The 57,671-nt window shown below is 34.9% G+C and carries 57 protein-coding genes and 1 tRNA gene (2 of these 58 cut by a window edge); 32 read left to right on the top strand and 26 right to left on the bottom strand.

All coding sequences use genetic code 11. From position 1 onward, the window contains the following. From LKL37_RS09135 to LKL37_RS09095, 9 genes are all read right to left on the bottom strand, one after another. Window positions 1–420, bottom strand: the start of a protein-coding gene (locus tag LKL37_RS09135) for an alpha/beta hydrolase family protein (RefSeq protein ID WP_431610243.1). The gene continues 690 nt to the left of window position 1, outside the view; the window shows 420 of its 1,110 coding nt (coding positions 1–420); it begins with the start codon at window positions 418–420; its stop codon lies beyond the left edge, outside the window. Window positions 421–457: 37 nt separating this feature from the next. Continuing rightward, a complete protein-coding gene (locus LKL37_RS09130; protein WP_431610242.1) occupies window positions 458–1,069 on the bottom strand; it encodes a porin family protein in 612 nt (203 codons plus the stop codon). Window positions 1,070–1,205: 136 nt separating this feature from the next. After that, window positions 1,206–2,216, bottom strand: a complete 1,011-nt coding sequence (locus LKL37_RS09125; RefSeq protein WP_431610241.1) for a sensor histidine kinase — start codon at window positions 2,214–2,216, stop codon at window positions 1,206–1,208. Next, window positions 2,207–2,962 (bottom strand): LytR/AlgR family response regulator transcription factor, encoded by a 756-nt coding sequence (locus LKL37_RS09120; protein ID WP_431610240.1) that lies wholly within the window; start codon window positions 2,960–2,962, stop codon window positions 2,207–2,209. The genes LKL37_RS09125 and LKL37_RS09120 overlap by 10 nt, the downstream gene beginning before the upstream one ends. A gap of 150 nt (window positions 2,963–3,112) precedes the next feature. Then, window positions 3,113–3,376: a heme oxygenase gene (locus LKL37_RS09115; RefSeq protein WP_431610239.1), complete on the bottom strand. Its 264-nt coding sequence runs from the start codon at window positions 3,374–3,376 to the stop codon at window positions 3,113–3,115. 38 nt (window positions 3,377–3,414) lie between these two features. Continuing rightward, window positions 3,415–4,221, bottom strand: coding sequence for a hypothetical protein (locus LKL37_RS09110; protein ID WP_431610238.1), 807 nt, complete (start codon window positions 4,219–4,221; stop codon window positions 3,415–3,417). Between the two features lie 7 nt (window positions 4,222–4,228). Then, window positions 4,229–4,456, bottom strand: a complete 228-nt coding sequence (locus tag LKL37_RS09105) for a hypothetical protein (protein WP_431610237.1) — start codon at window positions 4,454–4,456, stop codon at window positions 4,229–4,231. Next, complete coding sequence (locus LKL37_RS09100; protein ID WP_431610236.1) at window positions 4,449–4,787, bottom strand: cupin domain-containing protein; 339 nt, start codon at window positions 4,785–4,787, stop codon at window positions 4,449–4,451. Before LKL37_RS09100 ends, LKL37_RS09105 begins: the two co-directional genes overlap by 8 nt. Window positions 4,788–4,910: 123 nt before the next feature. Continuing rightward, window positions 4,911–5,129 (bottom strand): hypothetical protein, encoded by a 219-nt coding sequence (locus LKL37_RS09095; protein ID WP_431610235.1) that lies wholly within the window; start codon window positions 5,127–5,129, stop codon window positions 4,911–4,913. Window positions 5,130–5,518: 389 nt separating this feature from the next. Between LKL37_RS09095 and LKL37_RS09090 the strand changes: the two genes are divergently transcribed. Beyond that, window positions 5,519–6,616: a calcium:proton antiporter gene (locus LKL37_RS09090; RefSeq protein ID WP_431610234.1), complete on the top strand. Its 1,098-nt coding sequence runs from the start codon at window positions 5,519–5,521 to the stop codon at window positions 6,614–6,616. A 51-nt stretch (window positions 6,617–6,667) separates the two neighbouring features. Here the strand turns inward: LKL37_RS09090 and LKL37_RS09085 are convergent, their stop codons facing one another. Genes LKL37_RS09085 through LKL37_RS09075 form a run of 3 tightly spaced genes read right to left on the bottom strand, consistent with a single transcriptional unit; the run spans window position 6,668 to window position 10,140 of the window. After that, entirely contained in the window at window positions 6,668–8,935 is a 2,268-nt protein-coding gene (locus LKL37_RS09085; protein WP_431610233.1) for a glycosyltransferase, read from the bottom strand. 44 nt (window positions 8,936–8,979) lie between these two features. Then, entirely contained in the window at window positions 8,980–10,008 is a 1,029-nt protein-coding gene (locus LKL37_RS09080; protein WP_431610232.1) for a pesticidal protein Cry7Aa, read from the bottom strand. Then, window positions 10,009–10,140, bottom strand: coding sequence for a hypothetical protein (locus LKL37_RS09075; RefSeq protein ID WP_431610231.1), 132 nt, complete (start codon window positions 10,138–10,140; stop codon window positions 10,009–10,011). A 164-nt stretch (window positions 10,141–10,304) separates the two neighbouring features. Here LKL37_RS09075 and LKL37_RS09070 point away from each other — a divergent pair, with 164 nt between their 5' ends. The 3 genes from LKL37_RS09070 to LKL37_RS09060 all read left to right on the top strand — a co-directional run bounded on the left by LKL37_RS09070 (window position 10,305) and on the right by LKL37_RS09060 (window position 12,190). Then, entirely contained in the window at window positions 10,305–10,865 is a 561-nt protein-coding gene (locus tag LKL37_RS09070; protein WP_431610230.1) for a helix-turn-helix domain-containing protein, read from the top strand. Window positions 10,866–11,358: 493 nt separating this feature from the next. Continuing rightward, entirely contained in the window at window positions 11,359–11,628 is a 270-nt protein-coding gene (locus LKL37_RS09065) for a heme oxygenase (protein ID WP_431610229.1), read from the top strand. 67 nt (window positions 11,629–11,695) lie between these two features. Further along, window positions 11,696–12,190 carry a CinA family protein gene (locus LKL37_RS09060; protein WP_431610228.1) on the top strand — a complete coding sequence of 165 codons (495 nt, stop codon included), beginning with the start codon at window positions 11,696–11,698 and terminating at the stop codon, window positions 12,188–12,190. A gap of 112 nt (window positions 12,191–12,302) precedes the next feature. Here the strand turns inward: LKL37_RS09060 and LKL37_RS09055 are convergent, their stop codons facing one another. Beyond that, on the bottom strand, window positions 12,303–13,349 hold the full coding sequence (locus LKL37_RS09055; protein ID WP_431610227.1) for a serine hydrolase domain-containing protein: 1,047 nt from the start codon (window positions 13,347–13,349) through the stop codon (window positions 12,303–12,305). Window positions 13,350–13,504: 155 nt separating this feature from the next. Beyond that, window positions 13,505–14,629 (bottom strand): helix-turn-helix domain-containing protein, encoded by a 1,125-nt coding sequence (locus LKL37_RS09050; protein WP_431610226.1) that lies wholly within the window; start codon window positions 14,627–14,629, stop codon window positions 13,505–13,507. A 256-nt stretch (window positions 14,630–14,885) separates the two neighbouring features. Here LKL37_RS09050 and LKL37_RS09045 point away from each other — a divergent pair, with 256 nt between their 5' ends. Further along, entirely contained in the window at window positions 14,886–15,848 is a 963-nt protein-coding gene (locus tag LKL37_RS09045; RefSeq protein WP_431610225.1) for a beta-1,6-N-acetylglucosaminyltransferase, read from the top strand. A gap of 666 nt (window positions 15,849–16,514) precedes the next feature. Here LKL37_RS09045 and LKL37_RS09040 read toward each other — a convergent pair. The 4 genes from LKL37_RS09040 to LKL37_RS09025 all read right to left on the bottom strand — a co-directional run bounded on the left by LKL37_RS09040 (window position 16,515) and on the right by LKL37_RS09025 (window position 19,737). Next, the gene (locus LKL37_RS09040) at window positions 16,515–18,050 is read right to left on the bottom strand and encodes a hypothetical protein (RefSeq protein WP_431610224.1); all 1,536 of its coding nucleotides are present in this window, start codon (window positions 18,048–18,050) and stop codon (window positions 16,515–16,517) included. 85 nt (window positions 18,051–18,135) lie between these two features. Beyond that, window positions 18,136–19,035, bottom strand: coding sequence for a hypothetical protein (locus LKL37_RS09035; RefSeq protein WP_431610223.1), 900 nt, complete (start codon window positions 19,033–19,035; stop codon window positions 18,136–18,138). Window positions 19,036–19,193: 158 nt separating this feature from the next. Continuing rightward, window positions 19,194–19,325: a hypothetical protein gene (locus LKL37_RS09030; protein ID WP_431610221.1), complete on the bottom strand. Its 132-nt coding sequence runs from the start codon at window positions 19,323–19,325 to the stop codon at window positions 19,194–19,196. 178 nt (window positions 19,326–19,503) lie between these two features. Beyond that, window positions 19,504–19,737, bottom strand: a complete 234-nt coding sequence (locus tag LKL37_RS09025) for a helix-turn-helix domain-containing protein (protein WP_002977873.1) — start codon at window positions 19,735–19,737, stop codon at window positions 19,504–19,506. Between the two features lie 90 nt (window positions 19,738–19,827). Here LKL37_RS09025 and LKL37_RS09020 point away from each other — a divergent pair, with 90 nt between their 5' ends. Further along, complete coding sequence (locus tag LKL37_RS09020) at window positions 19,828–20,367, top strand: hypothetical protein (RefSeq protein WP_431610220.1); 540 nt, start codon at window positions 19,828–19,830, stop codon at window positions 20,365–20,367. A 32-nt stretch (window positions 20,368–20,399) separates the two neighbouring features. Here LKL37_RS09020 and LKL37_RS09015 read toward each other — a convergent pair whose 3' ends face one another. Continuing rightward, window positions 20,400–21,617: a hypothetical protein gene (locus LKL37_RS09015; protein WP_431610219.1), complete on the bottom strand. Its 1,218-nt coding sequence runs from the start codon at window positions 21,615–21,617 to the stop codon at window positions 20,400–20,402. A 578-nt stretch (window positions 21,618–22,195) separates the two neighbouring features. Between LKL37_RS09015 and LKL37_RS09010 the strand changes: the two genes are divergently transcribed. From LKL37_RS09010 to LKL37_RS08995, 4 genes are all read left to right on the top strand, one after another. Beyond that, window positions 22,196–22,867 carry a hypothetical protein gene (locus LKL37_RS09010; protein ID WP_431610218.1) on the top strand — a complete coding sequence of 224 codons (672 nt, stop codon included), beginning with the start codon at window positions 22,196–22,198 and terminating at the stop codon, window positions 22,865–22,867. 342 nt (window positions 22,868–23,209) lie between these two features. Continuing rightward, window positions 23,210–25,714 (top strand): PIG-L family deacetylase, encoded by a 2,505-nt coding sequence (locus LKL37_RS09005; protein WP_431610217.1) that lies wholly within the window; start codon window positions 23,210–23,212, stop codon window positions 25,712–25,714. 100 nt (window positions 25,715–25,814) lie between these two features. Then, window positions 25,815–27,506 carry a sodium:solute symporter gene (locus tag LKL37_RS09000; protein WP_431610216.1) on the top strand — a complete coding sequence of 564 codons (1,692 nt, stop codon included), beginning with the start codon at window positions 25,815–25,817 and terminating at the stop codon, window positions 27,504–27,506. A 35-nt stretch (window positions 27,507–27,541) separates the two neighbouring features. Continuing rightward, on the top strand, window positions 27,542–28,060 hold the full coding sequence (locus LKL37_RS08995) for a DUF2911 domain-containing protein (RefSeq protein WP_431610215.1): 519 nt from the start codon (window positions 27,542–27,544) through the stop codon (window positions 28,058–28,060). 303 nt (window positions 28,061–28,363) lie between these two features. On the opposite strand, the gene LKL37_RS08990 is transcribed toward LKL37_RS08995, so the two are convergent. Beyond that, window positions 28,364–29,260, bottom strand: coding sequence for a helix-turn-helix domain-containing protein (locus LKL37_RS08990; RefSeq protein ID WP_431610447.1), 897 nt, complete (start codon window positions 29,258–29,260; stop codon window positions 28,364–28,366). Between the two features lie 197 nt (window positions 29,261–29,457). On the opposite strand from LKL37_RS08990, the gene LKL37_RS08985 reads away from it, so the two are divergent. After that, on the top strand, window positions 29,458–30,309 hold the full coding sequence (locus tag LKL37_RS08985; protein ID WP_431610214.1) for an aldo/keto reductase: 852 nt from the start codon (window positions 29,458–29,460) through the stop codon (window positions 30,307–30,309). Window positions 30,310–30,338: 29 nt separating this feature from the next. Next, window positions 30,339–31,487, top strand: a complete 1,149-nt coding sequence (locus tag LKL37_RS08980; protein WP_431610213.1) for an aldo/keto reductase — start codon at window positions 30,339–30,341, stop codon at window positions 31,485–31,487. A 73-nt stretch (window positions 31,488–31,560) separates the two neighbouring features. On the opposite strand, the gene LKL37_RS08975 is transcribed toward LKL37_RS08980, so the two are convergent. After that, window positions 31,561–31,637 (bottom strand) — tRNA-Arg (locus tag LKL37_RS08975). A 60-nt stretch (window positions 31,638–31,697) separates the two neighbouring features. Here LKL37_RS08975 and LKL37_RS08970 point away from each other — a divergent pair. From LKL37_RS08970 to LKL37_RS08960, 3 genes are read left to right on the top strand one after another with little or no spacing between them, the layout of a single operon-like run. Continuing rightward, window positions 31,698–32,744, top strand: coding sequence for an ABC transporter substrate-binding protein (locus tag LKL37_RS08970; protein WP_431610212.1), 1,047 nt, complete (start codon window positions 31,698–31,700; stop codon window positions 32,742–32,744). Between the two features lie 42 nt (window positions 32,745–32,786). After that, window positions 32,787–33,431, top strand: a complete 645-nt coding sequence (gene mtgA, locus LKL37_RS08965) for a monofunctional biosynthetic peptidoglycan transglycosylase (RefSeq protein WP_431610211.1) — start codon at window positions 32,787–32,789, stop codon at window positions 33,429–33,431. A 13-nt stretch (window positions 33,432–33,444) separates the two neighbouring features. Next, window positions 33,445–35,478: a recombinase gene (locus LKL37_RS08960; protein WP_431610210.1), complete on the top strand. Its 2,034-nt coding sequence runs from the start codon at window positions 33,445–33,447 to the stop codon at window positions 35,476–35,478. A gap of 53 nt (window positions 35,479–35,531) precedes the next feature. Here LKL37_RS08960 and LKL37_RS08955 read toward each other — a convergent pair whose 3' ends face one another. From LKL37_RS08955 to LKL37_RS08935, 5 genes are all read right to left on the bottom strand, one after another. Then, window positions 35,532–35,696 (bottom strand): hypothetical protein, encoded by a 165-nt coding sequence (locus LKL37_RS08955; RefSeq protein WP_431610208.1) that lies wholly within the window; start codon window positions 35,694–35,696, stop codon window positions 35,532–35,534. Between the two features lie 109 nt (window positions 35,697–35,805). Beyond that, window positions 35,806–36,099 carry a hypothetical protein gene (locus tag LKL37_RS08950; protein ID WP_431610207.1) on the bottom strand — a complete coding sequence of 98 codons (294 nt, stop codon included), beginning with the start codon at window positions 36,097–36,099 and terminating at the stop codon, window positions 35,806–35,808. A 1-nt stretch (window position 36,100) separates the two neighbouring features. Further along, entirely contained in the window at window positions 36,101–36,763 is a 663-nt protein-coding gene (locus LKL37_RS08945) for a hypothetical protein (RefSeq protein ID WP_431610206.1), read from the bottom strand. A gap of 17 nt (window positions 36,764–36,780) precedes the next feature. Continuing rightward, window positions 36,781–37,860 (bottom strand): DNA replication/repair protein RecF, encoded by a 1,080-nt coding sequence (recF, locus tag LKL37_RS08940; RefSeq protein ID WP_431610205.1) that lies wholly within the window; start codon window positions 37,858–37,860, stop codon window positions 36,781–36,783. A 3-nt stretch (window positions 37,861–37,863) separates the two neighbouring features. Further along, entirely contained in the window at window positions 37,864–38,619 is a 756-nt protein-coding gene (locus tag LKL37_RS08935; RefSeq protein ID WP_431610204.1) for a hypothetical protein, read from the bottom strand. An 18-nt stretch (window positions 38,620–38,637) separates the two neighbouring features. Between LKL37_RS08935 and LKL37_RS08930 the strand changes: the two genes are divergently transcribed. From LKL37_RS08930 to LKL37_RS08850, 17 genes are all read left to right on the top strand, one after another. Beyond that, complete coding sequence (locus LKL37_RS08930; protein ID WP_431610203.1) at window positions 38,638–44,547, top strand: alpha-2-macroglobulin family protein; 5,910 nt, start codon at window positions 38,638–38,640, stop codon at window positions 44,545–44,547. Between the two features lie 153 nt (window positions 44,548–44,700). Next, the gene (gene eco / locus LKL37_RS08925) at window positions 44,701–45,189 is read left to right on the top strand and encodes a serine protease inhibitor ecotin (protein WP_431610202.1); all 489 of its coding nucleotides are present in this window, start codon (window positions 44,701–44,703) and stop codon (window positions 45,187–45,189) included. Window positions 45,190–45,852: 663 nt separating this feature from the next. Further along, the gene (locus tag LKL37_RS08920) at window positions 45,853–47,271 is read left to right on the top strand and encodes a TolC family protein (RefSeq protein ID WP_431610201.1); all 1,419 of its coding nucleotides are present in this window, start codon (window positions 45,853–45,855) and stop codon (window positions 47,269–47,271) included. Between the two features lie 11 nt (window positions 47,272–47,282). Continuing rightward, a complete protein-coding gene (locus tag LKL37_RS08915; RefSeq protein WP_431610199.1) occupies window positions 47,283–48,239 on the top strand; it encodes an HlyD family secretion protein in 957 nt (318 codons plus the stop codon). A 66-nt stretch (window positions 48,240–48,305) separates the two neighbouring features. After that, a complete protein-coding gene (locus LKL37_RS08910; RefSeq protein WP_431610198.1) occupies window positions 48,306–49,514 on the top strand; it encodes an ABC transporter permease in 1,209 nt (402 codons plus the stop codon). Window positions 49,515–49,906: 392 nt separating this feature from the next. After that, entirely contained in the window at window positions 49,907–50,362 is a 456-nt protein-coding gene (locus tag LKL37_RS08905; RefSeq protein WP_105680689.1) for a DUF1569 domain-containing protein, read from the top strand. A gap of 12 nt (window positions 50,363–50,374) precedes the next feature. Next, window positions 50,375–50,845: a hypothetical protein gene (locus LKL37_RS08900; protein ID WP_431610197.1), complete on the top strand. Its 471-nt coding sequence runs from the start codon at window positions 50,375–50,377 to the stop codon at window positions 50,843–50,845. A gap of 2 nt (window positions 50,846–50,847) precedes the next feature. Beyond that, the gene (locus tag LKL37_RS08895; RefSeq protein WP_431610196.1) at window positions 50,848–51,252 is read left to right on the top strand and encodes a hypothetical protein; all 405 of its coding nucleotides are present in this window, start codon (window positions 50,848–50,850) and stop codon (window positions 51,250–51,252) included. Continuing rightward, window positions 51,249–51,620 (top strand): VOC family protein, encoded by a 372-nt coding sequence (locus tag LKL37_RS08890; RefSeq protein ID WP_431610195.1) that lies wholly within the window; start codon window positions 51,249–51,251, stop codon window positions 51,618–51,620. The genes LKL37_RS08895 and LKL37_RS08890 overlap by 4 nt, the downstream gene beginning before the upstream one ends. Before the next feature lie 15 nt (window positions 51,621–51,635). Continuing rightward, a complete protein-coding gene (locus tag LKL37_RS08885) occupies window positions 51,636–52,184 on the top strand; it encodes an SRPBCC family protein (RefSeq protein WP_431610194.1) in 549 nt (182 codons plus the stop codon). Between the two features lie 34 nt (window positions 52,185–52,218). Then, window positions 52,219–52,668: a VOC family protein gene (locus LKL37_RS08880; RefSeq protein ID WP_431610193.1), complete on the top strand. Its 450-nt coding sequence runs from the start codon at window positions 52,219–52,221 to the stop codon at window positions 52,666–52,668. A gap of 164 nt (window positions 52,669–52,832) precedes the next feature. Next, the gene (locus LKL37_RS08875) at window positions 52,833–53,225 is read left to right on the top strand and encodes a DUF1398 domain-containing protein (RefSeq protein ID WP_431610192.1); all 393 of its coding nucleotides are present in this window, start codon (window positions 52,833–52,835) and stop codon (window positions 53,223–53,225) included. 132 nt (window positions 53,226–53,357) lie between these two features. Next, window positions 53,358–54,035, top strand: coding sequence for a DUF2490 domain-containing protein (locus tag LKL37_RS08870; RefSeq protein ID WP_431610191.1), 678 nt, complete (start codon window positions 53,358–53,360; stop codon window positions 54,033–54,035). A gap of 80 nt (window positions 54,036–54,115) precedes the next feature. Beyond that, window positions 54,116–55,120 (top strand): bestrophin family protein, encoded by a 1,005-nt coding sequence (locus tag LKL37_RS08865; protein WP_431610190.1) that lies wholly within the window; start codon window positions 54,116–54,118, stop codon window positions 55,118–55,120. Window positions 55,121–55,214: 94 nt separating this feature from the next. Beyond that, entirely contained in the window at window positions 55,215–56,828 is a 1,614-nt protein-coding gene (locus LKL37_RS08860; protein ID WP_431610189.1) for a Na+/H+ antiporter, read from the top strand. A 220-nt stretch (window positions 56,829–57,048) separates the two neighbouring features. Then, a complete protein-coding gene (locus LKL37_RS08855) occupies window positions 57,049–57,474 on the top strand; it encodes an SRPBCC family protein (protein WP_431610188.1) in 426 nt (141 codons plus the stop codon). Between the two features lie 3 nt (window positions 57,475–57,477). Beyond that, window positions 57,478–57,671, top strand: the start of a protein-coding gene (locus tag LKL37_RS08850) for a GNAT family N-acetyltransferase (protein ID WP_431610187.1). Its footprint extends 313 nt past the window's final position; the window shows 194 of its 507 coding nt (coding positions 1–194); the start codon lies at window positions 57,478–57,480; its stop codon lies off the right edge, out of view.

The raw sequence follows: 57,671 nt of genomic DNA, 5'->3' as shown, positions 1-57,671 counted from the left end.
TGTTTTAAGATATGCAACGGCACTTTCTACATCACTGGCCAAATCTGCGGATGTAGCACTGTTGAAATTGCCTTCAGACATGGCGGTTCCTCTGTCATCATACCGTAAAACAGCAATTCCGTTTTTGGTAAGAAAGTCTGAGAGAACCAGAAATGGTTTGTGTCCTGCCAATTCTTCGTTTCTGTTTTGAGGTCCGCTTCCGGTTATCAAAATAACTGCTGGGAAAATACCTTCCTTTTTGGGGAGTGTTAAAGTTCCTGCTAAATGTATTCCCGCTTGTTTGTTTTTAAAACGAACATCTTCTGAATAATAAGGGTAGGGTTTTTGAGGTTCTTGCGGCCGATTGGGTTTAATATCCTGTGCGAAAATCGGAGATGATGATATTAAAATGGCAATCAGTAATTGAATTACTTTCTTCATTTCTTTAATATTAAGGGTTAAAATTCTATAGACTCAGCTATAGTTTGTATCCGATTCCAAGTCCGAATGTCTGGCGTCTTATAGGGCTGTTGTTTATCGCTCCGATTCCATTCTGTGCCATATAAGATGCATTAATCTGGAAGTGCCCCAATTCATAACCAAGCATGGTGGCAGCTCCATAATTAAGTGGTTTCATTGCTGTTTTTCCTTCCGTATTCTTGCTATACATGTCAAGGCTTTCTGTTTTGGCACTGAATCCATAACCGATGTAGGGACCAATTCCGAAGAATAATTTTCCCGTTCCCATATTGAATTGAAAGACTGCATAAACAGGTACCTCCAGATCATAAGATTCTAATTTGGATTTTTCAGAGGTGAATTTGCTGCTCAGCTCAGAATTTCGATAATTAAACATCAAGTCGGTTTGAAGGGCAAACCACTTTCCGAAATCATATTTTAGAAATCCTCCGACGGAAGCGCCCAATCCCGGTGAGCTTTTTGAATAATCACTTTCTGAATCATACTGGTAGAATGTTGAATTCACTCCGCCTTTTAATCCTAAAGACATTTTGCTTTGGGCACGTAATGTAGAGGTACCGAGAAGAAATGTTGCTGTTGCAACAATTGATAAAATCACTGACTTTTTCATCGTAAAAATTGATATATACTAAACTTAATTGTCAGACAAAATTGCGCATAGGAAGTGTTGGAATGAAGTCTTTTCCGACGAAGTTCAGTGTCAATAAGATGAAGTTTATTTCGCAGTAGATTAAAAATACTGCTGGTTAATCCAAAAACGGTATTTTCACAATAAACTGGTTATCAGTTTTTATAATGCTAATTGCTTTGTTGTATAAAGCATATTGCTTTTGTAGGTTTTTTAGCCCTACACCGCCATGATCAGCAGTTTTCCTCAGTTGAAGATTATTGGAAACGGTAATGCCTTCTTCCGATACTTCAATGTGAACAGTTAATGGCTGGTTAGAAGTTGTAATATTATGTTTCACTGCATTTTCCAGCAGCAATTGAAGGCTTACAGGAATTACTTTTCTGCTGCCGTCTGTATTATTATTGAGTTGTATAAGCAGGTTGTTTTCAAATCTGATCTTTTCCAAAAATATATATGAATCCAGGAATTTCAGTTCTTCTTTCAATGAAACCGTCGGGTGCTCGTTGGTCATCAATAAATAGCGGTAAACGCCTGACATTTTTTTTGCAAAGAGATTTGCTTTTTCCGCATCTTCATAAGCCAGTGAAGCCAGAACATTGAGACTGTTGAATAAAAAATGCGGATTGATCTGTGCTTTTAACGTTTCATACTGATATTGTATTTTCTCTTTTTCCATAACCGCCATTTTATTTTCAGCTTCAATCTGCCTTTGGTTATAAAAGAAAATCTCAATTAAAAGAACTATAATACTATTCCAGAGGACAATAAAAATAGTTGACTTAATTATTTCCGGATCGGCATCAAATATTGACAGCCCTCCAAGAATAAGGTTGCCCAGAATTATTACCAATATGGAAAACAGTGATGAAACAAACAGGCCTAATGTAATATGGAAGTAAATATTACGTATTTTAAAGTATTTGTAAATAGCATTAATAATCAGAAAATCCATAAATGCAATAAATACACAGGGAAATAAATTGATGATGAAAAATTCTGTAAAGTTTTTCTCTTTTCCTGTTATTGTTTGAAATGCATAATAAAAGAAAGCCAATAGTATGGCGACTATCAGCACAAAAGAAATAATATGTTTCTTATTGACGTTTTTCATTATTCTCAATTCCATCCATCTACCCATTTCAGAAAATCTGAAACCCGTTCCCTACTGACTAAAATTTCGTGTGGACATTCAGGTTGAAATGTAAGTTTCAGACGGCTGTTGAAGTATTTGGAGATTTTTTTAATAGAAGTAATATTAGCGATACAATTGCGGGAAGCCCGGAAGAAAATTTTCTTGTCCAGCTGTGATTCTAATTGGGTGAGCGCGTAATCAATAACAAATTTTTTATCAGAAAATGTATGTAAAAAAACTACTTTTTCCTCACTGTAGAAGAAAGCAATATCATTGATGTTGATATGATGGTAGGTATCACCCATTTGAACAAGAAAGCGGCTTTTTTTGTGATGACCCAGCAAAGCATCTTCTATCTTTTTATAATCGAAGGGTGTATTTTTTACCGTATTCTGTTGTTGCAGTTTTTTTAGAGCGGCAGATAACTCGTCTTCTTCAACAGGTTTCAGCAGATAATCAATGCTGTTTAATTTAAAAGCCTGAATAGCATATTCATCGTAAGCCGTCGTGAAAATAATCGGGATTGATACCTGAATCTGTTCGAAAATTTCAAAGCAATTGCCATCGGCCAGGCGGATATCCATCAGTATAAAATCTACCGGATTGTTTTTGAGAAAAAGAATAGTATCTGCAACAGATTCTGTTCCTCCTGCCAATGTATAATCAGGACAAAGCTTTGCCATCATTCGTTTTATTTCCAGGTAGGCAAATCGCTCGTCTTCTACTATCAGATATTTCATATCACAAATCTTCTATTGTAAAATTAAGGATTGTAAATCATAATTAAACAGTTTTAGAGATAGAGTTCAGTATTAAGAGGATGAACTGTATTCTGGCTCATCCCAAGCGGACTGGTTTAGTTTATCATTATGGTTATTTAAATAACTTTTTCATATAAAATCATAATGATCTAATTTTATTACAAAGTAATGCTCAATTGTTTCTTGAGCTTTTTTGCACATTGATAAAAGCGCATTTTTTGACGTGTTGTCGAAACTAAAGTCATCATGGGTTTTCACAATATATTCGGTTACTATTTCAATATTCATTAAATCAATTTCTGCGACATCGGTTTTCAACCTATGCTCTTCTTTGAAGAAAGGAATTTTACGGAAAATAGAATCGTTAAACTGAAAGAGATGTATTGTTTTCATTGTACAGATATTTATTAGTTATAGATTGGGGGAGAAGACTATTTTGAAAATTTTTCTTTCATTTTTCCGTTAATCCACCTTTTAAGAATGACACGTTCTGAAGGCAGCTGATACATGCCTCCTGAAAGTATATGCAATAAACTGTCCCAAAGGTTTCCTTTTTTACTGGATTCATGGCTGTAATCGGTTAATATTTTCAAATACTGCTGTTCATATTCTCTTGCTTCTTTTAAAGTGTAATTTTTCGGAATATCTTTAATAATATCCACTGTGATATTATTAAAAATTTTAGGGGTGTATTTTTCAATAAAGTCAGATTCAAGTTTGCAGATACTTATAAGCGGGGTGAGTAAAGATAAAATTTCATCGTAAAAGCTGCATATAGATGTTTTCCAGGATAATCTTTCTTCTTTTGGCAGAATCTGATTCCCTATTTGGATAAGTTTCTCATGATTCCCTTCTAAGCCGTTCATATAGATTTTGTTTTGCTGCCAGAATATAGAAGAATTTATTTTATTTTTTTTAATAATATTATCCAGTATATATTCAAACTGCAGTCTGACATATTGCATATTATCATTAAGGTCAACGAGTACAGACTGCCATAAATTATGCTTGCTAAGGCCGCAATGGGTACTGAATACCAATCTTGATTTGTTGTTGAGAATCTGTAATTCCTTTAACATTCTAAGTATTTCCTTCGTATCCCTTTCCAAAGTAATATTGGTATTCCTGATATAGAATAATGAGACAAACTGAGAATAATAGACCTTGCGTGAAGTATTCTTTTTATTCCTAAGCCCAAATCTGTTTTTGGGTTTCAGATGTTTATTTGGCTGTTTCATTAGAGTTTTATTGTAAATCATTTTTTGTATTCCTTTTTTCAAAATACTTTTTTTGCATAATAAGTGAAATAAGATATTGTCTTAAGTCCTTGATCGTGATATCTTTTTCTGCAAAAGAAAAAAATAACGGTGTTTCGTCTAAAAGCTCATACAATTCAGGGTAATTTTTCTGAATTTCAAGCGTCTTTTTAAAAATCCTCTTTGTTAAAATGGATGTAATTTCTACTTTATTCATAGCCGCTTTTTATTATGGTTAATATCATTTTAAAGCGTTTATTTCCTTTTATGGAATTAGGCTGATGAGCAGGAATGATAATACATTCACCTTCTTCCACAAAATAAGAAGCTCCATCTATGATGATTTCTGCCTTACCTTCGATAATCTGTATCACAGTGTCAAAAGGAGATATTTTCTCCGGAAGTCCTTCATCATCATCAAAAGCCAGGATATTGATAGTACCTGTTAATTTTCCCAGTATGGTTCTGCTGATTACAGAATTTGAGATATATTCTACCATCTGGCTGATAACATACACTTTGGATTTCTCAAGTTCTTTATGATTCATCACAGTCTGTTTAAGGGTAAAGAGTCGGTATGTTGTAAACAAAAGGGATGAAAATGCCTGATTTTTCATCCCTTTTTTCAGTCAAATCTCTTTTTAACAGGTATTTACTGTATTGGTGAAGCGTTATGAAAGATTAATTTCTTTTAAAATATTAAGAACCTCTTCACGGTTTTTTCTTAGCCTGCTTCCAATTCTTTCAAGCATTTCTTTTTCTTTACCTTCTTCAAGTTTCAGATCATAATCTGTTAATGTCGAAAATTTTTCTTTCAGATGTTTTGCCTGTACATTCCAGTCTCCCGGAATTTTGAAAGATTTGTCACCTTTGTTGTGGTTTGTGTCCATAATGTGGATTTTTTTGTAACTTAATTGCTACAGTACAAAGTTGGCTGATTTATAATATATTGTATTACAGATTACTTTTTTAATGTTGTAGATATCACACTTTTGTAAATGTTCAGGTTGTTCTATTCTTAAAATAAAGCCGTATGAATAGAAAAATGTTCTAATAAGTGATTGATAATTCGTATCTTAGTGCATTATTACGTTGAGCTTCCAATTTGGAGTTTTAAAGTTCTTGTATATTACTTTTTTTCATTAGTTAAAAAATTTCTGAAATAGTATCTCTGAAACGCTTCTGACTGTTCATATAATCTATTGTTAAAATAGAAATATAGATCTGTTGATTTTCTCAAAACTACAGTTCAACCTTATAAAAAATGATTACTGTTTATATGAATACAAAAAAATATTTATGGATGTGGACATTCTTAGTTCCCATTCTGGCATGGATTTCTTATTTTGGGAATCCTGTTTTTGCATCAGGTTATTATTCTGTGATTCTTACTTTGTTCCTGATGGGAAGCGTTCTTGCAGCGGTGTATCATTCTGAAGTTATTGCTCTTCGTCTTGGTGAGCCTTTCGGAACTCTGCTCCTTGCATTTGCAATCACTGTAATAGAAGTTGGATTAATTATTTCCATTATGATGGGCGCTAAGGGCCTGGAGACAATTACGCTTGCCAGAGATACTGTTTTTGCTGCAGTCATGATTATTCTTAACGGAATTATCGGAAGCTGTATTGTAATTGGCTCTTTAAGATACAGGGAACAAAGTTTTACCTTGCAAGGCGTAAGCACTGCTCTCATAACTCTTACCTCAGTTATTATTTTTGTGCTTATTCTGCCCAATTATACAGTGAGTCATCTTGGCGGCGAATATACCTCTTTCCAGCTTCTTTTTATCGCATTGATTTCTTTGGGGCTTTATCTGGGGTTTACAATGATTCAAACTTTTAGACATCAAAGCTTTTTCATTTCTCCACAAAACAAACTATCTGGAAAAGAAACTGTACACAGCAGCGATGAAAAGATTTCTCAAAAAGAATTATATATCAGCTGTATACTTTTGATCTTGTGTTTGGGAATTGTTGTTTTGCTGGCAAAGCTTCTTTCAAAAGACGTAGAGCATATTGTAATTTCAGTAGGAGCTCCAAGATCTCTGGTAGGAATTATTATTGCCGGTATTGTTCTTCTTCCTGAGGGGCTTGCTGCGTTCAGAGCGGCGAAAAATGATCAGATTCAGACTTCATTAAATCTGGCTTTTGGTTCTGCTTTGGCAAGTATTGGACTCAGTATCCCTGCTATTGCTATAATATCTGTAATGACCGGCATAAGAATGTCCTTGGGAATAGATATCAAATCTACTATACTTTTAGGACTATCACTTTTTATTATTACCGTTTCACTGGCAACAGGCAGAACCAATATCATGCAGGGGATTGTACTTATCGGTATATTTTTAATTTATCTTTTCATTACAATAGTACCATAAACAGGTTGTTTAAAAAAAAATCAAGTTATATCAGCAGGTAATTAAAGGCTGTTATTTAGGAAAGCAGAGTCTGGCCATGAGATAGCTGACTGTTGATTCTGCTCCCTGATTGAGATTAACATTTTTCTCTTCAAGTCCATCATAACAGCCACCTGTAGCAGGGTTATAGATGATCTGATGTAAATGATTCTTTCCTAAAAACCAATTAAAAGCACTCCTCATCATTAGTAAGTATTTTTCATCTTTGAAAACCTTATAGAATGTAGATAAGGCCAGTATGGTATAGGCAACATCAATGGGCTGTTCACCGCCAATGGATTCATTACTTTTAACCATCTCTTTCTGCAGCCATCCTTTGTTGGAAATTACTTTGATCTCTCCCTTAATAAATATTTTAGAAAGAAGAAACTGGAAAGATTCGTGGGCAATTTGCTTATACATTTCGTCTTTGGTCGTAATCCACGCACACAATAAAGCCTCAGGGAGTAAACTGTTTCCATAGGTCAGATAGCTTTCAAACCAATGCCAGTCTCTGTGTTTTTCATGCTGATACATTTTCACCAGGCGGTTGGCCAGCTTTTTCATTAATGGAATATTGGTTTCAGAATTTTGATAATGTAAACCCTTGATGATAAAGCCCATCGCTCGGGTAGAATAGATTTGTGCAATAGACGGAAGGCTTTTTTCAATCATTGATTCTGCGTCATCAGAAAACTGTTGAGGTAAAATAGTCTTTATTGAAAGAAGGTATCCCAGTGCCCAGACAGCCCTTCCATTAGAATCTTCAAGATTGGTTTCATAATTCTGCTGAGCAAACTCCTTGTGCTCATTTACATAGTTGAGAAAACTACCATCTGGTTGTTGACAAAACCTGATGACATTCAGGTAAGTTGAGATTAAGTCAAGATCAGATTCATCTCTGTTCAGTTCATAATGTCTGCAGGCTACAATCAATGCACGGGCATTATCGTCCAAAGTATATCCCGAATTTATATCAGGTTTATTGATTCTAGAAAACTGGATTATTCCAAAATCTGTCGTCATATTTTTGATATGACTAAGATTAATAATGGGGAATGCATAATGTAGTGTCATGTTGTTTTTGCTGTATTTTTGAAATAATAGGGCGTGTGAAATAGAAGAATTTTCCCAGGCTGTGGGAGCCATTTTTTCCAAACTATTTGATCTTAATTTCTCTTGTGCATTTTCATTTTTCAATAGTTTGTTCACGGCAGCAGAGAGCTGTTCCGGAGCTTCAAAATCAATAATAATTCCCAGGTCATCATTTAATACCTCTAGTGCATGGGGAATAGGAGTTGAAACAATAGGGCATCCACAGCTGATAGCGTAGGAAAAAGTACCGCTTACTGCCTGATTTCTGTCTTTTGAAGTGAAAAGATAAATATTTGTAAGCTGCAGATAATCAAGCAACTCATCTAAAGGTAGATATTGATTGATAAATAAAGTATGTTTTTCCAGGTGAAGCCTTTTAATAGTTTCTTGCAGAAAGTCACGATACTTTTCACCTTCGTTCTTTACGATGCCGGGATGTGTTTTTCCAATGATCAGGAACATCACATCCGGATTTTGAGAGATGATTTCAGGGAGTGCCTCCAGGGTTGTTTCAATGTTTTTTCCGGAGCCCAATAAACCGAATGTTGAAAGTACCTTTTTGTCTTTAAGGCCATATTTCGTTTTCAGGGAAATTTTATCGATGAATGGCAATAAATGAGTGCCATGCGGTATTACGGTGATTTTCTCAGAAGGAATGTCATAATCATTGATCAGAATATCAGCAGAAATACCGGTCATTACAATAATAGATTTGGAGAAACTGCTGATTTCTTTTACCTTTTCTTTTAATTTCTGATCCGGTTTGGGAAGAACGGTATGAAAAGTAATAATCAGATCTTTTTTTAAGTTCCGGAGAAAAATTGATAATCCGTTTTGAGTTTCATTAAAGAAGCCGAATTCATGCTGGAGCATAATAAACTGAATATTGTCATTTTTATTGATTTTATAGGCTAGTTTCAGATAAGATTTTGCATCGGATGTATTTAATCTGTATTCAGTCTTTTCAGTATACTGGTAATTTTCGTCCTCAGTTTCCATAGGGCAGATCATTATTTTAAATGACTCACTGAACTTCAGCTGAAGAGATCTTATCAGATCCTGGCAATACGTTGCAATACCACACACCTTAGGAGGAAAAGTACTGATAAAGACAATTTCGGGTTTATGATTAATTGTGTTTTTCTTACTTGGGGCAGATCGTCTTTTTGTCTTTTCCTCCACGTCTGAATTAATATTTTTATTCATGTTGATTTTTATTTTAGTTCTGACACCTCCTATTGAATGATCAATTATGATGTGTAATGCAGTAATTCTTTCAATAGCTCCCGGATGCTTAAAGAGGCAACAGCAATTCTTTTGTCTGCAGCTCCGTAATAAATATAAAGAGTATCATCTTCTACGATAGCTCCGGTTGGGAAGCATACATTGTTCACTTCTCCTTTCAATTCCCATTTTTCCCCAGGCTTGAAAAGAGGATAGGGAAGTCTTGAGATTTCTTTTTCAGGATTGTCCAGTTCCAATAAAGCGGCACAGGCACTGTACACATATCCTTCAATCGTATCATGAACACTATGGTATATCATCAGCCATCCGTGCTCAGTTTCTATAGGAGGACACCCAGCTCCGATATAGCTTGATTCATGATCGTATTTCGGAGACAGGAGGATGTGGTCCTGAAACTGTAAAAGATAATCTTTCCAGAAATCAGGATTCAGATTTTCAATGTTTTCTATTCCGACAATTTGAATATCAGGTCTTATCCGGTGAAGGAAATATAATTTTCCGTGTATTCTTCTGGGAAAGAAAACGAGATTTTTGTCCCATAGAAATACATCCTTATCTTTTTCATAACCTGTAGCAAGCTTATTGAATCTTTTGTATTTTTCTGCTATTGGGCCTTGAGATTCTGCTAAAAGCTGAAATTTTTTATAGGATATTTTAGGTACTATAATTCCTGCCTTTTTCCATGATTTCAGGTCTTTTGAGATGGCCAGTGCTCCCAATGCATTGATACCGTCATAGCAGGTGTAGGTAAGATAAAATAAATGATCAATTTTCACGATTCTTGGATCTTCAACACCATGTTTTTCATATTCAGATTCCGGAATAATAACCGGGCTGCTGAAACGGGTTTCTATGGTTTGATAATCCGATAATACACAATAGCCGATACTGGAAAAATTATTCTTTGCTACAGCTCTGTAAAATACATGTATCTTCCCTTTGTACTGAATGACAGCCGGATTTAAAACACCTTCGCTCTCAAAGGCTAATTCGGTTTTCCTAAGTATAATTCCTTCTTTTTTTACAGGTACCATTCAGTTGCCGGTATTTCTGGCTTCATTTTCCTTATCTCTTCGTTTGTTTGCTTTATCTTCCCGTTTCTCTTTTGCGGATTTTAAGGGTGGTGTTTTGTCCGACTTCTTTTTCCCGTCTTTTTCTTTTGACATTGTAAAATATTTTTGTTCACTGTAAATCTCGATCATTAAAAAAGGAAAGCTTTGCAATAGTCTCTCAATTTGTTATATAAATCATAGATATTGCCAATTTAATAGAGTAACTTTGAGTAATGAACTGTTAATGAAATAATTGGAAAGCATCAACAGTAAAGGTGATGAAGTTGTATATAAAATATATGGTAAGTTTGCGTTGTAAAATGGTTGTCCATCAGGAGCTGGAAAGGCTGGGCATTAAAAATGCTGTTGTAGATCTGGGTACTGTAGAATTATTAGATGACATCAGCACTGAACAAAGAAAAACACTGAAAGAAAATTTATTAAAAACAGGACTTGAAATATTAGACGATAAAAAAAGTATCCTGATAGAAAAAATAAAAAATGTGGTCATCGAAATGATCCATTATTCGGATGTTCTTCCAAAGGAAAATTTCTCAGATTACATAAGTGAAAAATTAGGGTATGATTATACCTACCTGGCCAACACATTTTCTGAGGTGAAAGGTATGACCCTGCAGCATTTTATCATTATCAATAAAGTGGAAAAGGTAAAAGAGTTATTATTATATGATGAGCTTAATCTTACTGAGATTTCCTATAAGCTCAACTACAGCAGTGTGGCTCATCTTTCGAATCAGTTTAAAAAAATAACAGGACTTTCACCATCATTCTACAAACAGCTGAAACAGAAACGGCTCGGAAATTTGGAAGATCTGTAAAAGGTGTGATACATGTAAGATTATTCCGGATATATATAGCTTGCTGTCTATTGAAACAGCCATCTTTGTAGTATAATAATCAGGGCTTCTCAAAATCCATAAAATAGACTATTATGGTTTTATAGTATTCATAATACAAAAGCAGACCAGATATCTGAGAACGCATGTATAATCAGAAATAGGAGAGAAGAGCCAATATACACCATGATAAAAAATTAAGAAACCTAAGAATTCTCATTTTTAATAATGAGTTTATTAAAATCTGATAAAATAGTAAATCTGTTTTCAGAAGGTTTTAATTAAGGATAGAAACCCATGGTCTCTGTCCTTTTTATCCATATTTATGCTTGTAACCACTTAATTATTGATTAAAAAAAATCAATATTGTTTGTTGTAAGCAGTATCTTATTTGAAGAATAATTGGTAAGCAAAAAGAACTTGTTTTCTGCCCTTAAAAATGGTTTCGCTTACTATTAACCAAACGTCAGAAGTTATGAAAACCATACATCTTTTTCAGTTTAAGAATTCCATTTCCCGCAAGATTCCTTTTTTTAAAGAAGAATGCAAATTAGATAATTTAAATGATTTAATGAGCTATGATCTGATGAATACCGAAAAGGTAGCCGAGTTCATCATTGAGGTTCACGATGATTTTATTTTTGAAGATATGAGCAGGAAAGAGCTCTTACAGATGTGCCAGAATGCTAAGGAAACGATTGAGCATTATTTTGCAACAACAATGAATGATTATGATGTGATCTGAACATTGATGTTAGCAGAGCAAAAAGAATTTTATACGGTTTTTGAATAAACATTAAATAATAGATGCCATGAAATTTCAGCAAAATTTACTTGATTATATCAGTACTTCACTCATTACAATGAACGAAACAGTTTCTATAGCAGAAAGTGTAACTTCGGGATTGATACAGCTGGCTTTTTCCCAGATGTCTAATGCAAAACTTTTTTACAAAGGAGGCATGACAACCTTTACATTGCCGGAAAAAGCGGGCATTTTGGACATTACTCAGATCCAAGCTCGTGAAAATGGTTTTGAAACGCAAAACATGGCAGATACAATGGCTATAAAGGTAGCTGAATCCTTTGGCACAGATTGGGGAATTGCCTCTACAGGATACGCAGCCTCTGTAAGAAATTCGGGATTTAAAGTTTTTTCATTCTGCTCATTCAGTTACAAAGGAGAGATCATACTTTCCAAACGTATAGAGCTTCATGATAAAACCCAGGTTCTGGATGCACAGCTATATTATACAGAGTTTATTTTGGGGTGCTATAAAAGTGTTCTTAACCAAATATTAATTTAACAGTTAATATTTCTGTTCTGTTTATAAATTAATTATTTGATTATTAATGATATATAAAGTAAATAAGCACTAATTTGAGAAAATTGTTGCTTATTATCGTTTGTGAGCCATATTAGTCTACCTGTATTTCATTATACAGGTTATCAACTACTTTTTCTAAAATTTCTCCCGTTTCATTAAAGCTGGTGTTGGTCAATATGGATATCCCTATATTTTGTTTGGGATAAATCACAAACCAATTCTGCATTCCGTATATCCCTCCATGATGTCTGTATAGTAATTGATTATCATTTTCTATGATGTACCAATGATAACCTTCCCAAAAATCAGAACCTTCTTTATATAGCTTTTTATGAGATTCGTTGACAATAAGATTGGATGGGTCAAGCTGCAGTTTCATATATTTCACCAAATCCGTAGTTGTAGAATGCAATCCTGAAATTCCACCCCACAACGTTCTGTTGAAGTTAGGCATTACCTCGTTTTTATCATTATACCCTTTTACCAATCTTGTTCTGTCACTTTTATTGAGTGTAAACTTTGTATGGTTCATATTATTGGGTTTCAAAACAAATTCGCTCACCAGTTCTTCAAAAGGTTTTTGATATACTTTTTCAAGGATATAGGCGGTCAGCTCCGGCGCTGTGTTGGAATAGGAATAGACTTCTCCCGGTTTTGTTTCAATTTTGATGAGTTTTAATCCTTCAAAAAAAGCCTTTTTATTTTCGCTTTTTATGGGGAAATTAGGAAATCCACTGGTATGGGTGATGAGGTGTTTGATTTTAATAGGTTCCCCTTTATATTCTAAATTGGGATAACGTTCGTCCAGATAGATTCTGATATCATCTTCTAAATGTATTTTTTGATCAAGTACAGCTTTAGCAGTGATATAGCCTGTAAAGGTTTTGGTTACAGAAGCCAATTCATAAAGGGTAGAATCGTTGGGTTTGTTTCCTTTTCCAATCGTTAATTCTCCAAAATGTTTTGTGGTAGATTTTCCATCTTTAAGCACAGCAATAGAAACAGAATGAAATCTTTTGTCCTCTAACAACTTCAGCGCATTTTTGGTAATCGCATTTTCAACATTTTGTTGATGGATTGGGTGGACACTTTTACACCCAACTAAGGTAAAAAGTAAAATAAGGGTTACATATTTCATGGTCAGAATTTTAATTTGATATTCATAATCTGATGCAAATATGCTGTAGAGAATCTTGAAAAAAGTCCGTGTAAAAAAGTCGGACTCATTGTAATGAATAAAATGAGTCCGATTATCTGCAGTTTAAAGTTTGATTATTTGCAATTATTTAATTATCAGTTGTTTCTGAATACTGTTGGCGTTTGGTTCGTATATTTTTTAAAATAGGTATGAAAAGAAGATTTTGAATTAAAACCTACCTCATATAAAATTTCTAACACCGTATATTCTTTCCTCGCGGGATCTTTCAATAAGGTCATTGCTTTTTTAATGCGGTATTCATTTACGAAATCAAAAAAGTGCTGATTGAGATGATGGTTAATTAATACAGACAGCTCACGAACGGGAATCTCCACCTGATCTGCCAATTCCTGAATCGTTAATGAAGGATCTAAGAAAGGTTCTTTTTCAATCATGAATTTTCTAAGCTGTTCAATCTGAATGTTTTTTGTTTCGTCGGTTGTATTTTCAGTTTCTAATGTTTCGGCAAAATCTTCTGTTGGTTGTAAGGTAGAATCAATTCTTCGAAAAAGCTCAGGATAATGTAATGCCTTTAAGATAAACCAGCAGGCAGCCAATAAAAAGGAAGCTCCCGCTGCAATATGGATCCAGATAAACAGGTCGTTGTATGCGGTATATCGGATGATATTTTTAAAAATAATACATATATGGATGAACAGAAAAATGAGGGTAAGCTGAGACAGCCATTGGTATAATAAGGTGTTCGGATTGGTGTAATTTTCAAGATAAATCTTCTTATATTTTCTAAGGATAAGGAATGTGCCAACGATATAAAAGAAAAACTGCAGTTCCCCGATGAGTTGATAAATAAACATTTCAGGAGAGCTCCACATCGTTCTAAAGAAATCTTCTTTAGCAGCACCTTCTGCCAGATAAAGCCTTGGAACTAAAATTAAGTTGGCAACAATAAAAGGAATAAGATGCAGCAAATGCTTTCTTTTTAAAGTAAAATCAGAATAGCAAACAGTATTCACATACAGATAGAAAAGAGGCATTACCAATAAGTAAGCAGATATTTTGAATGCTTTCAGATTATAACTATCCACAAAAAGGTGCATAAAAATCCCGCTGATATCAATAGCATTAATGATAAGGAACGCTGCAAATAATCTGCTCTCAAGTTTTCTTTCTGTTTTTACCGTTAATAAAAATATGGCAAGCAGCAGCGATAGAAAAACGGCAATCGCAGCAATAACTTCCAGAAAACTTAATTTGTCCATTAGTTTTTTTACAAAAATAGGATATAAGTCATAAAGAGAAATGATTGTCAATCATCATTTTTCAAATATTGTATTTCATCATCGGTCCTTCAAATTTTATTAATCCATCTTTCGTAATCCAAAGCTTAAGTGGTTGGGAATATTTTTATTTTATTATTTTCAATAAAAATAGTTTAAATTTTGTATATTTATAAAAATGTCTATTAATACTTTATGAAATAAGTTGTAAACATTAGTAATTTTTAAACAAAATAAAATGAAAGGTGTTTATGTAAGCGAAAGCGATGGACATAGAATTGGTGAAACTCCAATGAAATCAATTAGTATAGCATACTTAATTTTAGTACATCGCTTACCGAATCAATTTAAGAAGCTTTTTAAAGCCATCTACGATTCTACTAATTTCTACCTTATTCATATTGACAAAAAAGCCAATCAGGAAATTGGGAAAGATGTAAAGGATTTTTTAGAACAATATCCGAATGTACATATCCTAAACAGTGAAAATGTTATTTGGGGAGGATATAGTATGGTTCAGGCTGAGTTGGATGGTATAAAATACCTGTTGAGTATGAATGCAAAATGGGATTATTTTATAAACCTAAGTGGGCAGGATTATCCGCTAAAATCACAAAAAATCATCAAAGAGTTTTTATCGAAAAATAATGGTAAAAGCTATATTAAAATTGACAATCAGGAAAAAATAAGACCTGAAACGATGAATAGAATTGAGAATTATTTTGAAGAGTTGGAAGATCGTATTTCTGACAAAACTCATAAAAGAGGCTTCATGAAAGATGTAATACCTTATATCGGAGGGCAATGGATGATTTTGACGAGAGATTGCTGTGAATTTATAAACAGCAATGCTGAGGTTAAAAAATTTGAAGAGTATTATTTAAATACACTCATTGCTGATGAATCTTTCTTTCAAACCGTTTTAATGAATACTTCATTTAGAGGTACTTTAGTCAATGATGACAAACGAGCAATTATCTGGATTCCCGACGGAGACATCAAATTACGTCCTAAAACATTCACCAAAACAGATATCAGCTTTCTCCAAACAGGAAATCATCTTTTTGCCAGGAAGTTCGATGATAATGTTGACAATAAAATAATTGATTATATTAAGATGAAATATGATGAGCCTTTTAAAACATCAGTAAAAATAACCCATGTGAAAAATATGGACAGAAATTTTAATCATCTCAACTAAAAAGATTATTGAATTTCTAAAAAAAAAACCTTTATCAAACTTGATAGAGGTTTTTTTATTGCTGGTAAAAACGGGTAGATCTCTGCTGCACAACGTCGGGAGACTTTGAGCTAGTAAATAAGATCATTACCTTAACTTGCTTTAAAGTCATAGGTTAAGGGCGGTGGGTAGGTGTAGATAAGTCAAGAGACTTTGTGCAGCAGAGGGCTTCAGCAGCAACTCCCGATTGCAGATATAGTTCTGAAGAAGAGAAGGTGCAAAACCGTAGAGTAGAGCTGGTGAAAAAATAATGTAAATCCTGCAATAATATAGAATTGTAGGTTGTTTTGTTTAAAAAATGTATAAACTTGAAAAAAAGCAAGGTTAAAAACCTTGCTTAAAATAGTGCTGACCAGGTCTAGACCTGCAGTGTTGGATAACATTTTCTAAACGGCCTAAGCGCATTCTTGTATAGGCTCTCACAAACACTGGTTTCCAACCAGCGCAACGTAAACAATGTGTAGTCATAATTGTGTATTTAATTATTAAGGTTAATAACTCTTAAATCACTATGACTTGTTTACGCTTACAAATGTATTTTATTTTATGAAAAAAAACAAAATAAAAAATCTTTACCTTAAGTTTTTGAACTCTTAAATAAGTCAATAAGATTATAGATAGAGGCATCTATTTATTCCAAATTATAAGACAATTCTTATTTTCTTCTTTGATTCCCCATGCAGGAACGATGTTCTTAATTCGTTTTGTTTTATTAATATGAAGAGTTGCTATTAAATTCTTATTTTGTCTACCATAATGAAATGATCTTTTTCTTAAATCACCTTGATATATATGTATTTGTAAATATTTGTCAGGAAAAAAATATTCTTTAAAATTGTTAGAGTATTTTTTTCTTTTTTCCGATTTTACAAGAGATATAATTTCCCGTGTTTTATTTCGAATAAAATTTTCAATTTGGTCATCTGTAATATTTAAAAATACTCCGGCATTTTCAATTACATTATAATATTTTTTACTGTGATGTTTAATGTATCTTACGTCAATTAAGTTATTTCTATCAATATTTTTTTGAAATAAAACTGTTTTATAAATTTTTATAGAATCTTTTTTTTCTCCTAAGTATTTTTCTTCAAAAAAATATGTTCCATCAGTAATTATTACTTTTTTTCCAGTAAAATGTTCTCTTAGTTTTTCTAAATCAATAACTTGAAAACATGATAGTCGATATTTAGTTTTAATTTGAATAAAAAAATTATCATACTTTTTTGGGAGTAAATTTTCTAACGTGATTGCTGTATATACTGCAGAGAAATTCATAAATTTTCTGCTATTCAAATTTGTTTCAACTAATAGATTGTATTGTTTACCCTTAGGTATTTCGCTGTCATAGCTATGAATTATTTTCCAATCTTGATGATTTGCTTTATGTCTTAGTTCAATTTCCATAATGGATGTTGGTATAGCTATATTATGGTTTAGTAAAACATCTAAATATTGGAAAATGATTTTTTTATATGCTAAAATTAATGCATTTGTATAATTAATAAGATCATCGAATTCTTTAATAAATTGCGAAGCATAAAATGATTTAGTGTCTTTCTTATCCTTAAATTTGATTGTAGAAGATTCAAAAGTAACTCCCCCATGAGCAATCGCGTTACGAAGCGTGCTGTTGTATTTATTTGTTAGATCATTGAAAATTTTATATTTTTTTAGAGTATCAATACAATTATATATATCAAGATTATCAGTTCCTTTATTATTTTTTATTCTAAGATAATAAGCGATAGGTTTTAAAAGGCCTAATAAGACAACATCATTTATTTTTAAATATTCATAAACAATTTTTTCGCTGAAAAAATACATTAATTCTGCATCATTATCTGGTAATAAATTTTCATGAATATCTTTTAAATTCAATTCATTCATTGTCTTTATTGCATGATTGAATTCAAAAGCCAGATCATTTAATATTTTTAAAAAGGTTAAAAAATCAGTTGGATTATCAATTAGGCTCTCTAAGAAAAAATTTACTTCTCTATAATTTTTTTTATCGTAAAATTTGCTTGGAGATTCATAAATATACTCGCTTAATGAATAAAAATTATCATGTTTACATACCTTTAATTCAGGGAATTTATCCAATATTGCCTTTTTCTTTTTTTCCAAAATTTTATGTGTGAAAAAATTTTTATCAATCATTTTTAATTTGTAGAGCTTTAATTATATAATAGGTGATTATTTTAACAGATGGCTTTGAGTTAGTAAATTTAGACTTGCTCCAAAGTTAGTCGTCTTTTGCGAAATTTTTTTTGATTAGCCTACTATAGTTTTTTCCAAAGACATTGATGTAATTTCTTGTTTCTCTTTTTTTTAAAAGAGTTTTGTTCTTTTTTATACATGAAAAATGATCAATGTCGTTATAGAATATATGTTCAAAAACGCATGCATATAAATCAAGCATAATTAAAGCTCGATGACATATTAAAAATGTTTTTTCTCTAGATCTTAGAATAACTCCAGCGTCTTCTTTATTTTTAAGATTAACATAGTAATGATTTGGAAATTGTGAAGAATCAATGTGCGTTTTTGAACTAAGTTCTCCATAAAGAATACCAATTTTTGGATAAAACTCTTTTAACTTGGAAATTGACCTTGTAGGTGATTGGAAATCTTCAATTTCATCTCTGAATTGTGTATCGTATGCAAATGCAATTTGTTCTACCATTTGTCGGATTATCGCATAGCATTCATAAATATAATCATATTTAATCAACATTCTTAATGCACTAAAATTACTATCTAGTTTTTTATAAATTAAACCACAATGAAAATAAGCAGTACCTTTCTTTTCAAAATCTATATTATCTAATACTTGTTTATATTTAAGATAAATTTTTTCTTGAAATTGAAAGAATATATTTCTCAAATCATCATACTCTTTAAATTCACTATTTTCATAACCTCTTTTATTTGCAAGCATAATTTCAACGTTATTTTTAAAATAACTACTTTTTAAAATATTATCAACAGAGGTATTCCCATAAAATAGAGTTCTTAAAGCAGCTTTTACATATTTTTCCTGCTCGAATGTGAAAGTGTCAGGAACAATTAATGGAGTATCTGCGAACCAAATAACTTTGGTTTTAGCAAAATCAATTGAGTAAATGTCTTGTTTTATATCCATTATTAAGTTATTTTATTATTTGCATTAAAAGATTAGTTGCAAAGTAAATAAAAGCCTACGCATTCTTTTTGCGTAATAATATATGTTTAAAAATTAGAAGAATAAATTCTTATAATAAGAAATCCCAACAAAAGCTGGGATTTGATACAAGATATAGTTTATTTACCTTGCTGTTTCTTAGGTGGTTTTAAAGATGGTGTATTTCCTGGTGTCTCCTTATTATCTCGCTGGCGTTTATCTGGTTTGCCAGTTGATTCTGCTATCCTTTTTGGTCCTGATTTAAGTGCCATAATATTAAAGTTTTATTGTTAACTAAGTCAAATTTATAAATGAATACTTATATTATCTTACAGTTTTCCGTAAACAACAAAAATAAAAACCCTCTTAAAATTTTCAATCCGTATTTTCACGGAATTCCTTAAAGATTTTGCAAATTTTCTCACAAAAAAATCCCAACTTTCGTCAGGACTATTCATTTATAAGTTTAAAAAAATCAGATAAACTAATTTTTCTTGCTTCACATATTTTAAAAAGTGTTTCAACTGGTATTCTGTAAGTTTCTTCACTTTTAATTTTTCTAATGGTGCTTTCTTCTACGCCATGATTTTTTGCAAAAGAATTTTGTGACTTGCCTTCTTGAAGCCAAGGTATCAACCATTTTTTTGTAATGTATGAACAAATTTTTTCGTTTATATCTGTCATAGAACAAATGAAATAATTAAATAATAAAAAAATACGGTCGATCGACCGTAATTAAATTTCTTTTCTTACATTTATAAAAAAATACAAACAATGAAAAAGATAAAAACAGATTTTGCTCCCCGGTTTCGGGCAGATAAGAAGCACTCCGGATTACAGCTGATGGAAACTTTCTTTCAGTTCAATGAGCTGGATGTTTCCAAAGAAAGACTCAGCAACATTATGAATTATGCGGTAAAGAGAAATAGCTGGATCAATGAAGATCCGGCGGTCATCTTCCAGTTTCATCAGTCGATGAGGTCTTTGATCCGGGCAGGGTATCTCATCATGCTGAAGGAAAGGAGGTGGACTGTTGATACCCAGACGGAAAAGATTTCCCCATGGGTTCTTGGCCTGCTTTCGGAGAAGGAATACAGAAATCCTTTGTCGGTTTTCAAAAACGCATTCAGAGAATACAGCATCAAAGAATTTGATTATTTTATGTCCGGAATCGTCTATTTTTCAATGGGCGTCTATGAAAATCTACCGGAAAGAAATATCGTGATGCCTTACATCCACACGGTGAAAATGCTGGATGCCGCACACCTTATTCTTCAAAGAAGGAGAGAAAAGAAAATGGCTGATATCAACTAAGAATAAAAAATGCCCCTAAAAAGGGCATTATATTATTGTGCTTTTACTTGCTCTAACTTGATGAATATTTTAGTAAGGTTAGGTTGAGAATTGCCTGAAGTGGGGGCTCCTGCCATAATAGTTGCGGTATAAGCCGTTTTTGAAGAAGAATTACTGTCTATCCAGGTATATCTTCTATGCTCAGGTCCGCCACCGGATCCATCGATAATCCCTATGTTCCCCCAGTAAGCGTTACCCATTGCTCCTGTACCCTGAGGAAACCAGGTAGCTGATGAATCTGCCATACCACCCCATACTCCTGAAGTAATATTGTTGGTAGTTACAGCAGAACCAATATAACCGCCATATTCGGTATTATAATTCCAGTACAGGTTAACGGTAGCACCTGTATTATTAAACAACTGTACATTAGGGTTGGCTAGGGTTGTACCACTTGTGGTATCAAATATTACCCTGATTGAATACTTACCATCCGGGGTAGCAAGAGGGAAAGTATACGCCTGCTTTCCGTTGGGATCGGTTGTCAGGGTAGGGTAGCCCATCACAGCGACAGACGCAATGTCTGCACGGCTGCTATTTCCTACTGTAGCGGTACAGTTCTGTCCTGATGTTAAGAAAGGAATTGCAGTGCTGTTCAGAGAAAGAGTCATATCATTAGCAGTGGTAGGTGTTCCCGTTACTGAGAATACCAATTCGCCGTCACCAAACTCTAAAGTTCCGGGTCTTAGCTGAAAGGTTAATCCGTTTACAGTAAAAGGGGCTCCTGAATTATACTGACCTCCGTTTCCTTGGGTATAGGTAACTTTTAGGTTTCCGGTGAAAGGTGTACCGGCAGTATAAGTAGAAGGACTTAAGTAAGCTGAAGTACATTGTAATGCAGAAATTGCTGGAGAGATGGCATTTGTTGCTTGTGTAAGTCTTTGCCATACAGATCCATCAAAATAATAATAGCCCATAGCAGTAACATTGACACGTTGTCCTGCGGTATCTCCACCAGTAACGTCAGTAATATATATTAATGCTCCACTCTGATCGCTGCTATAGGTTGCCGTATTGGCTGTAAGCTCAGCTCTTGTAAGCCTCGGAGCCTGTAATCCGAATGTTTGTGTGTTATCCGCAATCAGTCCTGAAGTATCTCTTTTAGCAGATACATCTACTGTTGTTTTGGGTGAAGTGGTATTGAAACCTACTTGGGCAAATGAGAATCCTGAAATAAGAATAACACTGAGTTGTGTAAATTTTGTTTTCATGTTAAAGTGATTTATGTTGTAGGTCAAATATAACTTTTTTTATGGAAAATAAAAAATAATGACTTTACAATTGATGAAAGTTAACTAATTGATAATGTTTTGTTTGATTTCATTGTTTATTCTTGGTTAAAATTATTTATATTGAATTCTGTTTTTCTCTGAATTACATACTTTGATTGTTTTTTTATTGAAAAAATAATGTGTTTATGGTGAGTTTATGGTGTAAAAATTTCATTTTTGAAACTGTTGGTTTTAGGAAAGCAGAAGATAGCATCAACTTCTTTGCTTTGCCGGTGACAAAGTCGCCTCGCTTTGCCTGCTTACAATAAATGAAATTATTAATAAGCTTTGTGTTCATCTTTTTAATCAATAAATAATCAATCTGGTTTATGGGTATAAGAAGTAGAATTAACATTTTTGTAAAGTACAATCGGTATATCCAGGTATATAATGTCATAATTTGTTCTATATTTAGTAGTTTATTAGTATCTATGTTTTACTAATATTTAGAAAAATGGCTTGTGTTTATGTATTTTACACTCCAACGCTTGCTTATCAATATAATCTAAAAGAAGACAATGCCGATAAACCCAATACCTCCGGATGGAGGCATGTTATATAAAGAAACAGATATGGCTCAGTTTTTCCCTGAACCATTAAATGCAGTAACTGCTGTATTATTTTTAGCTATAGCCATTTTTTGGACTATTAAAATAAAGGGTAATTTTAAAGAATATCCTTTTTTAATATACTGCCTGGTTTTATTATACGTTGGTGCTATAGGGGGAACTGTTTACCATTCATTCAGACAATGGCCGGTATTTATCATGATGGATTGGCTGCCCATTATGCTGCTCTGTCTGTCTGCCGGATTTTATTTTGTCGCTCAGAGCACCAGATGGTATTATGCTGTTGCAATGGTTCTCATATATCCGATACTTATGTTAGGTTTAAGAAATTGGATTTTGAAAGATAACCCTTCTCTTTTTATCAACGTCAATTATGCAATCATGGCCTTGTTTGTACTTTTTTCGGTAGTAAGATATTTAATCTATACCCAATGGAAAGCAGGCAAATGGGTAGGTTTTGCTTTATTGTCATTTGTTTTTGCACTGACCTTCCGTATCGCTGATAAATGGGAATGGTTTAGTTTCGGAACACACTTTTTATGGCATACTTTCGGAGCGATAGCGACATTTTGCATGTTTAATTATATCTATCTTACACGGAATACAATTAGAAAAACATAAGTAGTTTTTACTTTCTTTGAATCCCTAAATCATACATAAAGTGGGTTTAAACTTAACCACAAAGTCACAAAAGCTTTTGAAACACTTAAGCTATTTAAGTTATATACTTTGTGTATAAGAAGTACACTAAAGTCTTGTTGAAATCTTTGATTCTCATCTTATATGAACTTAATTGTGCGGTATTTTCTTACACTTTCTACAGTTTTTAAAAAAATAAAATTTTGTGCCTTTTGTGGTTTAATAAAAAAATTAAACAGTTTTTTTTGCGAAATTAGGAGTCTAATTCTTTTAATGTTGAAAGAAAGATGATTTACTTATATTTGTCCTGCAAAGCAAATCTAAATGTTCAAAAAAGTAAGTACAGTATTTATCCTCGGATTTTATACGGTTTTTTGTTCGGCCCAACAGGTCCGGCCTTCCAAATCATCTGAAATTTACCGCGAAATCAAAACCCTTAAACAGCTGCCTAAAGTTTTATACCTTGCAGCTCATCCCGATGATGAAAATACGGGATTGCTCTCTTGGCTAATCAACGACCAAAATGTAGAAACAGGTTATTTGTCTTTAACCAGAGGTGATGGCGGTCAGAATTTATTAGGTACAGAGCAAGGTGCTGCATTGGGCTTGATCAGAACACACGAGCTTTTAGAGGCAAGAAAGTTAGACGGCGCCCAACAGTTTTTTACCCGCGCGATTGATTTCGGGTTTTCTAAAAATACTACCGATACTTTTAAACAATGGAATGCAGACAGCATTACAGCAGATGTAGTCTGGGTAATCCGTAAATTCCGTCCGGATGTTATCATTTGTCGTTTTCCTCCTACTGCTGCAGCAGGACACGGACAACACGCCGCTTCGGCTGTGGTTGCAGAAAAAGCTTTTAAGCTGGCAGGTGATAAAACTGCTTTCCCGGATCAACTAAAATATGTGAATGTATGGCAGCCAAAACGGGTATTGTGGAATACTTTCCGATTTGGTGGGGTGAATACGACCGCTGAAAATCAACTGAAAGTTACCGTTGGGCAATATGACGCGCAACTGGGGATGGGTTATGGTGAATTAGCGGGATTAAGCAGAAGTTTGCATAAAAGCCAGGGTGCCGGAACACAGTCTGTGGCTGGTATCAGAACTGAATATTTTTCCCACGTTATGGGCGAGCCTGCAAAAACGACACTTTTTGATGGAGTAGTTAAAACCTGGACTTCACAAGGAAACGCTGATATTGATCAATCATTGAATCAAATTATTTCATCTTTCAATTTTAATAATCCTGACCTAAGCTTGCCTGCTTTACTTGCTTTGCGAAAAAAGGTCATGGCACTAAAAGATGCAGATCTGAAAAAGGATAAAATTAAATCTCTTGACAATATCATTTTAAGCTGCGCCGGATTTATGGGCGAGATCGTTACCAATCAGGCTGAAGCTGTTGCGGGGGATCATTATAATTTCAGATTAAATTTAATTTCAAGAGCTGCAAATCCTGTTGTTTTAGAAGATGTCAAATGGTTAAGTCAATCAGAAAATTTCAACAGAAAACTATCAAAAGATTCTTTAATTACCATTCAGCATGACATTCAGATTCCTGCAGATGCAGCACTCACAGAACCTTACTGGTTGGCAAAACCTCCTGCGAACGCAGCAACTTTCTCTGTTCCGAATGATACATTAATCGGTTTGCCAGAGGCAGAATCACCATTGAATGTTTTGCTTGGTTTAAAAATCGGCTCGGAAAAGTTTCAGGTTAAACTTCCATTATCTTTCAAAAAATTAGATCCGGTGCGTGGTGATGTGGTTGAAGCCTTGCGCATCGTTCCTGCATTAGAACTGAAATTTACACAACCCCTTTATTGGGTCAAAGAAAATGAAGATTTACATTTGAGTTTAAATGTTAAGGTTAATTCTAACAGAAAGTACAGTAATGGTAAGCTTAACCTGATGTACAACGGAGAACGATTAGGTGTCGCTGATGTAAGTTCGCTCAATGGAAAGGATACTACCATCGATTATGTTATTCCAAAAACTAAGCTTGCCTCAATATCTTCATCTCGTTTGCAATTGGATGCCAATTTTGTTGCAGATGAAGTCACTTATAATAAAAAACAAATATTAATTCAGTACCCGCATTTACCCTCCTTACAATATTTTGCACCTGCCACTGTAACTGTAATGAAAGGCGATATACAGGCGAAGGTTAAAAAAGTGGGGTACATAGAAGGTGCGGGCGATTTCATTCCTGAATTCCTACGCATTGCCGGTATTCAGGTAGATGTTTTGAAAGACGGAGATTTTTATGGCAGCTTAGATGAATCCGGTGGAAACGGTAACTCAAACAAGCTATCGCAATATGACGCCATTGTATTGGGTGTCCGTGCCAATAATACAGAGAAAAAGCTGGGCCGCTGGATGCCTTTTTTATGGTCTTATGTAAAAGCTGGAGGTAATTTGGTGATGCAGTATAACACCAATCAGGATACAACCGTGGACCAATTGGGGATGTACAATTTCAGCATTGCCAACAAGCGTGTTACCGAAGAAAATGCTGCAGTTACGTTTTTAAATCCAAATCATAAACTACTGAACTTTCCGAATAAAATTACTGCTGATGATTTTAAAGGCTGGGTACAGGAGCGTGGTGCCTATTTCCCTGCTCAATGGGATGCTGCGTATGAACCGCTTTTTGAAATGCACGATACAGATGAAGAACCTCTTCAGGGGTCTACTTTATATGCCAAATACGGGAAGGGTAATTTTATTTATACACCATTGGCGTTTTTCAGACAGCTGCCTGCAGGAAATGTGGGTGCGGCACGTTTATTTTTTAACTTTTTATCTGCACAGAAAAACTGATGAACAAACAACTTAAAAACTGGAATATCTGGTACATATTATTGGCAGTTGCATTAGTATTGCAGATCGTATTTTATTATTGGTTTACTAAATTCTGGGCATGAGTAATATAGATTGGACAGTTCTCATTTTTACACTTGTTGCAGTGGTTGTTTACGGCGTATTCATCGGCCGCGGCCAAAAAAGCAACGAGTCCTACCTGAAAGCAGATAATAAAATGCCCTGGTATATTGTGCTGATAGGGATTATGGCTACGCAGGCAAGTGCCATTACATTTCTTTCTGCGCCGGGACAGGCTTATACGGACGGTATGCGTTTCGTTCAGTATTACTTTGGTCTGCCTTTGGCGATGATTGTGATCTGTATTACTTTCATCCCGATTTTTCAGCGCTTAAACGTTTACACAGCCTATGAATATTTAGAAAACCGTTTTGATAAAAAAACAAGAGTCCTTACTTCACTGCTTTTTCTTTTTTCCAGAGGCTTATCAACGGGAATCAGCATTTACGCTCCGAGTATCATCTTATCAAGCGTTTTAAACTGGAATATCTATTTAACCAATGTTTTAACAGGTGGTATTCTGTTGATTTACACCTATGTTGGCGGAGCAAAAGCAATCGCTCACACCCAAAAATTACAGTTTCTTATTATTCTGGGAACAATGGCTTTTGCAGGTTATCTGCTTATTGAAAATATGCCGAATGGAATTGGTTTTAATGATGCACTGTATCTGGCAGGGAAATCCGGAAAGCTGAATGTAATCACCACAGAATTCGATTGGAAGGATAAATACAATATTTGGAGCGGTTTAATCGGCGGTTTTTTTCTGGCACTTTCTTACTTTGGTACGGATCAGAGTCAGGTAGGGAGGTATATTACGGCGAAAGACAATACCAATGCAAAAATGGGATTGCTGTTGAACGGATTGGTCAAAATTCCGATGCAGTTTGCTATTCTTCTGATCGGTGCTCTGCTTTTTGCATTCTTTTCCCTAAAACCGGCTCCGATTTATTTTAACGAACGCTCTTATCAACATTTAAAGGAATCACAACCTGAACAGGCTGTGGTATTTGAAAAAGAGCATCAGGATTTGCAGATAAAATTCAATGCAGAATCGAAAGAAATTTTAAGGTTGAAGGAGACTCATTCTCCCCAACTTAAAAAAACGATTCAGGACTTTAAAAATACACAAACCCAAGTAAAAGCACTGCACGGAAGGGTAGAAGAAGCGATCAATACATCAAACTATAACGCGGAGAAAACGGATACCAATTACATTTTCCTGTATTTCGTGAAAAATACCTTGCCTGTAGGGATGATTGGTTTACTGTTTGCTGTCATTTTTCTGGCCAGCTGGGGTTCCATTTCTGCAGCATTGAATTCCCTTGCTGCCTGTTCATTAAAAGATGTTCATTTAATATTCAGTAAAGAAATTCCTGATGAGAAAACCGAATTGAAGTACAGCCGTCTGCACACTTTAGCCTGGGGGATCTTCTCAATCGGCGTAGCCATGTTTGCAACCCAAATGGGTTCTCTTATTGAAGCGGTGAATGTACTAGGTTCTCTTTTCTACGGTCCGATATTGGGAATTTTTCTGGTTGCATTTTACTATAAAAAAATCGACGGTCCGAATGTATTTATTGCTGCCATTTTATCAGAAATTACGGTTATTGCCGTGTATCAATTTGATGTCGTTTCTTTTCTTTGGCTTAATGTAATTGGTGCTGCAGCAGTCATTATATTTTCTGCAATTGGATTGCTGTTTTATAAACAGAAAGAAGTAAATTCGTAAGCAAATAATAATAAAAACAAACAAATAAAAATAATATGAAAACAATCATGAAATCTGCTGCCGTACTTGTTGCGACAATGACAATCTCCTTGAATGCCTTTGCACAGGACACTAAAAAACCTGCCAGCCCTCCAGCTACTGCTATGGGAAAAATTAAAGATGCAACCATTACCATAGCCTATAGCAGTCCTTCAGTAAAGGGGCGTACAATCTGGGGTGGTTTAGAAGCTTATGATAAAGTTTGGCGTGCGGGTGCCAATGAAGCAACTACTTTCGAAACGGATAAAGACATTACTGTTCAGGGTAAAAAACTTCCTGCAGGTAAATACAGCTTTTTCTTAATCCCTAAACAAAGCGGAACCTGGACTGCGATTTTTAATAAAGAGCCAAAACAATGGGGTGCTTACAAATACGAGGAAGCAAAAGATGCTTTACGTGTTGATGTAAAAACAAAGGCTTTACCAGCAACGCAGGAAACTTTAGTGTATAAAATAAACAATAATGGATTTACAATGGATTGGGATAAAATCTCAGTTCCTGTAGAGATCAAATAAATTTGAATATCAGAAATTAAAATCCCGTTAATGCGGGATTTTTTTTATTGTATAAAAGATTATGATTGAGACAATTTCAGACTGTTTATTTCAGACAGGCTAAGCATTTCACACTTAAAATATTAAACACTAAATGTTGGATTGTAAAAGTTCGGTAAAGAAGTTTTTATGGCTAAAAAAGAGATGATTTAGTACATTTGAGCCAAATTAAGCACGAGCTAGTCACATAATTTTATTGTAAACTTTAAAAAAAATTAGAATTTTAAATAAATGGATATAGTGATAATAGAATGATATTAATATCTAATTCAAACTTCTATATTCATTAGGTGTAACACCTGTTCTTTGTTTAAAAAGACGAATAAAGTGCTGTGGATACTTAAATCCAAGTTCGTAAGCAATTTGTGCAATAGATTTATCCACATTGAAAACTCTTTCCTTGGCAACATCAATTATTTTATTCTGAATACATTCCTGCGCTGTTTTCCCTGTTTCTTTCTTGATGAGGTCCCCAAAATAGTTGGCTGAAAAATGTAATTCATCAGCGCAATAAGCTACAGATGGAAGACCAATAGTATTAGGTTTCTCAGATGAAAAATAGCTGTTTAGCAATTCTTCAAATTTTTCTAAAGTACCTTTATTGATATTTTCTCGGGTAATAAACTGGCGGTCATAAAAGCGATCACAGTGATTAAGAAAAAGTTCAATATTTGATGTGATGACTTTCTTGCTGTGTTTATCTATTGGGCGACTCAATTCAAATTGAATATCAGCAAACATTTCCAAAACCATTTGTTGTTCTTTTTTAGAAAGGTGTAACGCTTCGTTGGTTTGGTATCCGAAGAAACCATATTCAGAGATGCCCTTGCCTAAAGAAGTTCCCTTGATTAAATCCGGATGAAATACTAATCCATGGCCCAAGGGTTGGTATATATCAATTTTGTTTTCTACATCAACAACCTGTCCCGGAGAAACAAAAACCAATGTTCCTTCCTGATAGTCATAAGTTGCCCGACCATATTTAAGATCACCGCATTTTACATCTTTCAGAAAAATACAATACAGATTAAAATACATTTTAGAGCCTGTTCTTTTATGTGCTATTGAAAAATCTATTACACTTACCAAAGGATGAAGTGTCTCGTGATTATTAAATTGATTATAATCGTTTACTGTTTCAAAATAGAATGATTGGCTTATAACGATATCATATTGTAATGCAAATCTAAAGATAAAAATGACTGCTTTTTTACATTATAATACTGAACAGTAATATTGGTTACAAGTTCCGTAATCTATCTACCATTATTCATATTAATAGGTGAGAAATTTGCAGTAATAAATTGATTAACCAATTATTAGTTCTTTGAAAAGTGTTAACTAAAAATAGATAAAAAATGAAAAAAGTAATATTGAATAATGGCATAGAAATGCCGGTTTTAGGATTTGGAGTATTTCAGGTACCGGATCCAGCAGAATGTGAAAAAGCTGTTATTGATGCAATTGATACAGGATATTGTTTAATTGATACAGCAGCATCTTATGGAAACGAAAAGGCGGTAGGTATTGCCATTAAAAACAGTGGAGCTGCAAGAAAAGATTTATTTATCACCACAAAACTCTGGGTACAAGACACAGGATATGAAAAAACTTTGAAAGCTTTTGAAACATCATTGAAAAAACTTCAGTTGGATTATCTGGATCTATACCTTATTCATCAACCTTACGGAGATATTTTCGGTTCATGGAAAGCAATGCAGGAATTGTATGAGTTGGGAAAAGTAAGAGCTATTGGTGTTTCTAATTTCCATCCTGACAGGATTGCAGATTTGATTGCCAACAGTGGATTTACACCAGCAGTCAATCAAATCGAGACCCACCCTTTCCATCAACAGGTTGAAACACAAAAATTCCTAATTGAAAATAATGTACAGATAGAATCCTGGGGACCTTTCGCAGAAGGAAAGAATGATATTTTCAATAATAAAATTTTGAAAGGAATCGCTGAAAAATATAATAAATCTGTAGCACAAATAATCTTAAACTGGCTGACCAGTAGAAATGTTATTGTCATTCCAAAATCTGTAAGAAAAGAAAGAATGGCTGAAAACTTCAACATTTTTGATTTTGAACTTTCTTCTGAAGATATGGATGTTATAGCAACTTTAGACACTGAATTCAGCTTGTTTTTTGATCATAGAGACCCCAATATGGTTAAATGGCTAAGTGAAAGAAAATTGGACTTATAATCAAATTTCATCAGTAAAAATATGATCAAATGAATAGAAGAGATATTTTAAAAACAGCAGGTTTAGCAGCCATTGGAAGTGCATTGCTTCCTTTCGATTCCTTATTAAAAGCAAATACGAGTAATAATAAATTACCAGAAAATAATCAAAGTGGTCTTTTGTCAGGGCGTCGAAAATTAGGGAAATCATTGGAGGTTTCTGCCATAGGTTTGGGTGTTCAGAATATGAGCAGAACGTATCAAACTACCATTCCAAATCGTAAGGAAATGCACAATATTATTCAAAAAGCATTTGATAATGGGGTTACTTTATTTGATACGGCAGAGGCATATGGCCCATTTGAGTGCGAAAAGATTTTAGGAGAGGCAACTTCTTCCTTTCGAAATAAAATTGTTATTGAAACGAAATTTGGATGGAATATTGACCAGAAGAGTGGTGTGCGTATGTCTGGGTTAAACAGTAGGCCTGAACACATTAAACTCGTTGTTGAAGGAATGCTAAAACGACTTCGCACAGACCGAATTGATTTATTATATCAACACAGAGTTGACCCTGAAGTTCCAATCGAAGATGTTGTAGGAACGATACAGGATTTGATAAAGGATGAAAAGGTTTTACATTACGGATTGTCCGAACCAGGCGTTGAAACATTAAGACGAGCTCATAAAATTCATCCCGTAACAGCTATTCAAAATGAATATTCATTGTTGTGGAGAGGTCCCGAGCAGAAAATTCTGCCACTTTGTGAAGAGCTGGGTATTGGTTTTGTGGCTTGGAGTCCGCTTGGCGTTGGTTTTACAACAGGAGCAATAGATTCTAATACAAAATTTGCTCAAGGTGATATTCGTAGTAATGAAACTCGTTTTTCTTCTGAAAATATCACAAAAAATCTAGCAATGGTAGATGTATTGAAGAAGTGGGCTGAAAAGAAAAATGCCACACCGGGACAGATTTCGTTAGCTTGGCTGTTACATCAAAAGCCCTGGATTGTTCCTATTCCGGGAACTACACAAATGGCACATATGGTAGAAAACAGTTGTGCTGATAACATAAAATTCACAACAAATGAATTTAAGGAATTAAGCAATGAGCTTGATGCTATTAAAATCATCGGAGATAGATTACCACCTTTTGTGCAACAATTTTCCGATGTGGAAGCGCCTTTGAAAAAGAAATAAACTTGATAAAATAGAATTTGAAATAGATCTTTTAACAAAAAAAAGGCGCCACTTTAGTGACGCCTTGGGCTATTGGTGACCTCGACAGGATTCAAACCTGTAACCTTCTGAGCCGTAATCAGATGCGCTATTCAGTTGCGCCACGAGGCCTTGTGTTACCTTGTTGTTTAAAGGTTTGCAAATATAGCACTTTTTTCCGTTCTTTGAAAGATGAAACAAAGAATTTTACTTTTATTTACGGTTTTTGCGCTAACAGCTTGTAAAAGAGAATCAAAAATTTCGTCCTCAGATTGGACCAATATCTCTGCCCGCACCCAGTTTAAGGAACATGACGGTATCTTGGAACTGAAATCGGGAAATTTCACTTATAATTTTAAGCAAAATCAAACACCTTTTAAGAAAATAATCCTGCTGAATGCAAGTATGGCCGGATATATTTCAGAGCTTGGAGCAGAGAATGTAATCATAGGCGTTTCCAGTCCGGAGTATATTTATTCAGAGAAAATCCAGAATCTGCTGAAAGAAGGAAAAATTCAGAATGTAGGAAGCGAACAGAAATACGACGTGGAAAAGATCATTTCCATGAAGCCCGATGCTATTTTTACCAATCATATTGCCAGCTTTGATAATACATATGAACTTTTGAAAAACAATGGTATTCAGGTTGTATTTCTGGATGAATACATGGAGCAGAAGCCTTTGGAAAAAACAGCTTATATCAAACTTTTCGGAGAATTTTTAGGAAAAGAAAAAGAAGCAGAAGCTAAATATCAGGAAGTTGAGAAAAACTATAGCGAGCTAAAAAAACTGGCTTCCACAGCAAAAGAAAAACCAGTTGTTCTAGCCAACGAAATGTATGGAGATGTGTGGTATCTTCCTGGAGGAAATACTTCCGTTGCTCATTATATTTCTGATGCCAATGCGAATTATATCATGAAAGATAACAAAGATGAAAAAGCTTTGACAATGAGCTTTGAAGAAGTATATGCCAAAGCAGGAGGTGTTCAGTACTGGGTAAATGCAGGAAGCCATACTTCAAAAAAAGAAATGCTTGGGATGAATCCTTTCTATGGGAAGCTGGATGTATTTAATAAAGGAAAGATCTACACGATCGCAGGAAAAGAGAAGGTTAAAGCCAATGATTTCTTCGAAAGCGGTGTTGTAAGAGCAGATTTAATCCTTAAAGATTATATTAAGATCTTTCATCCTGAACTTTTGCCGGATTATCAGCTTACTTATATGAAAGAATTGCAGTAACTCGTACTATTTGCTTATTTTTGCCTTTCCTTTTTTAAAGTTATGTGGAAAAAAATTAAACAGCTTATCTTCATCATTCTTGTTCTGAATGTGGTTTTTATTATTTGGGGTAGATTCTTTAATCCACCGATTACCCTTACCCAGATAGGAGGACTTTTTGAATATGGAAAACTGCACAGAGATTATATTTCGTATGATGAAATGGGCTCTAATGTAAAAAAAGCCGTAATTGCTTCGGAAGATCAGAAATTCTTTGTTCATGATGGTTTCGATTATACAGCCATCGAGAAAGCAATGAAATATAATGAGAAAGGCAAAAAAATAAGAGGTGGAAGTACCATTTCCCAACAGACTGCAAAGAACATATTTCTTTGGCAGGGAAGGAGCTGGGTAAGAAAAGGGCTGGAGGCTGTCTATACTTTTATCATTGAAAAAGTATGGAGTAAAGATATTATCCTTGAAAGATATTTGAATTCCATTGAAATGGGACAGGGAGTATTCGGAGTGGAAGCTGCAGCACAATATTATTTTGGAAAATCATCCAAAGACCTAAGTGCTTCAGATGCAGCCTGGATTGCTGCTGTATTGCCTAATCCAAAGAAATATGATCCTAAAAATCCATCTCCTTATTTAAGAAAGAAACACAATTGGATCATGAGACAGATGAGGAATGTGAGTTTGAAATAGTATCTTTGTACTAATGAAATTCTTTAATTCCAGCACAAACTTTGAGTCAGTTCTTAAAAAATACTTTTCTTTTAAGAATGAAACCCTTTCTTTAGAACCCTTTGCAGAGTTTTTAGAGACGATCAAAGAGGCAGACTTCACAGATGTGCTCAATTTCTTCAGAAGCAATCCTAATTTTACTGAAAACTTTAAATATTACATTCACAATATTTTTAGAGGACGGCCTTTCAATCTTTCTCTGACGGAAGCTAATATTCTTTCAGAAAATGCCTTCTTTCCGGAACTTAAAAAAAGAATCCTGAATAAGGTTTTACCACCTGTTGAAAATGAAAAAACGGTGTGGTATATGATTGATAATGTCAGTCTGAGACCTCAAAAAGATCTTAAATATCTTCATAATCTTCCTGAGAATGAGATTAATGAATTCTTAAACATGCTTGGCGCTTCGGATTTTATTCTGAAACCTAATGTGAAAAAAGAGCTCATTTTTTCTATGAATATTCTTTCCTGGAGGGTTACAGGGATGGCTATGGAAGTGGAAGTGGTAAGAATGGCTCCTCAGTACAGGAATCTTGATAACCCGTTTCTTGCCCTGCAGAACGAGCTGGAAACATTAGCAGAAGATCTGGTAAAAGATCCTGAACTTCAGCTACACTCCAAAGACAGCAGATATAAGCAGATTAAGATTTATGCAGAACAATGTCAGGAATTTGTCAATATTGCTTTTAAAAATTCCGCTAAATATGGTATTTCTGGAAAGATTAATCAGTCTCTGTTAAAAATTCGCCAGCAGACCGAAAGAATATATGAGATTGTTCAGTTATTGGTCATTGATAATGAAGAGGATGTTCAGATAAAATCTAAACAGCTGATCTTTAATATTCTGAACTATAAATCTCATAAAAATAATATTTCAGACCTGATCAACGACAGTACCAGACTGATTTCACACCTTATCACCAATCATACTGCAGAAGCCGGAACTCATTATATTACTTCTACCCGAAAAGAATATATGACCATGTTCTACAAAGCGAGTGGTGGTGGAATCATTGTAGGGGCACTTTGTGTTCTGAAAATGCTCTACGGATATATCCCCGGAAGTGATTTTTCACATGCCTTTCTGTATTCGATGAACTATGCAATGGGATTTGTTATGATTTATCTGATGGGATTTACCTTGGCTACTAAACAGCCGGCAATGACTGCCGCTACGATGACAAAAGTATTATCCGAAGAAGGGAATGCCCAAAGAAATAATACGGAATTTGCTCATTTGGTTTCCAAATTATTCAGAAGTCAGTTCATTGCCTTTGTAGGAAATGTATTGCTTGCCTTTCCGATAGCACTTGCCATCATTTATGGGCTTGATGTGTTTTTCTCACAGAATCTTGCTGTAGAACGTTCTGATAAATTATTAAAAGATCTTGATCCTTTTAAATCAAAAGCTATTCTTCATGCCAGTATTGCTGGGTTTTATCTTTTTATTTCTGGAATTATCTCTGGAAATATCGGGAACAATTCCGTGTTTTATCAGATCCCGGAAAGAATTGCTAAAAACCTTTCTATCAGAAGCTTTTTCGGAAAGAAATTTGCAAAAGGACTTTCAAAATATTATGCTAAAAACTGGCCGGGGATCATTTCCAATTTCTGGTTTGGTGTCTTCCTTGGAGCGACAGCTCCGGTCGGAATGTTTTTTGGGCTGGATCTGGACATCAGACACATCACTTTTGCAGCGGGTAACTTTGCTTTAGGGCTGTATGGGAAAGATTTTTCAGTAGATTCCTATGCATTCTGGATGTCTTTTGTAACGGTTTTTCTGATCGGTTTCTTCAACTTCTTAGTAAGTTTCAGTTTGTCTATGTTCCTGGCATTCAGGTCAAGAAAAATGAATTTCGGACAGGTAAGTGAGATCTATAAAGAAATTTTCAGATACTTTACAAAGCATCCGCTGAAATTCTTCCTGCCATTAAGCTCAGGGCTCGATAAAAAAGCCGATGATTTGATGAGCAGTACCATTTCCAATAAATCAGAAGAACATTCATAATTAAAATAAAAAATGCTGCCATCGGGCAGCATTTTTCTATAGAAATCTTTTTTTTAAACACAATAAGGAAGTTCAGGGCATTCTGCAGGAAGCTGCTCCCAAAAACCACATTCATTCAAATTCTGACAGCTTAAGGCACAACATGTCATTCGGCCTGAACCTTGCACTTTTTTTAACGTTTCTCTTGATAATTTCTTTGATTTAAGTATCTTTTTCATAGTAAAAAATGGGTTATTAATGAGTATGAAAGATACGTATTAAACTCGATAGAATCAAAATAATTTCAATGATGGTGAATTATTTTATGTGAATTTGATCCCTTCATTCCTATAAAATCTGAAGGTCGCTGAATTTGTCTATTCCAAATTTATCCTGGAACTTTTTGAGATAAAAGCTTTTACGCATTTTAAAATCATGCTTCAGTAAAGGAGAATCAATTTTAATAATAATACATCCGTTTTCTATATTGACACTTCTGATTTCATTGAAAAGGCTTTCATCAAGATAATCCTCAAGGAAATCTTTAATGTCAAAAGCAATAAGTTTATGTTCAAAACCGTAGATTCTGGCAAAAGATTTTACCAGTTCAGAGGATTGATATTCGCGTTTTTTCTTCTTCATACTATTTTTTCTCTACATATTCAGTTGTTAGTCCCTTACTTTTAAAAAACTTTTGCAAACCAGGATAAAGATACTCACAAGTTTTGAAAGGATCTAGTATATTTCTGGGTGAAGATTCAATTCCTGAACATTCAAAACAAATTTCGAAATAAGCAAAAACTGTATCACTTTCATCATAGAATAAGATTGCATTTCTTGGAAAAAAACATCCGCTGGAGGAGACTGATTTAATATAATACTTGTCGCAGGTATTATAGATTACATCTGTCAGCTCAGAAATCTCGGACAAAGTTAAAGTTCTTGATTCCTGAATGCCGGCAAAGACAGAGTGGTCAACAGCTTCTCTTAATTCAAACTTTTTATTTTTTTTAATACTATCGTAATATTTTGTAAGCCTAATAGAGTCTTCCTTCGTTTTTGGAGGTGGAGGAGCAGGCATATAAGAATTGGCAGTACTTCTTTTTAAATTCAGCTTATAAGAAATGATTTTTACCTTAGTCGCTTTATTAAAAGGAAATGTGGCTACTCTCTTATGAAGTGGTGTGGGTTTAAAATCCTTTTTCAGATCACCCTCCTTAAAAGAATGATATTCCGTTAACAGATCCACAGGTCTTTTCTTTTTCTTCTGCCCGTAAGAAAATAGAAAAAGTACTGAAAATAACAAGATAAGAGTTTTTGATGTCATATCTCAAAAATTATACTTTCCTCATTAATCTTCTTCACCACACTTTCCGTTCGTTCTCTGTGAGTATCTGTAATGAAAATCTGACCAAAGCTTTCTTTATTTACCAGTTCTATCAATTGTGAAACTCTGGTATCATCAAGCTTATCAAAAATATCATCAAGCAAGAGGATAGGAGTCTTTTTGGTGAGTTCTTTTACAAGACTCATCTGAGCCAGTTTTAAAGAAATCAGGAAGGATTTTTGCTGTCCCTGAGAGCCTATTTTTTTGATTAAAACATGATCCATTTCAAAAAGAAGATCATCCTTATGAATTCCTTTTGAAGTGTAAGTGAGCATTCTGTCTCTTTCAAGGCTTTCTTTTAAAAGGTTTTCAAAAGAATCTTCCAGCAAATGAGATTCATAAATTACTGATACAGTTTCCTTTCCACCGGAAATAATCTGATAGAAATTCTGAACAATAGGGTTGAGTTGCTCTACAAACTCTTTTCTTTTCTTAAAAATTTTTGTCCCGAATCTGGTGATCGGATCATCATAGATTTCCAAAGAATCTTTGTCCCATGTTCTGTTTTTGGCAAAATATTTCAATAAAGCATTTCGCTGCTGAATTGTTTTCTGATACTGAATAAGATCATAGAGATATTCTGAATCCGTTTGAGAAATCATTGCATCCAGAAACTTACGTCTGCTTTCCCCGGAATCCGAAATAAGATTGGAATCATAAGGAGAAATCATAACACTTGGGAGATATCCGATATGATCCGCAAGCCTGTCATAGCTTTTATCATTCTTCCTGATCACCTTTTTGGCTTCCTTGGGCTGGGTAATTCTGATAATGTCTTCACTGTCTTCATTTTGAATCTCAGCATCAATGGTAAAAAAGTCTTCCTCTTGTTTAATGTTGTTGAGATCAGTATTTCCTAAAAAGCTTTTTCCTACCGATAAATAATGCAAAGCATCCAGAATATTGGTCTTCCCTGCACCGTTATTTCCCACAAAACAGTTGATCTGCGGGGAAAATTCAAATTTTTTCTCAGAATGGTTTTTGAAATTGTAGAGGGAAAGCTTCTTGATAATCATTCGTCAAAAATACTCCATTATTAGTAAAAATAAAAAAGGAAGTGCCGAACAAGTTTCTACCCCGAATGAGTAATAAGCGTCATCTCTTTTATTATCAGAGAAATAGATGAGAATATAAGTTACAATGCTAGCCATAAAAAAAGCAGTGGCATAGGATAAGTCAAGATAGAAGATCCCGATCATATTGCTGATGAAAACAAGGATGTAAGCAATGTATTTGGTGTTGTTCACACCTATCAGCATAGGAAAGGTTTTTACGGTATCACTGTTCATATCCCGAATATCAAAGGGAAGAACAAGAGCAGTAATGAAGAAGAAGCTGATCAGAAAAATAGGCATACTGAATTCCGGAAGGGTAAGCCAGCAATTCACCAGTGCCCACACCAGTCCTACATAGAAAACTTTCAGTAAAGGGATTTTCCGGATATAAACATCAAGGAAAAAACTGTTGTAAAGCAATCCCAACACTACAATAATGAACCATTTCAAAAGTCTTATTTCATTATGATTATGAATGATTAAAAAAGCACAGGCAATTCCCGCAATTGCATTGATAACCACTATTTTGAAGAAATGCTTGGTATATTGATATTTAGTATACAGATAACCACTGAAATAAGTGATGAAAATAAGTGCAAAAGTAGGGAAACGGAATGTGTTTTGCTCTTTCATGAAAAATACTGCAAAAAGAGTTCCCATAAGAGAGACATAAATCTGGCTGTCTATGACAGTTTTTTTCAGTATTTTTAAAATGTTCATTTATCAAAATTAATATATATGAAAAGATTTTCCAAGATTTTTCTGCTTTTGCTAATAATGCTAAGCTTTTCAAAGGTATCCGCACAGAAATATTACGATACCCAATGGAAAAAAGTGGCTGAAAACAGAACAAAAGGAGCTTATAAATCTAATCTTCCCATTATTTTAGACATACAAAAACAAGCCATGAAAGAAAATAATGCCTTCGAGCTGATCCGTTCTCTGAAAGCGGAATTCACTATTGTAAACCAAACTGTGGATGATGATCAGAACGATTCCGCCTCCCAATTTTTCAAAAGGCTTAAAGAGGCGGAAGGAAAAGTGAGCGGTGAAGGAAAGCTGGTATACAAAGTCTTACTGAATGGCTTTTTCATGGATTATTACAACCAGAATTCATGGAAAATAAACGGAAGAACCAATATCAATTCTCAGGATCTTTCACAGATTGAAACCTGGAGTAAACTTGATTTTAAGAATTATTTGACGAAAAATTTTCAGGAACTTGATCAGGAAAAGCCTGAGATGAAAAAGATTCCTCTGGAAAAGTATAAGAATATATTTTTCGGAACAGATGATATAGCCTATTTTCCAACCTTGTCTGATTGGTATGCAATCAAGAAAACAGCGTTTTTATCTGAGAACAATATTTTTACTAAAAATGAACTGACTGCAAATCGTAGAGCGATTAATGCCATCTATGATGAACTGATAGAACAGAACACGGGGAATGCAAAATTGTATTTCATGAAAGAGAAAATTACAGAAAACTGTAATTTCAATCAATGTAAAGATAAACTTCAGCAGCTTCAGAATCTTTTGAAATCTAATGTAGAGGGAGATTATAAAGTGATAATCATGGGAGATGTCATGGATGAGCTTACAAACCAGAAAAAAATTAAGGAAGCTCTTGCATTAGCTGCTCAGGCTAAAAGTGAATATCCTAAATCTCCTTTCCTGGAGAATATCAAAAGCAAAGAAGCTCAGATTGTCAATCCATATCTGACTCTCAAATATGAATCCCAGACGCAAAATAATCTGCCGGTTCATTTTGTTGCAGAATATAAAAATGTATCAGAATTCACACTGAATATTTATGAAGTGAAAGACGATTTCACGTCATTGCTTCAATACGTTCAGGACTCTTATTCCAATACCTTTGGAAAATTAAAGAAAAATCTGGTAAGGAAAGAAACATTCCAGCTTCCGGATCCTAAGGATTATCAGAATCATAAAACTTCTTTAGAGGTAAAACCGCTTCCTTCAGGAGCATATGTTGCGGAATTTACCGTTGCAGGAGCGGATATGAAAGATACAGATTCCAGACAGAATTTGTATTTTCTGGTTTCCGGAAACAGAATTATTTATCAGTCTAAAACAGACAGAAAACCTCTTGCAGACGAGTTGAAATTAGTAAATAGTGAAAATGGGAAACCTTTAGTGAATGAAGCTCTTAGATTTTATGAATTTGTTTCCAATAAGACACTAACTAAAATTGAAGGGACAACCAATGCTAACGGAGTATTTAAATTTCCTTCTTCTGAAAACAAAGACTATTACAGAACTTTCCTGATCCAGCAGCCTAAAACAAATGATTTCCAAATCATGCAGGTTTATGGAAACAGAGGCTATGCCGATGATTATAATCCTAATAAACAAACGCGTTCAACGGCTCAGATTTTTATTGACAGAGGAATCTACCGTCCTGGTCAGATTGTTTATTTTAAGGTGATCAACACAAGAATGAGTAAGGAGGTTGAATCAGTACTTTCGGGATTAAAGCAAAAAATCACGTTGTTGAATACCAATAGCGAAGAGGTGTCTTCGCAGGAATTCACCACCAATGAATTTGGTTCTTATCACGGAAGTTTCATTCTTCCGAAAGGAAAACTGAACGGTAACTTTTATCTGAGAATAGATGGTGAAAGCCAGGGGTATAAAAATTTCAGAGTAGAAGAATACAAGAGACCTAAGTTTGAAGTAACCTTTGATCCTGTAAAAGAGGAGTATAAATACGGTCAGACTATAGAACTAAAAGGGAAAGCTGTTATGTTCTCCGGTGTTCCGCTGACCAATACGACAGTGAATTATGAAATCAAAAAACAAAATATCAGATGGAGATACTTCAGCTGGTATCCACAGAATGATGATAATGAAAACTCTATTTTGGGTGAAGCAAAAACCAATGAAAAAGGAGAGTTTGTCATTCGTTTAGAACTTAAAAAAGATGAAAAGCTGGAAGGAATACAGATTGATAACTATGCGATCAATGCATCCGTTACAGACATCAATGGAGAAACACAGACCGCCAATACACAATTAAAGGTAGCTTCAGTTTCTCACTATATTCAGGCAGAAAACATCAGTACTATTTTCACAGATGAAAATGTAAAACTGAAGGTAGAAACCAAGAATTACAATGATCAGAACCTTAAAAAACCATATCAGGTTAAATTGTCTAAGCTGACAGCTCCGGATAGGATTTTCAGAGATAATTTCAAATCTGATGTTCAGAATCTGCCGAAATATTCAAAAGAAGAATTTATCAGCAAATTCCCGCACGATCTTTTCGATAAAAATGATGAGATCAAAAACTGGAAAACCGAAAAAGTAGTGGTTGAAAGACAGCAGCAGCCATCATCTGATAATGCTCAGCTTGACCTTGGAAAACTGGAAACAGGGGATTATCAGCTGGAACTTTTCAATATGGAAGGAAAAGATACCATCAAAACTTCTCAGTATTTCAGTGTTTGGGATAAAACATCTTTAAAACCAACTCAAAAAACATTCCTTACAGTCATTGCTCCGAAAGAAGAATTATCACGAGGAGAAAAGGCAAAAGTTTATGTTTACTCGGCAGTTCCTGATGCTTTGGTGAATGTTTTTGTTCAGGACGGATCTGGAAAAACGGTTTCAGAAGTTCATCAGATGAAAAAAGGAATATTAGAATACACTGCTGAAATTCCTAAAGATAAAAGCGTATCAGACCTGAACCTTCAGTTTCAGCTGGTAGCATTCAATGATGTGAAGACAGAATCTGTTTCTTTAAAAATAAAAGACACCGAAAAACCTTTAAAAATCGAAACAATAACCTTCAGAGATAAGCTTGAACCAAATGCAAAAGAAAAATGGACGGTAAAAGTAACCGGAAATGACAAAGAAAAGATCAATGCAGAAGTATTAGCCAATATGTATGATATGTCTCTGGATCAGTTTGCAGCAAACACATACAGTTGGAGAAAACTGTATACTCCATTTGTCATTGTTACTTCTTATGGGATCAAAAATTATTTGCAGCAGCAAAACTACCAGAAGAGATTGAGATATTTCGAGGACAGATCTATTGCAGTTCCTCAGTTCAACTGGTTTGATGGAGATCTGTTTTATTCGATTTCAAAAGAAACCGTTTTATTAGGGTATAGCAATCAGGAAGGAGTGAAAACTCCGGCTTATGCACCACCACCATCGCCAATTGCAGGACAAGCAAAGGGTATAAGAAGAAAAGCAATTGCAGAAGATAAAATATCAATATCACAGAATGTGGTACCCGAAGCAATGGCTTCTAATGCAGACGGTGTTTTAGATCATGATGATGTAGCAAAAGAGCTGGACAAAGTAGCTGTCCGTAAAAACCTGAATGAAACCGCATTCTTCTATCCTGATTTAAAAACAGATGCTGAAGGAAATGTAAGCTTCGAGTTCACTTCTCCGGAAGCACTGACAAAATGGAAACTGATGTTCCTTGCACATACCAAAGATGCAAGAGCTGCTACTTTGGAAAAAGAAGTGGTAACCCAGAAAGAATTCTCGGTAACGCCAAACTATCCGAGATTCCTGAGAGAAGGAGATGAACTGAATCTGCAGTCGAAACTGTCAAACCTTACCGATAAAAAACTGAATGGTTCTGCCGAATTACAGATTCTGGATGCCTTTACCAATGAAAATATATCTTCAAAATTCGGAATCACTTCAGGAGTACAAAACTTCAATCTGAATGAAAATGGAAGTAGTGCATTAACATGGAAATTAAAAGTTCCGGACAATGTTTCCTCAATTATTTTCAAAGTGGTTGCAAAAGCAGGAGTGTATTCTGATGGAGAACAACAGGCTGTTGCTGTATTACCCAACAGAATGCTGGTGACTGATGCCGTTCCGGTTTTTGTAAAAGAGGGAGAAACCAAAACATTTGTCTTGGATAACCTTAAAAACAATACATCTGCAACAGCTTCTAATGTTTCCAATACGTTAGAACTGACAACCAATCCGATCTGGGAAATCATGTTTGCCCTTCCAAGTCTGAAAAATGATCAGAATAACTCTGCGGATGTAATCTTTAATAAATGGTTTGCGGATGTGTTGGCGTCAGAAATATTCAAAGCCAATCCGAAAATGAAAACGGTTTTTGAAGAATATCAGAACAAAGGATTATTGAATTCAAATCTTGAAAAAAATCAGGAATTGAAGCAATTGTTACTGGAAGAAACTCCTTGGGTATTGGAAAGTAAAAATGAGGGTGAACAGATGCAGAAACTGGCATTACTATTTGATGCCAATACGATGAAAAACTCAATCAATCAGGATTGGGATGATTTCAAAAAACTGCAGAATCCTGACGGTGGATTCTCGTGGTATCCGGGTTATCCAAGTTCTTACGGAACATCATTGTATATTCTGAAAAACTTAGGGAAAATCAATTCATGGTTAAAAGATAATGTGAAAGATTATCAAAGCTCAGAACAGAAAACGATGGTAGCCAAACTGATTCAGTATGTAGACAACGAGGTTAATAAATATTTTGATGTGAAGAAAGGGGATGTTTGGAACAATTGGGCTATGGATTATTTGGATACCAGAAACTATTGGGAACAGCAATATTCTTTAAAAGGAAAAGGTGCTACCCTGAAAACATTGGTAAAACAAAAAGCCAAAACAGCTAAAATTACAGACTTTACATTCTTCGGACTTCACCGTGCCGCATTATTGATGAACGATTATGGTCTGAAAGACGTTTCTGCGAAGTTGATGACCTACCTTAAAGAAACTTCCACAAATACCAAAACGCAAGGTGTCTATTGGAAACAAAACTTGAATGATTGGGGATGGTTCGGTTCAAAAGTAGTAAACCATGCCGGAGCACTGGAAGCATTCAATAAGTTGCAATCTAACGATCAAAACTTTATTGAAGATGTGAAAATCTGGCTGGTAACCCAAAAAGAAGTCAATTCATGGGGAAGCTCAAGAGGTACTGCAGAAGTGATCTTCACTATTTTGAATTCAGGAAAATCATGGACAGGAGCAGAAAGTGATAAAGCAACAATCGTTTGGGGCGGAAAAGAATTGGCTCCTCAGACACAGGCTACAGGCTATGTGAAATCAACATTGAAACCAGAGGCTGTAGATAAAAACTTAGCAACCGTAACGGTTACAAAACCTGGTCCGGGAATTGTTCAGGGAGGTTTGTTCTGGCAATATTATGAAGATCTGGATAAAATCAAATCTTCTGAAAATTATATTTCTGTAACGAAAGAACTTTATAAAAAAGTGAAAACGGTGAACGGAGAAGAACTTCAGAAAATCTCAACCGAAACACCGTTGAAAGTAGGAGACAAGGTAACGGTAAGAATGATTCTGAACACAGACAGAGCTATGGAGTTTATTCATATTAAAGATATGCGTGCTGCAGGGTTTGAACCTACAGATGTTTTATCCGGATATCAATGGAAAAATAACCTTGGATATTATCAGTCGACAAAAGATGCTTCTACCAACTTCTATATTCAATATATGCCGAAAGGAAAATATGTCTTTGAATATGATGTGGTTGCCAATGCATCCGGTAAATTCTCCAACGGAATTACAACGATGCAGAATTATTACGCCCCGCAGATGAATGCTCATACAAAAGGAAATAACGTAACAATTTCAGAGTAATTGATAAATATAAAAAACTGTAGTAATTTTTACTGCAGTTTTTTGTTTAAAGACTCAAATGAACAGATTAAAATAAAAAAAAATCAAACAATTGTTTAATTTTGGAATGGTTTTTGGAATTAAGATAGTAGCAATTAAAAAAATTATTAAAAGATGAAATTTTCTAAAACTTTAATCACAGGATTAGTATTAATGGCTGGAATAAATGCTTTCGCACAAAAGAAAGCAGAAAAGTTTGAAAAACTACAGATTGAAATGTTCCCAAAAGCAAAAGAAGGATATAAGCAAGTATATATTCAGCTTCCCGTAGCAAAAAATGAAAACGATTTAAAAGTTGAGCTTTTTGTAGGCGCTGAGAAAATGGTAGACTGTAACAATTATTTCTTAATGGGAGAAATGAAAACTCAGGATCTTCAGGGATGGGGATACAACTATTATGAAGTAGAATCCAAAGGAGAAACAGCCGGAACATTGATGGGATGCCCTGGCCAGAAACAGACTAAGAAGTTTGTTACTCTAAAACCCGAAACGGTAAGATACAACAGTAAACTTCCATTGGTATTTTATGTGCCAAAAGACATTGAAGTTCGTTACAGAATTTTACGCCCCGATGCTAATATGAAAAAAGCAGTTCAAAGATAGATCAGCTTATTATCGTAATAAAATAGAAGGCTCCTCACAGTGATGTGGGGAGCTTTTGTTTTTAATTGATAGTATCTCTCACAGATTTTGCTGATTGAGCAGATAATTATTCCCAAAGTATATCCACCTAGTCTGTCATTCCGTAGGAATCCAGTCTCCAAAATTCAGAATAGAAATAAAGATAATATGCACGATTTTATTCAATAGGAACGGGCTTTAGCCCGTTTGATAAAATGATTTAATTCCTTTGGCTTTAGCCAAAACATAAACTCATGAGCGACTTGATAACAATAAATAAGTATTTCATTTTTTACAAATTTTGCTGATCGTACAAATCGTTTTTTCAAAATCATATCCACTGAGCAGGAATCCAAATTTTAAAGTTTAGAATAAAATACTACAGATTATTTTTCTGGAATAATGCTCTTAAATCCTTTTATTTCCTGATAAAAATGCTTTATAAGTAGTATGAAAAAAGTAGAGTTAAATATTTTTTCAAAAATTTTTAAGTTTTAATTAACATTTAAACACTTCGGGCAAAACAGTATTTTATAAGGTTTTAAACTTAAACATATTTTAAACTTACTTTAAATTCACCATATTGTAGAATTATCTTTAAGTATTTTATCTTTTTTTGCATTATATTTGTTATAAACATAAACCATGAAAAACAATTTATTGATTTTTACGTTTAGTTTTTTTGCTTTCCCTGCTTTTGGCTGGGCACAGTCTGCACCGGATTTTAAAGAACTTCTGGATAGTGCTATGGTTCGGGATTCGAACCTCAAAATGCAGATTACCCAAAACAAACTTACCGATCTTGACGAACATAAACTGAAAGACATCTTTCTTCCAACCCTGGAATTGAGTGGTAAGGCAGGCTATCTCAACGGAACAGCAAGACTGACGTCACCGGAATTCAATCTGGCTCCCTTTATCAATATTCCGGAGGGGGCTTTCAACAACAATTTTAACGTATCAGGTTTTTCAGGTATTGCCAAGGCAGATGCCAAAATGCTTCTGTATTCAGGAGGAAAGGTCAAGTACATGAAAAAAGCGGTGGAAGAAAAGAAAAAGTCTGAAGATATCCTTCTGGAGAAAACAAAAGATGAAGTCATTGCCACTATTTCTAAAGCGTACGATCAGCTTGCTTTGATTCATCAGTCTAAAAAAGTACTGGATGAAAGTAAAAAAAGACTTGATATCAACAGAAAAACAGCTGACAAAGCTCTTGGCTACGGTTTGATTACGCCTTACGATCATAAGAAAATCGAATTGGCTCAGGCAACCTTAGATGCCAAAATGGTAGAATATGAAGGAAAAAAAGAACTGCTTCTTACCCAGCTTTATATCTTGACAGGAATCCAAAGAGAAAGGCTCAGAATGATTGATCCTGTATTATCTCCTGTAGAATTGCTGGCTGCAGAAAAAGGAATAGAACAGAGAGCAGAAATCCGGGCTCTGGAACATGGAATCAGTGCGGCAGATTATAAAATAAAAGCAGAAAGAACGTGGATGATCCCTAAAGTACAGCTGATGGCTTCCGCCTATTATATCGGTTTGTATGGTAACAGAATAAAATCCTCAGAAAACGTGATTCCGGCAGTTCCGATATTGGGATACGAAGGAAAAAAACTGGACTGGAGACCTAATAATATCAATGTATTTCCGTTGATCACTGCTGGAGTAGGCTTTAAATGGGAGATTTTCGATGGTAAAGAAGGAAAACACGCAGAAGAAACCGCCAAAGTAGGGAAAGAAGTATTGCAGAATCAGAAAGAAGATGCCCTGAAAAAACTGACATTGAATCTGGCCAATAATCAAACCAATTATGATATTGCTTCTGCACAGATTACCCTGAAAGCCAAAGAAAAAGAACTCGCAAAAAATGCATTGGTACAGGCAGAAAAAGAGTTCAGATACGGAATGAGTAAATCTTCACAGCTGATTGATGCAGAAAACGATCTTGAAGCCTCAGAACTGGAGTATCAGAATGCTATTTTCAACCAGAGAAGAGCGGGAATAGAACTGATGAGGTCTACCCAGGAGCTGGATATCACCAAATTTTATTTAATCCCTTAAAAATTTAAATGATGCATAAAAATATATCTATACTCTTCGCTGCTCTGTTTTTGTTGGGGAGCTGTGACAAAAAAAATGAAAAAATTAAAGAACCTGAAGGAAAAACTAAAAAAGATGTGATCTCTTTCGCTCCTAAAGTTACCGGAAGGATTATTAAAATATATGTTTCCGAAGGTCAGACCGTGAAAAAAGGAGATACTCTGGCTCAGCTTGATGTGCCGGAGGTTTCCGCGAAAATTGCACAGGCACAAGGAGCAGTAAGCGCAGCTTCGGCTCAGGAACAAATGGCTAAAAACGGAGCTACAACCGATCAGCTGAGACAACTTCAGGCTAAATATAAAGGTCTTAAAGAACAATATGAATTTGCCCAGAAATCTTACAAAAGAGCCAATAATATGTTCCGCGACAGCCTAATGTCTCCACAGGCTCATGACGAAATCTATGCAAAACTGCAAGGCGCAAAAGCTCAGTATGATGCTGTGGTAGCAGAACTGGATGACGTAAACAGAGGAACCCGTGTTGAAAAAATAGAAATGGCGGCAGGGCAGGCTTCACAGGCCAAAGGAGCTTTACAGGAAGCTAATGTAGCCTATTCTGAAAGATATATCATCGCCACCAACGACATGGAAATAGAAACCATCAGTTTAAATACGGGTGAATTGGCTACCGCTGGTTTTGCTTTGTTTAACGGATATATTCCGGAAAGTACGTATTTCAGATTTACCATTCCGGAAAGTGCCATTTCAAAATACAAAAAAGGGCAGGAGGTGACCATGCAGGTTGTGTATAACAAAGAAAACCTGACAGGAAATATCGTATATATCAAACAGCTTACAAAATATGCAGATATCACGACAGCTTACCCTGACTATCAGCTGCAGGATGCGATCTACGAGATCAAAGTAAAACCCAAAGACATGGATAAGGCTAAAAGTATTTTAGTCAATGCCAACGTAATCCTGAAATAAATTGAAAAGAAGGGATGGAGCTTGTATTGAGCTTCATTTTGTTCTTCAACACATAAAAATATACAGATGAAAGAATTTTTCCGTCTTTTGAAACGTGAGTTCAAACTTTTTATTGGCAATTCTACCTTAAGAACAGTGTTCTTTTTGGCACCGGTTTTCTATGCGACTTTGCTGGGGTTTGTCTACAAAAGCGGAAAAGTTGAAAATACGCCCGTATTGGTGGTCGATAGGGATAATACACCTTTGTCCAACCAATTGACGGAAATGCTGGATGATAATAAAAGCATCAAAATTATCAGATATCTGCAGGAACCTCTGAGTATCAAAGATGAGGTGATCAGACACGAAGCTGCAGCAGTGGTAATTATTCCATCAAGATTTGAAGGAGATATGCTTCAGAAAAAATATCCTGAACTGAATGTTTATATCAATACAGGAAATGTTTTAACGGCCAATTTTGCTTCCAAAGCACTTCAGCTCACCATAGGAACATTTTCTGCCGGAGCCTCCATCAAAGCCCTTCAAAAAGCAGGAATGCCCGCTGCAAAGGCTGCTACACAATATGAGCCTTTCAAAGCCAATTATATTACCCTTTTCAATACTACCGGAAACTACCTTATCTTTATGTGGCCTGCAATGCTGGCAGTGGTATTACAACAGGTAATTTTATTAGCAATGGCGGTAAGTTTTGCGGCCGAATTTGAAAGAGGTTCTTTTGTGAAAGAATACCTGAAAATGAAAAAATGGGCTTTCCCAACCATGCTGATAAAAGTGATCCCAATCTGGGTATTTTCTATTCTCATTGTAGGTATTTACTACTTTATGCATATGATCTTCAGAGTTCCAATGCCTGAAGGAATTCTTAATTTTATTCTTTTGACGGCAGTTTTTGTAGGGTCAGCTTCATTTTTGGGAGTCTTTATCAGTATTCTGATTCCGGATGCTTTGAAGGCTACACAAATCCTGATGGTTATTGCATCCCCGGCATTCATTATCAGTGGTTTTACATGGCCTTTGAATGCAATGCCTGCTTTTGTTCAGTTTATCGCGAATATTATCCCGTTAACTCCTTTCTTGCAGGCTTTCAAAATCTTATTGATTCAAAAAGGTTCGGTGGAACTTACTTTTCCTTATCTGAAACATTTAAGCATTCTTTTAGTAGTATACGCCATTATAGGCTGGATTGCTTTAAAGATCAAACTCTGGTTTATTTTCAAAAAATCTACACCACAGGAAATCGAGGTTGAGAATACTTCTCTGGAGGAAGGCGAGTAGTTTTTGAGTTACTTGTTAATTTGTTGCTGGTTACTGGTTTTTTCGTTTCTAGTTGTTAGTTGCTGGTTTCTAGTTTCCGGATGGTTGGTTATTGGTTATGAGTAATTATATTAAATCATTCAAAATAATAACAACAAAAAATAAGTCCAAAAGGTAAACCATATCATCTTAAGCTCCATATTCTCAAACCCCGAAACTCGCATCATGCATCCCAGTATTATTTCTCAATCTTCATCCTTACAATTAATCACATTTCCGCAACTAGCAACCCATAACTAGCAACCAATAACCCGGTAACTCGAATACCGTACCCATACCCCTCAATTTTTTCACTCAACAATAAAATCAAACAAAAAAACTGATATATTTGTCTGCAGTAAAATAGAAATTATATGGAAAATGTATTTGATGCAAAAGATGCTCAAAACTATATTGATAGAATCAACAGATTGGTAGAAGATACTCATGGTTTGTGGGGGAAAATGACAGTAGACCAAATGCTGGCACACTGTTCTATTACCTATGAAATGATCTACGAACCGGAAAAGCACAAAAAGCCGGGAGCCATTGCAAAATTTATATTAAAAACTTTCGTAAAACCTAAAGTAGTGGGAGAAAAAGCATATCCAAGAGATTCTCCTACAGCGCCACAGTTTTTGATAACCACCAGAAAGAATTTTCATGAAGAAAAAACAAGACTGATAGGGTTTATTCAAAAGACACAGCAGTTGGGTGCAGATGCTTTCGATGGTAAAGAATCTTTTTCTTTCGGAAAACTAAATTCTCAGGAGTGGAATAATATGTTTGCCAAACATCTGAACCACCATCTGGCACAATTTGGCGTTTAAAAATCACACAATATGAAAAAACTTTTATTACTTCTCATTCTTGCTGCCAATTTTGTGTTGGGGCAGATGCCGGATATCTCAAATACATGGCTGAACAATAGTAAACCTTACATAGGAACTATTGGAAACAAAGGCCAGGAACTGAAGCTGAAGATTAATATTTCTGAACAAAATAAAAAGAATGATCAGGAATATTTCGTTTCAGGATATTCTCTTGTGGATACCAGCTATGCCAAATTTGAAGGGAAGATTACCATTTCAAAATATAAAGATTCCAAGAAGCAGGGAACCGTGTTTGGAGAATATGAACTGGCAGAAGAAAATAAAGGAAAACATTCCGGACTTTTTAAAGGAAAGTTTGTTTATAACTTCAAATGGAATAAAAAAACAGAAAAGATTGAAGGACAGTATATCGAACTTATAGGCGACTGGAAAAGTTATGATGGAACGATAAACTTTAAGACCCATTTAAAAAACCAATAAGCATGCTGAGAAGAATATTGGCGGTATTGGCTGGGATTATTGTGGGTTCTCTCTGTATTACCGGGGTAGAAAATATAGGACATTATCTGTATCCTCCTCCTGCAGAAGCAGGGGCCGGAGATATGAATGCGCTGAAAGTCTACGTAAGTGAAGCTCCTTTTATGGCTCTGTTTTTTATCATTCTGGCGTATGCTTTGGCAGCAGTTGCTTCCGGGTTTACAGCTTCAAAAATTTCAAATAACGGGAAATATACCGCAGCCGTAATCTGTGGAGCTATTTTTTTACTGATGACCATTTATATGATGGCTTCCCTTCCTACTCCAATTTGGTTCTGGATTTTAGGAATCCTTGTTTGGGGATTGGTTTTCGCAGGACATAAACTCGCTTTAAAAACAAATAAAATATGAAATTAGGAGCTTTTTCAATCAGTTTAAGTGTAAAAGATCTTCAGAAATCCAAAGACTTTTATGAGAAACTTGGGTTTACAACCATGGCAGGAACTGCAGAAAGCAATTATCTGATCATGAAAAATGGATCTACATTAATAGGCCTTTTTCAGGCAATGTTTGATGGAAATATGCTTACTTTCAATCCTGGATGGGACGAAAATGCACAGAATCTTGAATCTTTTGACGATGTGCGTGAAATTCAGAGAAAATTAAAAGAAAGTGGAATAGAAATTGGAAAAGAAGCTGATGAAAACACTTCAGGACCGGAACATATCTACCTTAAGGATCCAGATGGAAATATGATTCTTATAGATCAACACAGATAATATTAAAACACATTCATGATGAGAATATTTAAGAGAATTATTTTATTTTTAGCCATATTACTAATCATTTTGTTAGTTGTGGCAGCCTTTATCTCAGGAGACTGCAAATATGAAAAAACAATTTCTATCAATGCGTCTGTAGATAAAGTATGGCAAAATACCAATACCCTCAAAGCAATGGATCAATGGAGCCCTTGGAATGAGCTTGATCCCAATATGAAAAAGGACTGGACTGGTACAGCAGGACAACCCGGAGAAAAAGTTTGCTGGGACAGTAAAAATGAAAATGCAGGAAAAGGATGTCAGGAAGTAAAAAAAGTAGATGAAGCAGGTAAAAGAATAGAAACGGAAATCAAATTTCTTACGCCATATGAAAGTGAAGCAAACGCTTATGTAACAGTAGTACCCGAAGGAAACGGGAGTAAGGCAACATGGGGATTTACATCACAGATTCCTTATCCGTTTACGCTGATAAAGCTGTTTATGAATATGGACAATGCTATTGGAAAAGACTATCAGAAAGGGCTTTCAAAATTAAAAGCTTTATCTGAAAAACCTCAATAAAAATACAAACTAAACTTAAAAAAACAAAACAATTATGGCAACAGTAAACGTTTACCTGACATTCAATGGAAATTGTAAAGAAGCATTCGACTTCTATAAATCTGTTTTCGGAGGAGAATATCCTTACATCGGAACATTTGGAGAAATGCCTCCAATGGAAGGAAAAGAAACTTCAGAAGAAGATAAAAACAAAATCATGCATGTTTCACTTCCGATCTCTAAAGAAACGATTTTGATGGGAAGCGATACAGGAGGAGAGTGGTCTTCCAACTTCAAGGCAGGAAATAACTTCTCTATTTCTGTAAATGCAGAATCTAAAGAAGAAGCAGACAAATTATTCGGTGGTCTTTCTGCAGGAGGGCAGGTAACAATGCCAATGGCAGATACTTTCTGGGGAGCTTATTTCGGAATGTTTTCGGATAAATTCGGAATCAACTGGATGGTAAACTATGACGATCCTGCTAAAATGCAGCAGCACCCATAAGATTTATATTTTGTATTCGAAATATAGTTAAAACTTACCGGCAATGATCTTGTCGGTTTTTTATTTGGTATATATTTGCATCCCGAAAATTTTTAAATTTGATGAAAAAGAAACTGCTCATCAATAATAAAAATAGTATTCTTTAAACATAAAAAACATAAAAAATGAAATTTACAATCGAAAACATTAAAGCTGAACATCAAAAAGTAAAAAGCGGAGCCGATTTTCCTCAATATATTCAGGCTATAAAAGCGCTGGGAGTTTCTCATTACAAAGCCTATGTTTCAGACGGAAATACCGAGTATTTTAATAACCAAAACGAATCTGTTCAAACAGGAAGAAAATATGATACCCTTACCGTTTCCGATACTTTAAACCTTGACCATTTTAAAACAAGACTGAAACTCCACCAGCAGGGAGGAACAGATTATATAACTTTCTGTAAAGACTGTGCAGAAAACGGAATCAAAGGCTGGACAATGGATCTTCATGTGATGACTTGTACCTATTTTGACCAAACTGAAACAGATGTACTTGCAGAACAGGTTCCAGGATAATGCTTTAGAGAAAACCGGGTGAAATATAATTCATCCTGTTTTTCTTTCCATCATGTGATAAAATATTGTTTGCTATTATTGATTAAAATTATTAATTTTGTTAAAAACGATAGATAATAGTAATTGATAAGCATGAGAAAGGTTTTTAGGAAGTTGGCATTCACCGTATTAAGTTTGGGATCCATATTCACATTTGCTCAGAAAAATGATTTGGGAGCGTGGTATATGTATTTCGGAAATAACAAGATCAGTAAAAAGCTTAACTGGCATAATGAAATTCAATATCGTAATTTCGATGCCGTTGGAGACCTGGAACAGTTGCTGATCCGTACAGGGATCGGGTATGATCTTACAGAAAATAACAACAATGTTTTATTGGGATACGGTTTCATTCTGAGCCAGCCTTATGTGAACGGAGAGAAAAAAGAGAATATAGAACACCGAATTTTCCAGCAGTATATTACCAAGCAGAAATTTGGACGTTTCTATCTTCAGCACCGCTACCGTTTGGAAGAACGTTTTCTGGAAGATGACTTCAGAATGAGATTTCGTTACATGCTGGGAGTGAATATTCCGATTACTCAAAAGGAAATGCTGCCGAAAACCATTTATGCATCAGTATACAATGAGATTTTTCTACACTTCAATAGCCCGGTTTTCGACAGGAACAGAGTTTATGGAGCTTTAGGATACGTCATTAATAAAAATATGAGGATTGAAGCAGGTTATATGAATCAGATTCAGGAGAACAGAAACCGCGGGCAGATTCAAATAGGTTTTTATAATAACATTCCATTTACTAAAAACTGATCATGACCGCTGCTGAATGCCTGAGGAAAATCATTATTTGAAAAATAAAAAATAATAAACACCACAAAAAATAAACACCTATGCATTCAGGAAAAAGATTTGGAGCCCGTGAGTTCATTATCTGGACCAGACGGAGCATTTACGCTCTGATTGTATTATCAGCTATTCCTACAGTTTTGTACTTTCTAGGCTGGAAATTTCTCTCTGTTCCCTGGCAGCCGATTGCCATCATGGGAACAGCGGTTGCTTTTATCGTTGGATTTAAAAACAATGCCAGCTACAGCAGACTCTGGGAAGCAAGACAGATCTATGGAGCGATTATCAATGACAGCCGTAGCTTTGGATATGTTCTGAGAGATGCACTGTCTTCCAAAGATCCTGTTAAAGTAAAAGAAATGTTTCTTCGTCATTATGCATGGCTTACAGCATTGAGATTTCAGCTTCGTGAACCAAGAGCATGGGAGAACATGGGGACAGAGCAATATGATGAATATGCTAAAAAGTATGATATTCCGGAGAGGCTTTCCAAACTGGATGAAGAATTGAAAAAATACCTTTCTGAACCCGAACTCCAGTATATTTTAAGCAAAAAGAACCGGGCTACACAATTGATGGCGAAACAGAGCAAAGCATTGTCTGAAGCTTATGAAAAAGGAGAACTCAATGATTTTCAATGGACGCAGATCAATCAGCAGTTGGTAAAGTTTACTGATGATCAGGGAAAAGCAGAAAGAATTAAAAACTTTCCTTATCCAAGAAACTTCTCTTCAATCACCACTTATCTATTGCTTTTATTCATTGTTTTTGTGCCTTTCGGATTACTGAAGGAGCTGGATAAATTGGGAGAGGGAACAATAGTGGAAGGGTGGACATTATGGTTTAATATTCCATTTTCTTTACTGGTGACATGGTGTTTTCATACCCTAGACAGTGTAGGAGAAGCCTCTGTGAACCCTTTTGAAGGAAGCCCTAATGACGTTCCAATCACTCAGATCAGCCGTACCATAGAAATTGATATGAGAGATATGCTGGATGAATCTGATCTTCCGCCAGCCATCACCCCGAAGAATAATATTGTTCTTTAATCTTGCCTGTTTTAGCAAAAAAACATTTAAACTTAAAATATAAGGTTTGGAAGTCTTTCCAAATAAAAAATAACACTTAAAAAACTTACTTAAAATGATTCACAGCTATGTTATAATATCGATTGCAGTACTGCTGTCTGTGATGATATTGGTAATGATCGGCCAGAAATTAAAAGTAGCTTATCCCATTTTTCTTGTGATTGCGGGATTACTGATAAGCTTTATACCAGGAATGCCGCGTATTGAAATAGAGCCGGATTTGGTCTTCCTTATTTTCCTGCCGCCTATTTTGTTTGAAGCTGCATGGTTCACTTCATGGCAGGATTTTCATAAATGGAGAAAGCAGATTTTTTCAATGGCTTTCGGATTGGTATTTTTAACTTCAATAGTTGTAGCTTATCTTTCATCTTCCATTATTCCTGGGCTTACAGTAGCCATGGGATTCTTATTGGGAGGTGTAAATTCTCCACCGGATGCAGTGGCCGCTACTTCAGTTCTGAAACATATGAAAATCCCTAAAAAGATTACCAGTATTCTGGAAGGGGAGAGTTTGATCAATGATGCGTCCAGTTTGATTGTCTTTAAATTTGCTCTGGCAGCCGTTATTTCAGGGCAGTTTATCTGGAGAGATGCCGTTCAGGATTTCTTTACTATGGCTATTGGAGGGATTGCTGTAGGAGTTGCCGTTGGCTTTTTATTTGGTGCATTACTTAGGATTATTCCTACCAACTCCAATATAGACACAATTATCACCCTTATTGTTCCTTACATTATGTATGTAGGAGCAGAGCATTTCCACTTTTCAGGAGTATTGGCAGTAGTGGCTGGAGGTTTACTGATGTCATACAATTCACATTGCTATCTGAGCCATACCTCGAGGATACAGTCCGGAAATGTGTGGAGTGTCCTCATATTCCTGATGAATACCATCATCTTTATCTTGATTGGTCTTGAACTTCCTATTGTAGTGGAAGGGATGAAAGAATATACGATCTCTGAAGGTATTTTCTACAGTGTTGTGATTGGTGGTGCAATTATCGGAACAAGAATTCTGTACAGTTATGCACTGATGTATTTCCCGAGAGTTTGCTCTAAAGAATTAAGATTAAAAGTTCCCAAGCCCGATTGGAAGGAGCCGTTTATCATCAGTTTTGCAGCAATGAGGGGAGTGGTTTCACTGGCTGCAGCCTTGTCGATTCCAGCTTTTTTACCTAATGGAGAAGCATTTCCACACAGAAATATTATTTTATTTGTAACTTTTGTTATCATATTGATTACCCTGGTAGGACAAGGATTATTGTTGAGTCCGATTCTGAAATTATTGAATATTCAGGATGCAGGAAGTGAGCTACCGGAAGAAAAACAGGAAGTAATCCTTATGCGAAAACTGAAAGAAACAGCATTACACAAACTGGATAATGATTTTTCTGAATTAGCTGTAACCAACAGCCTGGTTCGTCATCAGAAGCACAAGTTAGAAAATGAAATGATGCTGATGGCGGACAAAGCACAATGTATGGCTTCCACAGGAGATTATGTTTTGGCTATTAATGAAAATAAAGATGTCCTTCGACAGATCATTCAGGCACAGAGAAACGAATTGCACAGAATGAAAAGAGAGAAAATATTTGATGATCACGTGATGAGAACCATTGAAATGCAGCTGGATTTTGATGAAGCGAAGATCACAGGTTTTTCCCATGGGTAATTAAAAAATAAACCACAAAAGCCACAAAAGGATAGAAGTTAAAATGAACTTGTATAATAAAAAGTTCACCAAATGAAAATTCTGAAATTTTAAAGGCTTAAGTGTACTTTTCACAAGTAGAAACTTAAACTTTGAATAATTCAGAGATAAAACTTTTGTGACTTTTGTGGTTAAATATTACAGACAAAATGTTTACATTTAGACATATTAAATCTATAATATGAGCACACCCATCACTGTTCAATACACCATAAATGCTCCGGCTGAAAAAGTCTGGAAAGCATTAACCGATAAAAATGAAATGAAATCCTGGTATTTTGATATCCAGGATTTTGTGTTGGAGACAGGAAAAGAATTTAATTTCTATGAACCTGGAGGAGCCAATAAATACCATCATCACGGTGAAATTTTAGAAATAATACCTAATCAAAAATTAAAACATACGTGGTCTTATCCTGATTTTTCAGCACTGAAAACCATTGTAACCTGGGAATTGCAATCCCGGGACGGACAAACTTTGGTAAAGCTTACCCATGATGATATTGAAAATTTCAAAGATTTAGGAGAAGGCTTTTCACGGGAAAACTTTACAGAAGGCTGGAACACTATTTTGGGACAGAGTCTAAAAGAATATTTAGAAAAATAGACGATGATTACATTACAGCCCTTTACAATACATGATGCTCCACAACTGATTTCAAAAATAAAAGATGAGCGAATGCTTCTTCAGTTTGCCGGACCCGTATATCGTTTTCCTCTCACAGAAGAACAGTTGGAAACCGATTTGTCTGATGAAAAAAGAACCTTATTTAAAATTACAGATCAAACCGGAAGCACAATAGG

This window comes from Chryseobacterium sp. 'Rf worker isolate 10', assembly GCF_050753305.1.
Classification (GTDB): Bacteria; Bacteroidota; Bacteroidia; order Flavobacteriales; family Weeksellaceae; genus Chryseobacterium.
The sequence above is the reverse complement of the archived record's forward strand: the minus strand, read 5'-3'. Positions and strand labels throughout refer to the sequence as shown.

Excerpts from the sequence above, each read along its gene's own strand:
- LKL37_RS09130 (WP_431610242.1), bottom strand. The coding sequence starts at position 1,069 with ATGAAAAAGTCAGTGATTTTATCAATTGTTGCAACAGCAACATTTCTT.
- LKL37_RS09125 (WP_431610241.1), bottom strand. The coding sequence starts at position 2,216 with ATGGAATTGAGAATAATGAAAAACGTCAATAAGAAACATATTATTTCT.
- LKL37_RS09120 (WP_431610240.1), bottom strand. The coding sequence starts at position 2,962 with ATGAAATATCTGATAGTAGAAGACGAGCGATTTGCCTACCTGGAAATA.
- LKL37_RS09115 (WP_431610239.1), bottom strand. The coding sequence starts at position 3,376 with ATGAAAACAATACATCTCTTTCAGTTTAACGATTCTATTTTCCGTAAA.
- LKL37_RS09110 (WP_431610238.1), bottom strand. The coding sequence starts at position 4,221 with ATGAAACAGCCAAATAAACATCTGAAACCCAAAAACAGATTTGGGCTT.
- LKL37_RS09105 (WP_431610237.1), bottom strand. The coding sequence starts at position 4,456 with ATGAATAAAGTAGAAATTACATCCATTTTAACAAAGAGGATTTTTAAA.
- LKL37_RS09100 (WP_431610236.1), bottom strand. The coding sequence starts at position 4,787 with ATGAATCATAAAGAACTTGAGAAATCCAAAGTGTATGTTATCAGCCAG.
- LKL37_RS09095 (WP_431610235.1), bottom strand. The coding sequence starts at position 5,129 with ATGGACACAAACCACAACAAAGGTGACAAATCTTTCAAAATTCCGGGA.
- LKL37_RS09090 (WP_431610234.1), top strand. The coding sequence starts at position 5,519 with ATGAATACAAAAAAATATTTATGGATGTGGACATTCTTAGTTCCCATT.
- LKL37_RS09085 (WP_431610233.1), bottom strand. The coding sequence starts at position 8,935 with ATGAATAAAAATATTAATTCAGACGTGGAGGAAAAGACAAAAAGACGA.
- LKL37_RS09080 (WP_431610232.1), bottom strand. The coding sequence starts at position 10,008 with ATGGTACCTGTAAAAAAAGAAGGAATTATACTTAGGAAAACCGAATTA.
- LKL37_RS09075 (WP_431610231.1), bottom strand. The coding sequence starts at position 10,140 with ATGTCAAAAGAAAAAGACGGGAAAAAGAAGTCGGACAAAACACCACCC.
- LKL37_RS09070 (WP_431610230.1), top strand. The coding sequence starts at position 10,305 with ATGAAGTTGTATATAAAATATATGGTAAGTTTGCGTTGTAAAATGGTT.
- LKL37_RS09065 (WP_431610229.1), top strand. The coding sequence starts at position 11,359 with ATGAAAACCATACATCTTTTTCAGTTTAAGAATTCCATTTCCCGCAAG.
- LKL37_RS09060 (WP_431610228.1), top strand. The coding sequence starts at position 11,696 with ATGAAATTTCAGCAAAATTTACTTGATTATATCAGTACTTCACTCATT.
- LKL37_RS09055 (WP_431610227.1), bottom strand. The coding sequence starts at position 13,349 with ATGAAATATGTAACCCTTATTTTACTTTTTACCTTAGTTGGGTGTAAA.
- LKL37_RS09050 (WP_431610226.1), bottom strand. The coding sequence starts at position 14,629 with ATGGACAAATTAAGTTTTCTGGAAGTTATTGCTGCGATTGCCGTTTTT.
- LKL37_RS09045 (WP_431610225.1), top strand. The coding sequence starts at position 14,886 with ATGAAAGGTGTTTATGTAAGCGAAAGCGATGGACATAGAATTGGTGAA.
- LKL37_RS09040 (WP_431610224.1), bottom strand. The coding sequence starts at position 18,050 with ATGATTGATAAAAATTTTTTCACACATAAAATTTTGGAAAAAAAGAAA.
- LKL37_RS09035 (WP_431610223.1), bottom strand. The coding sequence starts at position 19,035 with ATGGATATAAAACAAGACATTTACTCAATTGATTTTGCTAAAACCAAA.
- LKL37_RS09030 (WP_431610221.1), bottom strand. The coding sequence starts at position 19,325 with ATGGCACTTAAATCAGGACCAAAAAGGATAGCAGAATCAACTGGCAAA.
- LKL37_RS09025 (WP_002977873.1), bottom strand. The coding sequence starts at position 19,737 with ATGACAGATATAAACGAAAAAATTTGTTCATACATTACAAAAAAATGG.
- LKL37_RS09020 (WP_431610220.1), top strand. The coding sequence starts at position 19,828 with ATGAAAAAGATAAAAACAGATTTTGCTCCCCGGTTTCGGGCAGATAAG.
- LKL37_RS09015 (WP_431610219.1), bottom strand. The coding sequence starts at position 21,617 with ATGAAAACAAAATTTACACAACTCAGTGTTATTCTTATTTCAGGATTC.
- LKL37_RS09010 (WP_431610218.1), top strand. The coding sequence starts at position 22,196 with ATGCCGATAAACCCAATACCTCCGGATGGAGGCATGTTATATAAAGAA.
- LKL37_RS09005 (WP_431610217.1), top strand. The coding sequence starts at position 23,210 with ATGTTCAAAAAAGTAAGTACAGTATTTATCCTCGGATTTTATACGGTT.
- LKL37_RS09000 (WP_431610216.1), top strand. The coding sequence starts at position 25,815 with ATGAGTAATATAGATTGGACAGTTCTCATTTTTACACTTGTTGCAGTG.
- LKL37_RS08995 (WP_431610215.1), top strand. The coding sequence starts at position 27,542 with ATGAAAACAATCATGAAATCTGCTGCCGTACTTGTTGCGACAATGACA.
- LKL37_RS08985 (WP_431610214.1), top strand. The coding sequence starts at position 29,458 with ATGAAAAAAGTAATATTGAATAATGGCATAGAAATGCCGGTTTTAGGA.
- LKL37_RS08980 (WP_431610213.1), top strand. The coding sequence starts at position 30,339 with ATGAATAGAAGAGATATTTTAAAAACAGCAGGTTTAGCAGCCATTGGA.
- LKL37_RS08970 (WP_431610212.1), top strand. The coding sequence starts at position 31,698 with ATGAAACAAAGAATTTTACTTTTATTTACGGTTTTTGCGCTAACAGCT.
- mtgA (WP_431610211.1), top strand. The coding sequence starts at position 32,787 with ATGTGGAAAAAAATTAAACAGCTTATCTTCATCATTCTTGTTCTGAAT.
- LKL37_RS08960 (WP_431610210.1), top strand. The coding sequence starts at position 33,445 with ATGAAATTCTTTAATTCCAGCACAAACTTTGAGTCAGTTCTTAAAAAA.
- LKL37_RS08955 (WP_431610208.1), bottom strand. The coding sequence starts at position 35,696 with ATGAAAAAGATACTTAAATCAAAGAAATTATCAAGAGAAACGTTAAAA.
- LKL37_RS08950 (WP_431610207.1), bottom strand. The coding sequence starts at position 36,099 with ATGAAGAAGAAAAAACGCGAATATCAATCCTCTGAACTGGTAAAATCT.
- recF (WP_431610205.1), bottom strand. The coding sequence starts at position 37,860 with ATGATTATCAAGAAGCTTTCCCTCTACAATTTCAAAAACCATTCTGAG.
- LKL37_RS08935 (WP_431610204.1), bottom strand. The coding sequence starts at position 38,619 with ATGAACATTTTAAAAATACTGAAAAAAACTGTCATAGACAGCCAGATT.
- LKL37_RS08930 (WP_431610203.1), top strand. The coding sequence starts at position 38,638 with ATGAAAAGATTTTCCAAGATTTTTCTGCTTTTGCTAATAATGCTAAGC.
- eco (WP_431610202.1), top strand. The coding sequence starts at position 44,701 with ATGAAATTTTCTAAAACTTTAATCACAGGATTAGTATTAATGGCTGGA.
- LKL37_RS08920 (WP_431610201.1), top strand. The coding sequence starts at position 45,853 with ATGAAAAACAATTTATTGATTTTTACGTTTAGTTTTTTTGCTTTCCCT.
- LKL37_RS08915 (WP_431610199.1), top strand. The coding sequence starts at position 47,283 with ATGCATAAAAATATATCTATACTCTTCGCTGCTCTGTTTTTGTTGGGG.
- LKL37_RS08910 (WP_431610198.1), top strand. The coding sequence starts at position 48,306 with ATGAAAGAATTTTTCCGTCTTTTGAAACGTGAGTTCAAACTTTTTATT.
- LKL37_RS08905 (WP_105680689.1), top strand. The coding sequence starts at position 49,907 with ATGGAAAATGTATTTGATGCAAAAGATGCTCAAAACTATATTGATAGA.
- LKL37_RS08900 (WP_431610197.1), top strand. The coding sequence starts at position 50,375 with ATGAAAAAACTTTTATTACTTCTCATTCTTGCTGCCAATTTTGTGTTG.
- LKL37_RS08895 (WP_431610196.1), top strand. The coding sequence starts at position 50,848 with ATGCTGAGAAGAATATTGGCGGTATTGGCTGGGATTATTGTGGGTTCT.
- LKL37_RS08890 (WP_431610195.1), top strand. The coding sequence starts at position 51,249 with ATGAAATTAGGAGCTTTTTCAATCAGTTTAAGTGTAAAAGATCTTCAG.
- LKL37_RS08885 (WP_431610194.1), top strand. The coding sequence starts at position 51,636 with ATGATGAGAATATTTAAGAGAATTATTTTATTTTTAGCCATATTACTA.
- LKL37_RS08880 (WP_431610193.1), top strand. The coding sequence starts at position 52,219 with ATGGCAACAGTAAACGTTTACCTGACATTCAATGGAAATTGTAAAGAA.
- LKL37_RS08875 (WP_431610192.1), top strand. The coding sequence starts at position 52,833 with ATGAAATTTACAATCGAAAACATTAAAGCTGAACATCAAAAAGTAAAA.
- LKL37_RS08870 (WP_431610191.1), top strand. The coding sequence starts at position 53,358 with ATGAGAAAGGTTTTTAGGAAGTTGGCATTCACCGTATTAAGTTTGGGA.
- LKL37_RS08865 (WP_431610190.1), top strand. The coding sequence starts at position 54,116 with ATGCATTCAGGAAAAAGATTTGGAGCCCGTGAGTTCATTATCTGGACC.
- LKL37_RS08860 (WP_431610189.1), top strand. The coding sequence starts at position 55,215 with ATGATTCACAGCTATGTTATAATATCGATTGCAGTACTGCTGTCTGTG.
- LKL37_RS08855 (WP_431610188.1), top strand. The coding sequence starts at position 57,049 with ATGAGCACACCCATCACTGTTCAATACACCATAAATGCTCCGGCTGAA.